The organism is Streptomyces sp. MUM 203J (assembly GCF_022414595.1).
Taxonomy (GTDB): Bacteria; Actinomycetota; Actinomycetes; order Streptomycetales; family Streptomycetaceae; genus Streptomyces.
Map to the genome: position 1 here is coordinate 1 of NZ_JADWYO010000025.1, position 54,605 is coordinate 54,605.

At 73.4% G+C, this 54,605-nt stretch carries 54 protein-coding genes, 1 pseudogene and 1 riboswitch (1 of these 56 running past the window's edge); of the genes and pseudogenes, 19 read left to right on the plus strand and 36 right to left on the minus strand.

The genetic code is table 11. The annotated features are described in order from the left end of the window. From I3F58_RS15025 to I3F58_RS15045, 5 genes are all read left to right on the plus strand, one after another. Nucleotides 1-349, plus strand: a 349-nt coding sequence (locus I3F58_RS15025) for a tripartite tricarboxylate transporter TctB family protein (protein ID WP_240109093.1), incomplete at its 5' end; no start/stop codon positions are given. A 22-nt stretch (nucleotides 350-371) separates the two neighbouring features. Beyond that, a complete protein-coding gene (locus tag I3F58_RS15030; RefSeq protein ID WP_240109094.1) occupies nucleotides 372-1,907 on the plus strand; it encodes a tripartite tricarboxylate transporter permease in 1,536 nt (511 codons plus the stop codon). A 284-nt stretch (nucleotides 1,908-2,191) separates the two neighbouring features. Continuing rightward, nucleotides 2,192-2,833, plus strand: coding sequence for a TetR/AcrR family transcriptional regulator (locus I3F58_RS15035; RefSeq protein ID WP_240109095.1), 642 nt, complete (start codon nucleotides 2,192-2,194; stop codon nucleotides 2,831-2,833). Then, nucleotides 2,830-4,026 (plus strand): FAD-dependent monooxygenase, encoded by a 1,197-nt coding sequence (locus I3F58_RS15040; RefSeq protein ID WP_240109096.1) that lies wholly within the window; start codon nucleotides 2,830-2,832, stop codon nucleotides 4,024-4,026. Before I3F58_RS15035 ends, I3F58_RS15040 begins: the two co-directional genes overlap by 4 nt. A 119-nt stretch (nucleotides 4,027-4,145) precedes the next feature. After that, the gene (locus I3F58_RS15045; protein WP_240109097.1) at nucleotides 4,146-4,505 is read left to right on the plus strand and encodes a luciferase family protein; all 360 of its coding nucleotides are present in this window, start codon (nucleotides 4,146-4,148) and stop codon (nucleotides 4,503-4,505) included. A gap of 354 nt (nucleotides 4,506-4,859) precedes the next feature. Here I3F58_RS15045 and I3F58_RS15050 read toward each other — a convergent pair whose 3' ends face one another. Both I3F58_RS15050 and I3F58_RS15055 read right to left on the minus strand, forming a co-directional pair. After that, a complete protein-coding gene (locus I3F58_RS15050; RefSeq protein WP_240109098.1) occupies nucleotides 4,860-5,147 on the minus strand; it encodes an SHOCT domain-containing protein in 288 nt (95 codons plus the stop codon). A 440-nt stretch (nucleotides 5,148-5,587) separates the two neighbouring features. Further along, nucleotides 5,588-6,916, minus strand: a complete 1,329-nt coding sequence (locus I3F58_RS15055; protein ID WP_240109099.1) for an MFS transporter — start codon at nucleotides 6,914-6,916, stop codon at nucleotides 5,588-5,590. A gap of 185 nt (nucleotides 6,917-7,101) precedes the next feature. Here I3F58_RS15055 and I3F58_RS15060 point away from each other — a divergent pair, with 185 nt between their 5' ends. After that, nucleotides 7,102-8,178, plus strand: coding sequence for a hypothetical protein (locus I3F58_RS15060; RefSeq protein WP_240109166.1), 1,077 nt, complete (start codon nucleotides 7,102-7,104; stop codon nucleotides 8,176-8,178). Nucleotides 8,179-8,450: 272 nt separating this feature from the next. Here I3F58_RS15060 and I3F58_RS15065 read toward each other — a convergent pair whose 3' ends face one another. After that, nucleotides 8,451-8,753: an SHOCT domain-containing protein gene (locus tag I3F58_RS15065; protein WP_240109100.1), complete on the minus strand. Its 303-nt coding sequence runs from the start codon at nucleotides 8,751-8,753 to the stop codon at nucleotides 8,451-8,453. A gap of 51 nt (nucleotides 8,754-8,804) precedes the next feature. Continuing rightward, on the minus strand, nucleotides 8,805-9,263 hold the full coding sequence (locus I3F58_RS15070; RefSeq protein ID WP_240109101.1) for a DUF6325 family protein: 459 nt from the start codon (nucleotides 9,261-9,263) through the stop codon (nucleotides 8,805-8,807). Nucleotides 9,264-9,410: 147 nt separating this feature from the next. On the opposite strand from I3F58_RS15070, the gene I3F58_RS15075 reads away from it, so the two are divergent. Both I3F58_RS15075 and I3F58_RS15080 read left to right on the plus strand, forming a co-directional pair. Further along, nucleotides 9,411-10,751, plus strand: coding sequence for a hypothetical protein (locus tag I3F58_RS15075; RefSeq protein WP_240109102.1), 1,341 nt, complete (start codon nucleotides 9,411-9,413; stop codon nucleotides 10,749-10,751). Then, nucleotides 10,748-12,166 carry a DUF2252 domain-containing protein gene (locus tag I3F58_RS15080; protein WP_240109103.1) on the plus strand — a complete coding sequence of 473 codons (1,419 nt, stop codon included), beginning with the start codon at nucleotides 10,748-10,750 and terminating at the stop codon, nucleotides 12,164-12,166. Before I3F58_RS15075 ends, I3F58_RS15080 begins: the two co-directional genes overlap by 4 nt. Before the next feature lie 28 nt (nucleotides 12,167-12,194). Here the strand turns inward: I3F58_RS15080 and I3F58_RS15085 are convergent, their stop codons facing one another. The 4 genes from I3F58_RS15085 to I3F58_RS15100 form a co-directional block, all read right to left on the minus strand. Further along, entirely contained in the window at nucleotides 12,195-12,602 is a 408-nt protein-coding gene (locus tag I3F58_RS15085; RefSeq protein ID WP_240109104.1) for an SHOCT domain-containing protein, read from the minus strand. A 1-nt stretch (nucleotide 12,603) separates the two neighbouring features. Further along, nucleotides 12,604-12,960 carry a carboxymuconolactone decarboxylase family protein gene (locus I3F58_RS15090; protein WP_240109105.1) on the minus strand — a complete coding sequence of 119 codons (357 nt, stop codon included), beginning with the start codon at nucleotides 12,958-12,960 and terminating at the stop codon, nucleotides 12,604-12,606. A gap of 45 nt (nucleotides 12,961-13,005) precedes the next feature. Further along, nucleotides 13,006-15,360 carry an arylsulfatase gene (locus tag I3F58_RS15095; RefSeq protein WP_240109106.1) on the minus strand — a complete coding sequence of 785 codons (2,355 nt, stop codon included), beginning with the start codon at nucleotides 15,358-15,360 and terminating at the stop codon, nucleotides 13,006-13,008. 128 nt (nucleotides 15,361-15,488) lie between these two features. Then, a complete protein-coding gene (locus I3F58_RS15100; protein WP_240109107.1) occupies nucleotides 15,489-16,796 on the minus strand; it encodes a cation:proton antiporter in 1,308 nt (435 codons plus the stop codon). A gap of 189 nt (nucleotides 16,797-16,985) precedes the next feature. On the opposite strand from I3F58_RS15100, the gene I3F58_RS15105 reads away from it, so the two are divergent. The 3 genes from I3F58_RS15105 to I3F58_RS15115 all read left to right on the plus strand — a co-directional run bounded on the left by I3F58_RS15105 (nucleotide 16,986) and on the right by I3F58_RS15115 (nucleotide 19,328). Beyond that, complete coding sequence (locus tag I3F58_RS15105) at nucleotides 16,986-17,399, plus strand: hypothetical protein (protein ID WP_240109108.1); 414 nt, start codon at nucleotides 16,986-16,988, stop codon at nucleotides 17,397-17,399. A 37-nt stretch (nucleotides 17,400-17,436) separates the two neighbouring features. Continuing rightward, nucleotides 17,437-17,889, plus strand: coding sequence for a hypothetical protein (locus I3F58_RS15110; RefSeq protein WP_240109109.1), 453 nt, complete (start codon nucleotides 17,437-17,439; stop codon nucleotides 17,887-17,889). A 77-nt stretch (nucleotides 17,890-17,966) separates the two neighbouring features. Beyond that, a complete protein-coding gene (locus I3F58_RS15115) occupies nucleotides 17,967-19,328 on the plus strand; it encodes an anaerobic sulfatase maturase (protein WP_240109110.1) in 1,362 nt (453 codons plus the stop codon). A 19-nt stretch (nucleotides 19,329-19,347) separates the two neighbouring features. Here I3F58_RS15115 and I3F58_RS15120 read toward each other — a convergent pair whose 3' ends face one another. The 6 genes from I3F58_RS15120 to I3F58_RS15145 form a co-directional block, all read right to left on the minus strand. Continuing rightward, nucleotides 19,348-19,545: a hypothetical protein gene (locus I3F58_RS15120; protein WP_240109111.1), complete on the minus strand. Its 198-nt coding sequence runs from the start codon at nucleotides 19,543-19,545 to the stop codon at nucleotides 19,348-19,350. A gap of 122 nt (nucleotides 19,546-19,667) precedes the next feature. Beyond that, nucleotides 19,668-22,373, minus strand: a complete 2,706-nt coding sequence (locus tag I3F58_RS15125; protein ID WP_240109112.1) for a LuxR C-terminal-related transcriptional regulator — start codon at nucleotides 22,371-22,373, stop codon at nucleotides 19,668-19,670. A gap of 87 nt (nucleotides 22,374-22,460) precedes the next feature. Further along, nucleotides 22,461-23,357: a F510_1955 family glycosylhydrolase gene (locus I3F58_RS15130; RefSeq protein WP_240109113.1), complete on the minus strand. Its 897-nt coding sequence runs from the start codon at nucleotides 23,355-23,357 to the stop codon at nucleotides 22,461-22,463. A 76-nt stretch (nucleotides 23,358-23,433) separates the two neighbouring features. Then, nucleotides 23,434-23,781, minus strand: a complete 348-nt coding sequence (locus tag I3F58_RS15135) for a hypothetical protein (RefSeq protein ID WP_240109114.1) — start codon at nucleotides 23,779-23,781, stop codon at nucleotides 23,434-23,436. A 105-nt stretch (nucleotides 23,782-23,886) separates the two neighbouring features. Further along, nucleotides 23,887-24,408 (minus strand): hypothetical protein, encoded by a 522-nt coding sequence (locus I3F58_RS15140; RefSeq protein WP_240109115.1) that lies wholly within the window; start codon nucleotides 24,406-24,408, stop codon nucleotides 23,887-23,889. 41 nt (nucleotides 24,409-24,449) lie between these two features. Then, nucleotides 24,450-24,731 carry a hypothetical protein gene (locus I3F58_RS15145; protein ID WP_240109116.1) on the minus strand — a complete coding sequence of 94 codons (282 nt, stop codon included), beginning with the start codon at nucleotides 24,729-24,731 and terminating at the stop codon, nucleotides 24,450-24,452. Between the two features lie 227 nt (nucleotides 24,732-24,958). Between I3F58_RS15145 and I3F58_RS15150 the strand changes: the two genes are divergently transcribed. Together I3F58_RS15150 and I3F58_RS15155 are read left to right on the plus strand one after the other, a co-directional pair. Then, entirely contained in the window at nucleotides 24,959-26,002 is a 1,044-nt protein-coding gene (locus tag I3F58_RS15150) for an ATP-binding cassette domain-containing protein (protein ID WP_240109117.1), read from the plus strand. Further along, on the plus strand, nucleotides 25,999-26,838 hold the full coding sequence (locus I3F58_RS15155) for an ABC transporter permease (RefSeq protein WP_240109118.1): 840 nt from the start codon (nucleotides 25,999-26,001) through the stop codon (nucleotides 26,836-26,838). Before I3F58_RS15150 ends, I3F58_RS15155 begins: the two co-directional genes overlap by 4 nt. A 1,743-nt stretch (nucleotides 26,839-28,581) precedes the next feature. Here I3F58_RS15155 and I3F58_RS15160 read toward each other — a convergent pair. The 4 genes and pseudogenes from I3F58_RS15160 to I3F58_RS15175 form a co-directional block, all read right to left on the minus strand. Then, a pseudogene (locus I3F58_RS15160) lies at nucleotides 28,582-30,114 on the minus strand (BTAD domain-containing putative transcriptional regulator); the annotation flags it as partial. Nucleotides 30,115-30,199: 85 nt separating this feature from the next. After that, the gene (locus I3F58_RS15165) at nucleotides 30,200-30,706 is read right to left on the minus strand and encodes a helix-turn-helix transcriptional regulator (protein ID WP_240109119.1); all 507 of its coding nucleotides are present in this window, start codon (nucleotides 30,704-30,706) and stop codon (nucleotides 30,200-30,202) included. Nucleotides 30,707-30,736: 30 nt separating this feature from the next. Continuing rightward, nucleotides 30,737-31,147 (minus strand): VOC family protein, encoded by a 411-nt coding sequence (locus tag I3F58_RS15170; RefSeq protein ID WP_240109120.1) that lies wholly within the window; start codon nucleotides 31,145-31,147, stop codon nucleotides 30,737-30,739. Nucleotides 31,148-31,392: 245 nt separating this feature from the next. Next, nucleotides 31,393-32,181, minus strand: a complete 789-nt coding sequence (locus I3F58_RS15175) for an alpha/beta fold hydrolase (protein WP_240109121.1) — start codon at nucleotides 32,179-32,181, stop codon at nucleotides 31,393-31,395. Between the two features lie 164 nt (nucleotides 32,182-32,345). Here I3F58_RS15175 and I3F58_RS15180 point away from each other — a divergent pair, with 164 nt between their 5' ends. Beyond that, nucleotides 32,346-33,218, plus strand: a complete 873-nt coding sequence (locus I3F58_RS15180; RefSeq protein ID WP_240109122.1) for a helix-turn-helix transcriptional regulator — start codon at nucleotides 32,346-32,348, stop codon at nucleotides 33,216-33,218. Between the two features lie 22 nt (nucleotides 33,219-33,240). On the opposite strand, the gene I3F58_RS15185 is transcribed toward I3F58_RS15180, so the two are convergent. The 6 genes from I3F58_RS15185 to I3F58_RS15210 form a co-directional block, all read right to left on the minus strand. Continuing rightward, nucleotides 33,241-34,746 carry an MDR family MFS transporter gene (locus tag I3F58_RS15185; protein ID WP_240109123.1) on the minus strand — a complete coding sequence of 502 codons (1,506 nt, stop codon included), beginning with the start codon at nucleotides 34,744-34,746 and terminating at the stop codon, nucleotides 33,241-33,243. Between the two features lie 199 nt (nucleotides 34,747-34,945). After that, nucleotides 34,946-35,506: a hypothetical protein gene (locus I3F58_RS15190; protein WP_240109124.1), complete on the minus strand. Its 561-nt coding sequence runs from the start codon at nucleotides 35,504-35,506 to the stop codon at nucleotides 34,946-34,948. Next, nucleotides 35,503-36,222: a (2Fe-2S)-binding protein gene (locus I3F58_RS15195; RefSeq protein ID WP_240109125.1), complete on the minus strand. Its 720-nt coding sequence runs from the start codon at nucleotides 36,220-36,222 to the stop codon at nucleotides 35,503-35,505. The genes I3F58_RS15190 and I3F58_RS15195 overlap by 4 nt, the downstream gene beginning before the upstream one ends. Then, nucleotides 36,216-37,286 carry an ABC transporter ATP-binding protein gene (locus tag I3F58_RS15200; protein ID WP_240109126.1) on the minus strand — a complete coding sequence of 357 codons (1,071 nt, stop codon included), beginning with the start codon at nucleotides 37,284-37,286 and terminating at the stop codon, nucleotides 36,216-36,218. The genes I3F58_RS15195 and I3F58_RS15200 overlap by 7 nt, the downstream gene beginning before the upstream one ends. Then, complete coding sequence (locus I3F58_RS15205) at nucleotides 37,283-38,386, minus strand: iron ABC transporter permease (RefSeq protein WP_240109127.1); 1,104 nt, start codon at nucleotides 38,384-38,386, stop codon at nucleotides 37,283-37,285. Before I3F58_RS15205 ends, I3F58_RS15200 begins: the two co-directional genes overlap by 4 nt. Then, on the minus strand, nucleotides 38,383-39,615 hold the full coding sequence (locus I3F58_RS15210; RefSeq protein WP_240109128.1) for an ABC transporter substrate-binding protein: 1,233 nt from the start codon (nucleotides 39,613-39,615) through the stop codon (nucleotides 38,383-38,385). Before I3F58_RS15210 ends, I3F58_RS15205 begins: the two co-directional genes overlap by 4 nt. Nucleotides 39,616-39,841: 226 nt before the next feature. Continuing rightward, nucleotides 39,842-40,026, minus strand: a riboswitch (cobalamin riboswitch). A 657-nt stretch (nucleotides 40,027-40,683) separates the two neighbouring features. On the opposite strand from I3F58_RS15210, the gene I3F58_RS15215 reads away from it, so the two are divergent. Both I3F58_RS15215 and I3F58_RS15220 read left to right on the plus strand, forming a co-directional pair. Continuing rightward, complete coding sequence (locus I3F58_RS15215) at nucleotides 40,684-41,055, plus strand: RNHCP domain-containing protein (RefSeq protein ID WP_240109129.1); 372 nt, start codon at nucleotides 40,684-40,686, stop codon at nucleotides 41,053-41,055. Between the two features lie 26 nt (nucleotides 41,056-41,081). Further along, nucleotides 41,082-41,501, plus strand: coding sequence for an RNHCP domain-containing protein (locus I3F58_RS15220; protein WP_240109130.1), 420 nt, complete (start codon nucleotides 41,082-41,084; stop codon nucleotides 41,499-41,501). Nucleotides 41,502-41,928: 427 nt separating this feature from the next. Here I3F58_RS15220 and I3F58_RS15225 read toward each other — a convergent pair whose 3' ends face one another. The 6 genes from I3F58_RS15225 to cseB all read right to left on the minus strand — a co-directional run bounded on the left by I3F58_RS15225 (nucleotide 41,929) and on the right by cseB (nucleotide 49,062). Beyond that, complete coding sequence (locus I3F58_RS15225; protein ID WP_240109131.1) at nucleotides 41,929-42,588, minus strand: SMI1/KNR4 family protein; 660 nt, start codon at nucleotides 42,586-42,588, stop codon at nucleotides 41,929-41,931. A 391-nt stretch (nucleotides 42,589-42,979) separates the two neighbouring features. Continuing rightward, complete coding sequence (locus I3F58_RS15230; protein ID WP_240109132.1) at nucleotides 42,980-45,541, minus strand: ABC transporter permease; 2,562 nt, start codon at nucleotides 45,539-45,541, stop codon at nucleotides 42,980-42,982. Between the two features lie 121 nt (nucleotides 45,542-45,662). Beyond that, nucleotides 45,663-46,436: an ABC transporter ATP-binding protein gene (locus I3F58_RS15235; protein WP_240109133.1), complete on the minus strand. Its 774-nt coding sequence runs from the start codon at nucleotides 46,434-46,436 to the stop codon at nucleotides 45,663-45,665. A gap of 218 nt (nucleotides 46,437-46,654) precedes the next feature. Next, a complete protein-coding gene (locus I3F58_RS15240; RefSeq protein ID WP_240109134.1) occupies nucleotides 46,655-46,909 on the minus strand; it encodes a hypothetical protein in 255 nt (84 codons plus the stop codon). 132 nt (nucleotides 46,910-47,041) lie between these two features. After that, nucleotides 47,042-48,328: a HAMP domain-containing sensor histidine kinase gene (locus tag I3F58_RS15245; protein WP_240109135.1), complete on the minus strand. Its 1,287-nt coding sequence runs from the start codon at nucleotides 48,326-48,328 to the stop codon at nucleotides 47,042-47,044. Further along, nucleotides 48,325-49,062: a two-component system response regulator CseB gene (gene cseB, locus I3F58_RS15250; RefSeq protein WP_275678542.1), complete on the minus strand. Its 738-nt coding sequence runs from the start codon at nucleotides 49,060-49,062 to the stop codon at nucleotides 48,325-48,327. Before cseB ends, I3F58_RS15245 begins: the two co-directional genes overlap by 4 nt. A gap of 457 nt (nucleotides 49,063-49,519) precedes the next feature. Between cseB and I3F58_RS15255 the strand changes: the two genes are divergently transcribed. After that, on the plus strand, nucleotides 49,520-49,966 hold the full coding sequence (locus I3F58_RS15255) for an MscL family protein (RefSeq protein ID WP_240109136.1): 447 nt from the start codon (nucleotides 49,520-49,522) through the stop codon (nucleotides 49,964-49,966). Between the two features lie 138 nt (nucleotides 49,967-50,104). Here I3F58_RS15255 and I3F58_RS15260 read toward each other — a convergent pair whose 3' ends face one another. Beyond that, a complete protein-coding gene (locus I3F58_RS15260; RefSeq protein ID WP_374207976.1) occupies nucleotides 50,105-50,299 on the minus strand; it encodes a hypothetical protein in 195 nt (64 codons plus the stop codon). A gap of 29 nt (nucleotides 50,300-50,328) precedes the next feature. Here I3F58_RS15260 and I3F58_RS15265 point away from each other — a divergent pair, with 29 nt between their 5' ends. Continuing rightward, on the plus strand, nucleotides 50,329-50,790 hold the full coding sequence (locus tag I3F58_RS15265; RefSeq protein WP_240109168.1) for a DUF5994 family protein: 462 nt from the start codon (nucleotides 50,329-50,331) through the stop codon (nucleotides 50,788-50,790). 111 nt (nucleotides 50,791-50,901) lie between these two features. On the opposite strand, the gene I3F58_RS15270 is transcribed toward I3F58_RS15265, so the two are convergent. The 5 genes from I3F58_RS15270 to I3F58_RS15290 form a co-directional block, all read right to left on the minus strand. Continuing rightward, entirely contained in the window at nucleotides 50,902-51,240 is a 339-nt protein-coding gene (locus I3F58_RS15270) for a MerR family transcriptional regulator (protein WP_240109137.1), read from the minus strand. Nucleotides 51,241-51,587: 347 nt separating this feature from the next. Then, the gene (locus tag I3F58_RS15275; protein WP_240109138.1) at nucleotides 51,588-51,884 is read right to left on the minus strand and encodes an SCO5918 family protein; all 297 of its coding nucleotides are present in this window, start codon (nucleotides 51,882-51,884) and stop codon (nucleotides 51,588-51,590) included. 54 nt (nucleotides 51,885-51,938) lie between these two features. Further along, nucleotides 51,939-52,205, minus strand: a complete 267-nt coding sequence (locus I3F58_RS15280) for a CBS domain-containing protein (protein WP_240109139.1) — start codon at nucleotides 52,203-52,205, stop codon at nucleotides 51,939-51,941. Nucleotides 52,206-52,455: 250 nt separating this feature from the next. Then, the gene (locus tag I3F58_RS15285; protein WP_240109140.1) at nucleotides 52,456-52,659 is read right to left on the minus strand and encodes a cold-shock protein; all 204 of its coding nucleotides are present in this window, start codon (nucleotides 52,657-52,659) and stop codon (nucleotides 52,456-52,458) included. An 832-nt stretch (nucleotides 52,660-53,491) separates the two neighbouring features. After that, on the minus strand, nucleotides 53,492-54,115 hold the full coding sequence (locus tag I3F58_RS15290; protein WP_240109141.1) for a TetR/AcrR family transcriptional regulator: 624 nt from the start codon (nucleotides 54,113-54,115) through the stop codon (nucleotides 53,492-53,494). A gap of 134 nt (nucleotides 54,116-54,249) precedes the next feature. Between I3F58_RS15290 and I3F58_RS15295 the strand changes: the two genes are divergently transcribed. Continuing rightward, nucleotides 54,250-54,605 carry the beginning of an alpha/beta fold hydrolase gene (locus I3F58_RS15295; protein ID WP_240109142.1) on the plus strand. Its footprint extends 448 nt past the window's final position, so 356 of the gene's 804 nt are visible here — the first part of the coding sequence; it begins with the start codon at nucleotides 54,250-54,252; its stop codon lies off the right edge, out of view.

The window sequence follows — 54,605 nt, forward strand, 5'->3', positions numbered from 1 at the left end:
GGCGGGACCCGCGGCCGGGGCGGAGGGCTCGGGCGGGGGCCGCGCGACGGACCCGCGGGGCCACGGCCCCGGTGCGCTCCCCGGGTCCGGGGCGGCCTCCGGCCCGGCGGGGCGCCCGTGGGTCCGGCCCGCCGGCCTGCTGCTCGCCATCTGCGCGTACGTCGCGCTCTTCGTACCCCTCGGGTTCGTGCTCTCGACGACGCTCTTCGTCTTCGGGACCGCCTGGTACCTGGGGTTCGCGAACCACCGGGTGAGCCTGCTGACCGGCGCGGGCGTGGCGCTGGTGCTGTACCTCGCGATGTCCGAGGGGCTCGACGTGGCCCTGCCGACCGGGCCGCTGCCCTTCTGAACCGGAGACGGACGGACCAGTCATGGATGCTCTCAACGGACTCGTCGACGGCTTCGGGGTGGCCCTCACCCCGGCGAACCTCCTGTACGTCTTCCTCGGCGTGCTCATGGGCACGGTCATCGGCATGCTGCCGGGCCTCGGCCCGATCAGCGCGATCTCGCTGATGATCCCGATCGCCTTCACGATGGACCCGGTCTCCGCGATCATCATGCTCGCGGGGGTCTACTACGGCGCCATCTTCGGCGGCTCGACCTCCTCGATCCTGCTCAACGCGCCCGGCGTCGCCGGTACGGTCGCCACCTCCTTCGACGGCTATCCGATGGCCCGCCAGGGCAGGGCGGGCAAGGCCCTCGCGGTCGCCGCGGTGGCCTCCTTCGCCGGCGGCACGGTCGGCGTCGTCGGCCTGATGCTCGTGGCGCCCTCGCTGTCGGCCGTGGCTGTGAGCTTCGGGCCCGCGGAATACTTCTCCCTCATGGTCCTCGGCCTGACCGCCGTGGTCTCCCTCGCCGGGGGCAACCTCACCAAGGGCCTGGTCTCCGGCACCGTCGGCGTGATGATCGCGCTCGTCGGCATCGACTCCCAGACCTCCACACAGCGTTTCACCTTCGGGCGGATCGAGCTGTTCGAGGGCGTGCAGTTCCTGATCGTCGCGCTGGGCGTGTTCGCGCTGGCCGAGGTGTTCGTGATGCTGGTGAACGGCGGCAGGGGCACCGGCCGGGAGGGCACGATCACCACGCTCCGGCTGAACCGGCGGGAACTGAAGGACATGAGCGGCCCGACCGCGCGCGGTTCCCTGCTCGGCTTCTTCACCGGCGTCCTGCCGGGCGCGGGCGCGACGGTCGCGAGCTTCCTCTCGTACTCCTTCGAGAAGCGGCTCGCGAAGGACGGGGCGACCTTCGGCAAGGGCAACATCAAGGGCGTCGCCGCGCCCGAGTCGGCGAACAACGCCGCCGCGGTGGGATCGTTCGTGCCGCTGATGACGCTGGGCGTGCCCGGATCCGGCACGACGGCGGTGCTGCTGGGCGCGCTGCTGGTGCTCGGCGTGCAGCCGGGGCCGCTGCTGATGAACGACAACCCGGACATGTTCTGGGGGGTGATCGCCAGCATGTACATCGGCAACATCGTGCTGCTGATCCTCAACCTGCCGCTGATCCCGCTGTTCGCGAAGGTCCTGAAGACCCCTCGGAAACTGCTGCTGCCGCTGGTCGTGGTGTTCTGCGTGGTGGGGGTGTACGGGCAGTCCTTCAGCGTCTTCGACCTGTGGCTGCTCGTCGGGTTCGGCGTGCTGGGCTTCCTGATGCGGGCCAACGACTTCCCGGCGGCTCCGCTGATCCTGGGGCTGATCCTGGGCGGGCTGATGGAGAAGTCCATGCGGCAGGCGCTGCTGATCTCTTCCGGTGACTTCTCGGTCTTCGTCACGAAGCCGATCTCCGCGGTCCTGCTGGCGCTGGCGGCGGTGTCGGTGCTGGCCCCGCTGTACGGGGCGTGGCGGCGGCGCCGTACGGCTGCGGGGCCGGGCGAGGGGGAGGGAGCGGCGCGGGAGCGGGTGAGTGCGTGAGGCCTTGCCTCGCCGCTCCCGAGCCCTGGGAGGGCTACGGTCTCCCCGACTCGGGAACGACATGTGGAAGCAGGCCGACCGACGTCGGCGAGCAGCCACCACTCTAACGCCGGGGCAGAGTGGGTCGGCAAGTCCGAAGGGTCAAGACATACGCCAGCGTTGCGCCTTGGTCGCGCAGCGCCCGCGTTGCGCGCGGGGTGAAATCTGCCCGTCGGTGAGGGTGTCGCCCCGCCCCTCCCCCCAGGGGTTTCGCTGAGCACGCTCACTGACTATGCTCATCCAGCATGTGGGAGGAAGCCGACACAGACGACCGGACCTCCGTATCTCCCCCCGGCGGGGTACGGCAGGAGCGCAAACGGCAGACCCGGCGGGCGCTGCTCGCGGCGGCGCGGGAGGTGCTGGGACGCAGGGGCCTGAGCGGGCTGACCACCCGGGAGGTGGCGGCCGAGGCGGGGGTGGCCGCGGGGACGTTCTTCGTGCACTTCCCGGACGTCAACAGCCTCGTCGAGACCTTGCTCGACGAGCACATCGAACACGCGATGGCCGACGCGTGCGGCACGCTGCCGCCGTCGGCGGACGTGGTCGGGCGGCTGGTGCATGTGGCGGGGCGGATGTACGACAGCTACGACCGGGAGCCTGAGCTGTCCCGGCAGTACCTGGCGGCCTCGCTGTTCCCCGCCGGGCCGGGCGGGGTGAGCGCGCAGCGGGTCGCGGAGTTCCGGGAGTGGGTGGCCGCGGAGCTTGCGCGGGCGGAGAAGGCGGGCGAGATCCCGCCGGTGGATGTGGAGCTGGCGTTCACAGCGTACTTCTCGCTCTACTTCGCGCTGCTGGTCCGGGGGTTGCGGGGGGAGATCGGCCGGGACGGTCAGGTGCGGATGCTGGACGAGACGCTGCGGCGGATCCTCGGGGCGGGAGGCAGGTCGTGAAGGCTCTGGTCGTCGGAGGCGGGATCGGCGGACTGACCGCGGCGATCGCGCTGCGGCGTGCGGGTCATGACGTGACGGTGGCCGAGCGGAGCCCGGCGTTCGCCCCGGCCGGGGCGGGGATCATCCTGGCCCCGAACGCCACGGCCGTCCTGGCCGCGCTCGGGGTGGACCTGACAGAGCGCGGGCTGCCCCTGCCCGCGCTGGACCTGCTGTCCGCCGACGGCCGCCTGCTGCGCCACACGAACCCGCGCGAAACGCCGTCCGACCTGGGCCCGAGCCTGGCGCTGACCCGTACGGAGCTGCATGCGGCGCTGCGGGAGGCGCTGCCGGAGGGGGTGCGCGTGGTGCACGGTGTGACGGTCGACTCGGTGCGGGAGGGCGAGCGCGGGACGGTGGCGGTGAGGATCGCGGATGCCGGGGCGCCCGGTGCGGATGCGGCCCCGGCCGCCCCGGCCGCAGGGTCGCCCGCCGTGGCGGGACTCGGCCCCGACGCGTATGACGTCGTCGTGGGGGCGGACGGGGTCCGCTCCGCCGTACGGGCGGCGTGTGTGGGGCAACAGCGGCTCCGCTACAGCGGGGTGACGTGCTGGCGGGGGCTCACCGGCAATCGCGCCGGGCTCGGGAGGGCCTTCGAGTCCTGGGGACCCGGCACCAGGATCGGCGCGGTGCCGCTGCGGGACGACCGGCTGTACTACTTCCTGGTGCGTAAGGCGCCACGGCGTGCCCCGGACCTCACCTGGCCCGGCGGTTTCCGGCGTGCCTTCGCCGGACACGGAGGCGAACCGGGCCGGTTGCTGGACGCGTTGACGGAGGCGCCGCCGCTGCACCACGACCTGGAGGAGCTGGACCGGCCGGTGTGGGGACGGGGCCGCGTCCTGCTGCTCGGGGACGCGGCCCACGCCATGACGCCGAACCTCGGGCAGGGCGCCGCGATGGCCATCGAGGACGCGTACGCGCTGGCCCGGGCGCTGGCACCGGGCGCGGAAGGCGCCCTGGCGCGGTATGCGGCGCTGCGGCACCGGCGGGTACGTGCGGTGCAGCTGACGTCCCGGCGCCTGGGGCGGGTGGCGCACTGGCGCGGGCCGGTCGGACGGCTGCTGCGGGAGACGGGACTGCGGGCGCTGCCCGACGAGTTGACGGAGCGCCAGTTCGCGGCGCTGGTGGACCCGGCGCGGGAGCTGCTGCGCGGGTAGGCCGGGGAACGGGAGGGAACGCCGGGTGGGCGCGCGGGGAAACCCCCGTGCGCCGGTTCGCCGGAGATCCTTCTGCTCACCCTCTGGGCGGACGACCTGGCATGGGGCAGGCTGTGCCCATGAACCTGGCCATGGACGCGAAGGACCGCCTGGCCTGCTGGCCGGCACTGTCCCGCGGACGCGCCCGCTGCGGAACACCGGACTGCCTGTGCTCCGGCGGCGCGGAGATAGTCCACTTCCACGGCGACAACGAAGCCGACGTCCACCTGACCCGCCCCCTGGTCGCCCGCCTCGGGCCCGCCCTCCGCCGCTGTACGGCCCTGCGGCTGTCCCCGGCGTCCGGCTGGGTCACGGTCCGGCTGGAGACCGGCTCCGACATCGACATCCTGGCCACACTCGTGAGCGCGGCCCTGATGGCCTCCGGAACCGCCCGCCCCGGCGAACCGGCCCTGCCCTGCTCCCGCCACCGGAGGGAGTGACCCCCGGGGGGCTCGGGACGCGCCGCGGCGGGCCACGCCCGGCGGACCCCTCCCCCCTCCTCGCCCCTTCCCTCCCACTCCATCGATCTATCGATGGGCGTCCCCGCCGCTCGGCGGGGACACCGCCCCCGAACCTCCCGCTCCGCGGACTCGCCGAGTCCGTCGAGCGGGACCGCAGGGGCGCCCCGCTCACCCGTCCGCGTTGACCGGGGCGCTCGCCGGCCAGGCCCCGGCCGTGCACGCCCGGTGACCGCGCTGCCCCTCGCGACGGTCGGCACCTCGGCGGCGCCCGCCCGCGTGGTCCGCGTCCTCGGCCGCCCTGACCTGCCGGTCCAGGGCTGACCGGCTCCCCGGTTACGAGCCGCCGCCGGGAGGCGGCTCCGACGGGGGCGAAGAGGGCGGCGGCGGCGACCGCAGCACGGAGAGACGCCGACGGTACTCCTCCTCGTCGATCTCTCCCCGGGCGAACCGTTCCGCCAGCACCTGCTCCGGCGAGGGGCTGCCCACGGCGGGCGGCGGCGGTGCGGGCTGCTCGCGCGGAGTCCGGTTCAGGCTGCGGAACAGCAGGACGGCGACGGCGATCACCAGCACCCAGAACAGCACCATCCCGGTCCCCATGAGCGTCCAGCCCCAGCCGGTCATGCCGTGATCGTGCACATACATCGTGTGGCCTCCGATCCCTCCGACGCGTGGTCGAGCGAGACATCACGCTCAGTGTCCCTCCGCGGCGTACCCCGAGGCGAGGGACGTACGGCCCGGACAACGCCCCCGACGTCCCCGGCCGGCCTCCCCGCCCCGTCTCCTCGACCCGACCGCCGCCCCGCGAGGGCGAGCGGGCCCGCCGCTCCCGGCCCGACCACCCCCGCGGTGACGAGCTGCACCCGGTGGTCCGGCACGGCGACCACGGCCGTGCCGATCCCGGCGGGCGCGTACAGGCGGGTGTGCGCGGTGGCCGCGCCCCGCCCCGGCAGGGCGTCGGGCGTCTCCCTCCGCACGACGGTCGACGCGCAGGGCAGGCCCGGCCCGACCGCGAGGCTGCCGCCCAGGACGCTGGAGGCCAGGGCGTCGCGCCGCCCACCGCGTCACCCCGCTGACCCGCCCGGGTGTGCGTCGTGCGGTGCTGAACCTCGCGTACACGACGCGGGGCCGCCAGGGCGCCACGAGTCCCTCCGCGGCGCTGCGGTACGACGCCCCGTCCGGCTGACCCGGTCCGCGTGCCGGGCCGCGGGGCCCATGGCCGCCGACGCGCCCAGCAGGAGCGCGCCCAGCAGCAGCCAGCCGACCGGTCCCCAGGTGATCAGCAGGGTCGTCGCCACCACCGGGCCCAGGGTGCGGGCCACCGGGACCCCGGAGCCGAAGAAGCCCTGGTACTGGCCGATCCGGTCAGGCGGGGCGAGCGAGAAACCGATCTGCCACGCCCCGGCCGAGTGCTGCATCTCCGCGACGACCTGGAGCGCCGCCCCGAGCAGCAGCACGGCGAGCGCCGCCCACCCGGGAAGGCCGCCCGCCGCCGTGGTGGCGAAGACCGCGCAGGACGCGAGCATCACGGCACCCGACCGGCGCACGGCACGGGCCGCGGTCCCGATGCCGGTCACGGCCCTGGCCACCCGCACCTGAAAGAGCGTCACCGTCAGGGTGTTCAGCACGAACAGCGCCGACACCGTCCAGTCCGGCGCCGCCGTCCGCTGGGCGATCCACAGCGGCAGTGCCAGGCTCAGCAGCGGCATCCGCAGCAGCAGGACCGCGTTCAGCAGCGTGACCAGCGCGTACGGCCGGTCGCGCAGCACCGCGAGCCGCGGCTCCCCTCGTACAGCCCTCCCGGTCCCCGCCACGCGAGGCAGCCGTCGCAGGACCAGGGCGCAGGACACGAAGCACAGCGCGTCCAGGGCGAAGACGGCGAGGTACGCCTCCCGCGTGCCGGCGTGCAGGGCGAGCCCGCCGAGTCCGGCGCCGACGGCGAGTCCCGCGTTGAGGGTGGCCTGGAGCCGGGCCAGGACGCCCGTGCGGGCCGACGGTTCGACCAGCCCGGCGAGCAGCGCCTGCCGCGCGGCGGCCAGCCCGCACTGGGCGGTGGCGTACAGGCAGGCGGCGACCAGGAACGGCACGAACGCGCGGATGAAGAGGAAGGCCGCGACCGTGGCGGCGGTCGCCAGCGCCAGCGGTACGGCGGTGCCGCGCGGCCCCCGGCGGTCGGCGAGCTGCCCGAGCGGTACGCCCGCGAGCGATCCCACGCCCCAGGCCACGGTCAGCCCCAGCCCGATCTGCTCGGCCGACAGCCCGACGACCTGCGAGAAGTACAGCGCCGAACAGGTGTAGAAGGCGCCGTCGCCGACGGAGTTGCCGAACTGCGCGACGGCGAGCAGCCGGGGCGCGCCGCCGCCCGGCGCGGGACGCGGAGGGGGTGTGGACATGCGCACGACGCTAGAGGTGTGATCACCCGCCGCCCTGGGCCATTTCGGCCCCGGCTCCGCGGGCCAATCCCGCCTCCGGCTCCGCGGGCCGATCCCGCTCACGGGGGCGGGGGCCGGCCCCCGCCCCCGTGTATGTGAATCTGGAGGGACGGCGGTCGGCCGGACAAGGGGGAAGAGTGACGGCGATGAGTCGGGTGGTGCTGTACAGCGAGAGTTCGTGGAACCCGCTGGCGCGGACGGTGGAGCTGGCCGAGGACGGGCTGCGGGTGGGCGGCAGGAGCATGCCGCTGGCCGAACTGAACCTCGCCGCCATGGCGGAGGCGTACACGCGCGGGCGCTGGCTCGGCGGCGGCGGGGCCGAACGCCCCCTGGAGCGGCTGGCGGACGGGCCCGGGATCGTGCCGGTGACCCGGATCACCGGGACCGGCAGGCCGGTGAAGGCCCGGCGCGCCGCCGAACTGGCGCGGTCGCTGGGAGAGCTGGCGGTACGGAAGTGCGGCGGGCCCGAGCAGGTCGCCTCGCTGGCCGCCCGGGCCCGGGCCGAGGGCGTGCCGCTGTGGATCGCGCGGCGGTTCGCGCAGGGTCCCGCGGGGCCGATCGCGGTCGCCGTGGAGCGGCGCCTGGTGCGGGTGGACGTCTGGGGGCCGCATGCCCCCGCCGTACGGCTCCGGGCACCGCACGGCGGCTACCGCGGCGACGGCCCGTACACCGCCGGGGGCCTGCGGCTGACCGTCGGAGAGGCCACGGCGGAGCTGACCCTCCGCCGCAGGCTGCGCAAGTCCAGAAGCGCGGTCGAGGTGCGGCTGCCGCAGGGGCACTGGGTGCTGCGGCGCGAGAACGCGACGGCCTCCCGGCTGCTGCGCGACGGTCGCCCGGTCGCCCTGCTGACCCGCCCCCCGCGCCGCCCGCGTCCCGCACCGGACACGGTCCTGCTGCCGCTGGCGGACGTCCGGTACGAGAGCCCCGACCCGCTGGACGCGGTCCTGGCGCAGTTCTGCGCCGTGGCCTTCGGCCTCGGGGACGCGACGGGCACGGCGAGGTTCCGCGAGGAGGGCCGGCCCATCGGGGAGAGCGGCGAACTGGCCGTCACCGACGTCCAATGGGACCGTCCCTGGTTCAGCAACCTCGGCACGACGTCCGACGACAACGAGTCCGGCGCCGGTGACGGCTGGGGCTCGGACGGCGGCGACGGCGGCGACGGCGGGGGTGGCGGTGGCGGCGACGGCGGCGGTGGCGGCGACGGGGGTGGCGGTGGCGACTAGCGGGTGTGCAGTGGACCGGGCCGGGCTCCGGGCCGGGTGCGTCCCCGCTGCCGGTGAGCGGGGTCCGGTGCGGGCCGCGATGTCCGGTCGGCGGCCGGGACATGCGCGCGGCGACGGTCGCCAGGGCCGTCGGCGGCCTGATCCGGTCGGCGTTCCGCGAGGTCACGCGGCGGGCGGTGAGGAGGACCGGCGGTCCCGCGACATGCGGGCCGCCGGTCGCGCGGGCATCCCAGGACGGGCCGGTCGCGGGCCCGCACGGATGCGGGCCCCGGTCACATCTCCAGGAGTCTGCGCTTCTGCTCCTCGAACTCGGCCTCCGTGAGCACACCCTGGGCCTTGAGGTCACCGAGCTGCTTCAGCTGCTCGAACTTGCCGGACATGTCGGGGGCCGACGGAGCCGGGGGCGGTTCGGCACGGGCCTGGGGCGACGGCCGGCCGGGGGGCGGCGCGTCACCCTGGTAGCCCTGCTGCGCCGCCCAGCGGCCCTGCTGCCGCTGCGTCACACGGTTGGACACGGCGGTCGCCGTTCCGGCGACGACGGCGGTGCGGGCGACCCCGCGGATGAGACCTGGCATGACTGTCTCCCTTCTGGCGCCGGCTCCACGACCGGCGCCGGCGGCCGCTGTTCAGCCCGCGGACTCGGTCGCGTCGAGGGCGGCGACGAGGGCCTGCACCGGGATGCGGCCGGAGGCGACCATCCTGGCGCCGCCGCGGCGCAGGGCGGCGGCGAACGGCGCGGCCCACACGTTCTCGTAGACCAGGATGCCGGCGGAACTGCCGGGCTCCAGCACGGCGGCCGCCTCCTCGACGTCGTCCCGTCCCAGAAGCCCTGACGACGCGCCCTCGAAGACGGCCAGGTCCAGTTCGCCGTCGCCGGTGAGGTCCGCGATCTCCAGACCGGTCACGGACCCGTCCTCGTCCTTCCTGACGAACGTCAGGTCCAGGATCCGGATGAGTCCGCGGTCCACGAGGTCGACGAGGAGGGGGAAGCCCTCGCCGGTCATGCGGTTGCCGGGGAACTCGACGACCAGGTAGTCGATCGGGCCCACTTCCTCCAGGCCCGCCTCTTCGAATGCGTCGGTCATGGCATCACCTTCTGCGGCTCGCGGGTGTGTCCCCCCGGACCTCGCCCCATTGCAGCACCGCCCCGCGGGCCCCGCACCTCGGTGGGACTTCACCCGCCTGGTTCGCCCGGCTCGCGCGGGCCGCGCGGGACGGATCTGCTGGTGTCCATGAGCGACAGCGGTGAGAACCGGCTCTCGGCTGGAGAACGCGGCGAGCTGGAAGAGCTGCGGCGCCGGGTGGGCGTCCTGGAGGCCGCCCGGCCGGGGGCCCCGCGGCACCACCCGTTCCGCTCGCTCGGCTCAGCTCTGCTGATCCTCGTGGCGGCCCTGCTGGCCCTGCTGTCCGTCGTCGCGGTGTGGGCGAACAGCATCGTGCAGGACACGGACCGCTACGTCGCCACGGTCGGGCCGCTGGCGAGCGATCCCGATGTGCAGCAGGCGGTCACCAACCGGGTCACCGATGTCGTACTGGAGCAGATCGACGTCGGAGCGCTGGTCAAGCAACTGACGGACGCGGCCGCGCAACAGGGTGTCCCGCCGCGGCTGGCCGAACTGCTGGGCGATCTGGACGGCCCGATCGAGAACGGGCTCAGGCAGCTCGTCGCGAGCACCGTGAACCAGGTGGTCACCAGCAGCGCCTTCGAGACCGTCTGGGTGGAAGCCAACCGCCGGGCACACGCGGTGCTGGACCAGGCCCTGACGGGCAGCTCAGACGGAGTGGTCCAGCTGGAGGACGACCAGGTCGTCATCGACCTGGGGCCGATCGTCGCCGACGTCAGGGAACGTCTGGTCGACGCGGGCCTCTCGGTCGCCGCGAACATCCCCGACGTCCGGACGGACTTCGTGGTGTTCGCGTCGGACGACATCGGCAAGGTCAGGACCTATGTGCGAGTGCTGGAACTCCTCGGCGGCTGGCTGCCCGTCATCGCGTTGCTGGTCGCCGCCGCCGGGGTGTTCGTGGCGTTCAACCGCCGGCACGCGCTGATCGGGGCCGCCGTGGCCGTGTTCGTCGCCATGCTGGTGCTCGGCATCGGCCTCACCGTGGCGCGTGACGTCTATCTGAACTACCTGCCGTCCGGGGTGTCCCCGGCCGCCGCGGGCGCCGTGTACGACGCGCTGGTCAGATTCCTGCGGTCCGGTGTCCGGGCGCTCGGTGCGGTCGCCCTCTTCACCGCCGTGGCCGCCTTCCTGGCCGGGCCGTCCCGGATCGCCGTGTTCACACGGACCGGCTGCCGCAGGAGCATCGACGCCCTGCGTGACGTGGCGACCTCGGCGGGCCTGCGCCTCGGCGCGGTCGGGCGGTTCGTCCACCGTTTCAAGTACTGGATCGGGGTGGCCATGCTGGTGGTCGCGGCGATCGTCCTGTTCACCTGGTCCTATCCGACCACGGCGGTCGTGGTGTGGACCGCGGTGATCACGCTGGCGGGCTTCGCGATCCGCGAGTTCCTGGACTACGACGACTCGGCACCGTCCCTGAAACCCCCGGAGTCCCTGGAGCCGCTGACATGACCGACAGCCACCTGGACGGACACGGGGCGCGGCACCGCACCCCCCGGGAGCGGGCCGCGCTCGGCAGGGCGGCGCGCGCCGCCGTACCCCGCTCCGCCCACGCGGAGTTCACGCCGGGCCCGGAACGGCCGGATCCGCTGCAGATCATCGAGCGCCAGTCGGCGGCGCGGCTGCCCGAGCTGGTGCCCCTGCGCTACGGACGCATGTCCGAGTCGCCGTTCCGGTTCTACCGGGGCGCCGCCGCCGTCATGGCCTCGGACCTCGCGGGCACGCCGAGCACGGGCCTCCGGGCCCAGCTGTGCGGGGACGCCCACATGCTGAACTTCCGGCTGCTGGCCTCGCCCGAGCGCCGCCTCATGTTCGACATCAACGACTTCGACGAGACGCTGCCGGGCCCGTGGGAGTGGGACGTCAAGCGCCTGGCCGCCAGTCTCGTCATCGCCGGCCGCGCGAACGGCTTCAGCACCAAGCAGCGGGCCGCGATCGTCCGGGCCACCGTGCGGTCCTACCGCGAGGGCATGCGTGCCTTCGCGGGGATCGGCAACCTGGACGTCTGGTATGCCCAGTTCGACGAGGAATGGGTACGCGGCCGGTTCGGGGCGGACCTGTCCGCGCGGGGCCGTAAGCGCTGGACGCGGGCCGTGGCCAAGGCACGTTCGCACGACACTCTCCAGGCGTTCGCCAAGCTCACCCGGGTGGTCGACGGCAGGCGTCGGATCACCCCCGATCCGCCGCTCGTCACCCCGCTGGAGGACCTGCTGCCGGACGACGGCCGCGGCCGGCTGGAGCAGCAGATCAGGCGGCTGATCGAACGCTACGGCAGGACCCTGCCGTCGGACCGGCGGTTCCTGCTGGAGCAGTACCGGGTGGCCGACATGGCCCGCAAGGTCGTCGGGGTCGGCAGCGTGGGCACCCGCTGCTGGATCGTGCTGCTGCTGGGGCGGGACGACGAGGACCCGCTGTTCTTGCAGGCCAAGGAGGCCGACGAGTCGGTGCTGGCGCCCTACGTCGGGGGCACCCTGTACCCGACGCAGGGGGAACGGGTCGTCGCGGGGCAGCGGCTGATGCAGGCCACCAGCGACATCCTGCTGGGCTGGGAGCGCGTCGAGGGACTCGACGGCCGGCGGCGGGACTTCTACGTACGGCAGCTGCGGGACTGGAAGGGGGTCGCCGTCGCCGAGGACATGGTGCCGCGGGGGATGAGGACCTTCGGGTCCCTGTGCGGGGTGACCCTGGCGCGTGCCCACGCCAGGTCGGGTGACCGTATCGCCATCGCCGCCTACCTGGGCGGCGGCGACTCCTTCGACCGGGCGCTGGTGACGTTCGCGGAGCGCTACGCCGACCAGAACGAGCGGGACCACCGGGCGCTCGTCGGCGCCGTCGCCGCCGGGAGGCTGCGGGCCGAGGCGGGCTGAAACCTCCTCGGCCCGCGGCGGTGCCGGTTCAGTGCAGGATCCTCTCCTTGGCGCGCTGGAACTCGTCGTCGGTGATGTCGCCCCTGGCGCGGATCTCGGAGAGCTTGGCGAGCTGTTCCGCCTCACTCGGGGAGCCCGTCTCCGTGCCCGCGGTCTCGCGGATGTAGTCGTCGAACGCCTGCTGGCGGGCCGCCATGTGCTGGGTCTCGCGTCTGCCCATGCCCCTGCCGCGGGCCAGGACGTAGACGAACACGCCCAGGAAGGGCAGCAGGACCACGAAGATGAGCCATGCCGTCTTGGCGCCCCCGCCCAGTGTGTCGTCCCGGAAGATGTCCCCGATGATCCGGAAGAGCAGGACGATCCACAGAACCCACAGGAAGATCCACATCGCGGTCCAGAACGCTCCGAGGACCGGGTAGTCGTAGGCCAGATTCATGTCACGCTCCTTCTTCCTCGCCGCCGGGCAGCAGGGCCAGCCCGAACGCCTCCTCGATGCCGCGGGCGGCGGTCACCACGCGGGCGCTGCCGACGACGGGGGCGACGGCCACGAGGGTGCCCCGGATCTTCTCCAGGGGCACGCCGATCTCGGCTGCCGCGCCGACGTTGATCAGGTACGAGGCGGGGGAGGCACCCAGGGCCACCAGCGCCGCGATACGGGTGAGCAGGTACGTGTCCTGGTCCAGGCCGGATCGTTCGAACGCGTCGAGCGTCATCTGGACCAGGGTGTCGAACACGGGCGTGTCCGTCCCGTCGGGGGCGCCGTCGCCCCGCGCCCCCGTAGTCGTCCCGGTCATCTCCGGCTCCCTTCGCACGGTCCGCCGCCGGTCGGCGTCCGCCGTTCAGTCGGTCATGAACCAGCCGCGCACCTGCGCCTCGTGGTCGACGTAGCGTTCGCCGGAGACGTCGACGACGACCTTGTCGACGGAACCTCCGGTGAACGGGAACGGCGCCCGGTAGTCGGGGGTCACCGGCGAGGCGTCGTCGCGGCCCACGCAGATCCCGTCCCCGACGATGCAGAAGGAGCCGGGCTGGGTGACGATCTCGTCGTGGCCCACCTCCTCGTCGTCCACGTAGAGGGTGAGGGTCCCGGCGGCTCCGGGCATCGCGGGGTCGGTGTCGCGGCCGTCCGCCGCGAACTCGGCCGTGAGCACGTGCCGTCCGGGCGGGATCTCCCGGTCGGCGTCGACGACCTGCAGGTGAGTGCCGACCCAGTTGTACGCGTAGTGCAGGCGGTGGTCCTTGACGTAGAGGCTGTGGCCGCCCGCCACACCGCCGTGGGCGTACACCACGCCCTCGGCATCGGGAGAGTCGATGTCGACGCCCGCGGCGATGGTGTACGACCTGCCGCTGGTCACGACGCCGGACTGCTCGGGCACCGACGCGCAGTCCGGGTAGTACACGTAGCGGTCGCGCTCGGGACTGCCGTGCGGGCGATCGGCCAGGATCTGCTCCAGGGCGGTACGGTCGTCCAGCGGGAGCCCGTTGTAGATGCCCGCGTAGTAGTACCAGAGGCTCTTGAGGGTCTCCAGCCGGGCGGGTTCGCGTGCGGCCAGGTCCGTCGACTGGGCGCGGTCGGTGGTGAGGTCGTACAGCTCCCACACGTCGTGCGCGTAACCGCCCCAGCCGCTCAGTGGCGGGTGGACCGTGCAGGCCAGCCAGCCTTCGTGGTAGATGGACCGCTGCCCCAGCATGGTGTAGAACTGCGTCCGGCGTTCCGGCGCCCCGGGATCGGCCAGGGAGGCCCGGAAGCTCTCGCCCTCGATCGGGTTCTGCGGGTAACCCCTGACCGTCTCGGGCGGTTCGACGCCGAGGAGTTCGTACAGCGTGGGCACGACGTCCACCGCGTGGACGTACTGCTGCCGCACCTCCCCCCGGGCCCGGATTCCGGCGGGCCAGGCGATCATGCACAGGTCGGCCACGCCGCCCTCGTACCCGGCCCAGCGCTTCCAGTAGGGGAACGGTGTGTCGAAGGCCCAGGCCCAGCCGGTGTTGTAGTGGTTGTAGGACGTCGGGCCGCCCAGCTCGTCGATGTGTTCCAGGGACAGTCCGGCCGGCGTGGGCAGACCGTTGAAGAACCGCCACTCGTTGAACGTCCCGTCCGGTCCGCCCTCACCGCTCGCCCCGTTGTCGGAAACGGCCACGACGATCGTGTTGTCGAGTTCGCCGGAGGCCTCCAGGAAGTCGAGCACCCGGCCCACCTGGGCGTCGGTGTACTCGACGTAACCGGCGAAGACCTCGGCCATCCGGACGAACAGCCGTCGTTCGTCGGCACTGAGCCCGGCCCAGGGCCGGACGGTGTCGAGCAGCGGCCACGGCTGCCCGTCCGGGCCGTTCGCCGCGGGCTCGCCGTGCGGGTTGAGCGAGGACAGGCCGGTGTTCTCCGGCAGCAGGCCCATCTCCTTCTGGCGGCGCAGGATCTCCGGCCGGATCGCCTCGTATCCCTGGTCGAAGACACCCTTGTACCGGTCGGCCCACTCCTTGAAGACGTGGTGCGGCGCATGGGCCGCGTCGAGGGAGAGGTACATGAAGAACGGTTTTCCGGGGTCGACGACCTTGGCGTCGCGAATGAACTCGATCGCCTTGTCGGAGAGGTCCTTGGCGATGTGGTAGCCCTCCTCGGGCGTGGCCGGCGCGTCGACGGGGTGGTTGTCGTGGATCAGGTCCGGGTACCAGCAGCTCGACTCGCCGCCGAGGAAGCCGTAGAACCTCTCGAAGCCGCGCCCAAGGGGCCAACGCGCCTTGTACGCGGCCATGTTGATCTCCTCGCCGGGGGTGAGATGCCACTTGCCGACGCAGTACGTGTTGTAGCCGCGCTCGTTCAGGACCTCCGAGATGAACGCGTTCTCGAAGGGGATCCGGGTGGAGATGCCGGGAAAACCGGAGCTGAACTCGCCGATGGTCGCCATCCCGTTCGACGTCGCGTTCCTGCCGGTCATCAGCGAGGCCCTGGTCGGGGAGCACAGCGCCGTGGTGTGGAAGTTGGCGTAGCGCACGCCCATGTCGGCGATCCGCGACATCGTCGGGGTCCGCACCGGACCGCCGAAGCAGTCCATCGTGCCGTAGCCGACGTCGTCCCACACGATCATGAGCACGTTCGGGGCGTCCTCGGGCGCCTCCGGCGCGAGGAACGGCGCCCAGTCCGGCTGCGAGTCGCGGACGTCGAGGGCGATCTTTCCTTGGAACTGCTTGGCCATGACGGTTCTCCTCGTCCTGACGGCTCCCGTCCACCATGGCCACGGACGGCGCCTCCTGCCTCACCCGCCGCGGGTGAGGGATCCCGGTACCGCACACCGGCGGGCGACCGCCGGGCATGGGACCGGCGTCATCGCGGGGCGGTGTGCCGCCGGGCGGCCTCGGGAACCGAGGTCCCCTCCCGCAGCGTGCGGCCCGTGGCCGTGGCCTTCTGGTGCCAGCGGCCGTACCGGTCGGCGAGGGCGACGGCCGAGACGCCGTGCAGCAGGACGCTCAGCCCGACGGTGACCGCGACCACCCGGCCCAGCAGCCCCCCACCGCGGACGTGCTCCTCCAGGACCAGCAGCCCCAGCACCACGGACGCCAGACCACGCGGCCCGAACCAGCCGATGTACGCCACCGTGGGCGGCCTCAGCCCGCTCCCGGCGAGCGCGACGGCCACCGGCAGCATCCGGACGACGGTGAGGCTCAGCACGGCGTAGCCGACGACCCGCCAGCTCAGGTCGTCCAGCGTGGGCCCCAGCAGTACCGCGCCGAAGAGCAGCAGGCTGAGTGAGGCGAGGAGCCCGCCGAGCTGCTCGGCGAAGTCGGCGGCGGGGTCGGGGCCGTCCTCCGGCCCGGCGGCAGCCTCCGGGGGCCGGAAACGGCGCAGGGCGAGACCGAAGGCGAACCCCGCGACCCAGGCGGCGATGAAGCCGCTGCCGTCCACCACGACGCCCAGCGCGTACGAGGCCATGGCCACGGCCGGGACGAAGACCTGCGTCCACTCCGGCGCGACCCGCCCCCGTGCCTGCGCCGCCCGCAGCAGCCGCCCGCCGCCCGCGCCGACCAGCAGGCCCAGCGCCGTGCTCAGCACGAGTGCGCGCCAGAAGACGCCCGCCACGCCCTCCTCGGCTGCGGACGTGCCCGGTACGGCGGCCAGGAAGATCACGAAGAACGGCAGCACCAGGCCGTCGTTCAGGCCGCTCTCCACGTTGAGGCCCTTCCGGACGAGTACCGGGACCCGCGGACTGGACATGGCCGTCTTGCCGAGGGCGGCGTCCGTCGGGGCGAGGACGGCGCCCACCAGGGCGAGCTCCCAGACGGTCAGCCCGGGCAGCAGCGGCCAGGCCAGCAGCCAGCCCGCGCCGATGGTCAGAGGCAGCCCGACGGCCAGCAGCCTGCCCGGCAGGAAGCCGCCCGAGCGCAGGTCGCGCCGGCGTACGGCCATGGCGTCGGTGAACAGCACCAGGGCCAGGGCGGCCTCCAGCAGAGTGAGGATGGGCCCGGTGTCGTCCGCCAGGTCGACGATGCCGAGCACGGCGGGCCCCAGGAGCACCCCGCAGCCGACGAACACCATCGCCGACGACACCCGCGTCGAGGCCAGTCGGCGCGAGTTCAGGGCGTAGGCGGCGACGACGCCCGCCACGGCCACACCGGTCCAGGCGTCACTGGTCATCGGGCCTCCCGTCCGCGTGCCGGTGCGTCGCTCCCAGGGCACCAGCGATCCGCCTCGCGGACTTCACCCGCCACGGGTGATCACCCGTGGCGGGCCGCTGGGCATGCTCGGAGAAGCAGCCGGACGCCACGGCTCTCGACCGCGGCTCGGGACTGCGGCTCACGACTGTGAGGAAGTGAGGAAGCGAACATGGCCACAACCACTCCCCACCGCTCCCCGGCCGCTCTCGCGGCCGCGGGCGGGCTGGTGACCTTCGCCGGCGTCCTGCTGTTCATCGCCGGCATCCTGGACTTCTTCCGGGGCATCATGGCGATCGCCAACGACGACGTCTACGTGTCCACCCCGAACTACCTCTTCAAGTTCGACCTGACCAGCTGGGGCTGGATCCAGCTGATCCTCGGCGTGATCGCCGTGGTCGTGGCTGCCGGTCTGTTCTCGCGTGCCCTGTGGGCCCGGGTCATCGGGGTCGGCATCGCCGGGCTGCTGATCATCGCCAACTTCCTGTCGATCCCGTACTACCCCCTGTGGTCGCTCACCCTGATCGCGCTGTACGCCTTCGTCATCTGGGCCCTGTGCGTGGTGAAGGAGCCGGACCGGTCCTGAAGGACCGCTCCTGGAGGACCGACCCGGACGGAGAGACATGCTCGTCGCACTGCTCGCCGTGCTCGGTGTCAACCTGCTCCTCGTCCTGGGACTCCTGGCGGCCGTGCTCGGCCGGCGGCACCGAATCGCCCGCCGGCCGGGCGCGTTCCGCGCGGCGGCGCGGGTCGTGCAGGGCGAGGGCGGGCATCCTGCGGGGCTGCACCGGCACTGGCGGGCCGGTTACGGCCGTTGGGTGCAGGACGTCTTCATCTGGACCTCCTCCCCGCTGCTGCTGCGGACCACGCTGGTGCCGGTGGACGCCGTGAGCGCCGTCCGCCCCCTCGGGCCCAAGGAGGTGCGCCGTCCGCGCGGCCTGGCCGGGGCGGTCACACTGACCGCCCCGCGCGCGGTGCTCGAGGTCGCGGTACGGGATCGGGACGAGGCGCTGGCCCAGCGGCTGCCCGCCGCGGATCCGACCGGGACGACCCGTTCGCCGCGCGGACACCTCTGACGGCGTACGGGCGAACCTCCCCGCGTCACCCCCGGGGGGTGACGCGCCCGGCGGCGCGGGCGTTCCATGCTGAGGCGATGAGCACCGTACCGCTCCCCGAGCCGGACGTCCGGCGCCGGCCCTTCCACCTGCTGGCGAAGCCGACCGGGGCGATCTGCAACCTCGACTGCACGTACTGCTTCTTCCTGTCCAAGGAACTGCTGTACGAGGGCAGCAGGTTCCGCATGGCGGAGGAGCGGCTGGACGCGTACATCCGGCAGCTCATCGAGGCGCACGGACCGGCGCCCGAGGTCACCGTGGCCTGGCAGGGGGGCGAGCCGACGCTGATGGGCGTCGACTTCTTCCGCCGGTCCCTGGAGTACGAGCGGCGGTACGCCCGCCCCGGCCAGCGGATCGTCAACACCCTCCAGACCAACGGCACGCTCATCGACGCCGAATGGGCCCGTTTCCTCCGGGACAACGACTTCCTCGTCGGGCTCTCCGTGGACGGTCCCCGCCGACTGCACGACGCCTACCGCCTCGACAAGGGCGGCAGGCCCACCTTCGACCGGGTCATGCGGGGCCTGCGCCACCTGCGCGATCAGGGTGTGCGCTGGAACGCGCTGACCACCGTGCACGATGCCAACGCCGCGCACGGCCGTGCGGTCTACGCCTTCCTGCGCGACGAGTGCGGCGCCGAGCACGTGCAGTTCATCCCGATCGTGGAACGCGCCACCGCGCGCGACCTGCCCCTGGCCGACGAGGGCTGGGGCGCCCGCGCCCACGACCGGCCCCTGTACCGGCAGCAGGGAGACCGTGTCACCGGACGGTCGGTGACCGGGCCGCGGTACGGCCGGTTCCTCATCGACGTCTTCGAGGACTGGGTACGCCACGACGTCGGCCGGGTCTACGTCCAGATGTTCGACGTGGCCCTGGCCAACTGGCACGGCGAGCCGCCCTCCCTGTGCGTGCACTCCAGGACCTGCGGCAACGCCCTCGCCCTGGAACACAACGGGGACCTGTACTCCTGCGACCACTTCGTCGAGCCGGAGCACCTGCTCGGCAACATCGGTGACCGGCACATGCTGGAACTGGTCGACTCGCCGCGGCAGCGGAGGTTCGGCCAGGACAAGGAAGACACTCTGCCCCGCTACTGCCGTGACTGCGACGTCCGCTTCGCCTGCCACGGTGGCTGTCCCAAGGACCGCTTCGACACCACACCGGACGGCGAGCCGGGCCTGAACCATCTGTGCGCCGGTTTCCAGGCGTTCTTCCGCCACATCGACCGCCCGATGCGCACGATGGCCGGGCTGCTGCGCCAGGGGCGGGCGCCCGCGTCGGTCATGCGTGAGTACGCGGATGCCGACGCGCACCGGCCGCACAACGCGCCCTGCCCGTGCGGGGGCGGGCGCAATTGGGCCCGCTGCCACGGCCGGCCCGTCTCGGCGAGCCGGGCGTAGGGCTCCGGTCCAGGGCGGTTCAGGAAGCGGTCCTGCGCATCTCCACGACGTGCAGGCCCAGGGACTGGAACCTCGCGAGCAGCCCGTACAGATGCGCCTCGTCGGTGACCCGGCCGAACAACAGGGTCTGCCCGGACACGACGCAGCTCTCCAGCTCCGGGAACGCGTCGGTCATCGTCCTCGACAGGTGCCCCTCGACCCGGATCTCGTATTCCATGAGCACGCACCCCTCGCCGGTGTGGTCGCTCCGGGCCCCCGTGGTCCCATGCTGTGCGGCCGTACGGGGCCGCGCATCACCCGGACGGGGTGACCCCGCTCCTCACCCGCCGGCGGCGGGCGTCACAGCAGGCGGAGTTCCCGGGCCCGGCGCACGGCCTCACCGCGCCGGGTCGCGGCGAGTTTGGCGTAGATGTTCCTCAAGTGGGTCTTGACCGTGTTGACGGACAGGAAGAGCTCGGCGGCGATCTCCTCCGTCGACATCATCTGCGCCAGCAGGCCCAGGACTTCGCGTTCGCGGTCGCTGAGCGGCTCGGTCACGGGGGCGGGCCCTCCGGTGCCCCTCGTGGGCCCCTCCGTCCTCAGTCCGGCCGGAAGCCAGCGGGTCCCGCCTCCCCGGGCGGCCCGCGGCTCCAGCAGTTCCCGGAGCCACGGCCCCGCGTCCAGGAACGGCCTGGCCAGCCGCTCGGGCCGGGCGAGGGCCAGGGCACGGGTGGCGAGGTGCCGGGCCGTGACCGCGTCGCCCCCGAGACGCGCGGCCTGGGCCCGCACCAGCAGGGCCCGGACCGTGACGGCCGGTCCGCGGCCGTCGAGGCCCGGCAGTCCGTCGAGGAGGGCGAGCGCCGTCTCGTCGTCGCCGGCCGCGAGCCGGGCCTGCGCCGAGGCGATCGCGTACTCCGGCCCGGCCTCCTCCCGTCCGGCCAGTGCCGCGACCGCCGCCTCCGGGTCTCCTCGGACCCTGTGCGCGGCGGCCGCGACCAGGGCGACCTGCGCGTCCATCCAGACCGAGGGGACCACCGCGGACGGCATGTCCCCCGTGGCATCGAGGGCGTCGAGGACCTGCAGTGCCTGGAGGGCCTTCGCGGGGTCGCCCGGCGCGAGCAGCAGGCGCGACCGGGTGACGGCCTGCCAGGAAACGGCGATCGGGTCCCGGGAGCCGGGAGGCGGCGCAGCCGTGAGGTCGAGGTGCCTGCGGGCGGAGGCGAGGTCGTCGCGCTCGATGCCGACCGCGGCCAGGACCTGTGGACCGAGCGGGGTGCGTGCGCAGGACGGCAGGCCGGACCGCTCGGCCTCGGCCGTCGCCCGCCGTGCGTGTGTCTCGGCCCGGCCCGGCCAGCCCCGCAGGAAGTCGATCAGGGCGAGCCCGCTCAGCGCTTCGTGCCGGGGGAGGGCGGTCGCCGGGCCGCCGGAGGCCTCCACCACTGCGGTCAGGGTCGCCCGGGCGGTGTCGAAGCGGCCCGCCCACAGCTGGGCCGATCCCAGCGCGGCGAGCCTCAGCGCCCGCACCTCCGGATGCGCCCGCAGCCGGTCCCGGAGAGCCTCCTGTCCCTCCAGCTCCTCCGCGAGCCGGGCGGCGGCCCCGGCCCGGTCGGCCGAGCCGAGCAGGCGGTCCGCCACCACCCGCAGCACCGCACAGCTCAGCCGGGCGGCGGGCAGCTCCCCCGCCCCGGCCTCGGCCAGGTGTGCCTCGGCCCGGTCCAGGTCCAGGAGGCCCTGGCCGGCGTCGTACCGGGCCAGTGCGCGGGCCGCGCGGACCAGGTCCGCGGCGGGCCCCGGCGTGTCCGGCGCCATCCGGGAGAACAGGCCGCCGAGGCGGTCCGCGTCCAGCCCGGTGAGGAGCTGCCCGATCGCCAGGTCGTCGACCAGACGGTCCGCGGCGAACGCCCAGTCCCCCGCGTCGGCGGCGTGCGACAGGGCCTCGGTGAGCAGCCCGGCGTCGCACAGCCACCGGGCGGCCACGCCGTGCAGCTCCCGTTCCAGCCCCGGGTGCCTGGTGTGCAGATGGGCGCGCAGGATCTCGGCGAACAGCGGATGCAGCCGGTACCACGCGTGACCGACCGGTTCGACGAACGCGTTCGCCCGAGCCAGCTGTTCGAGGATGAGCGCGGCGTCGTCCCGTCCGGTGAGGGCGTTCGCCATACCGGGGTGTATCCGCGCGCAGACACTGGTCCGCACCAGCAGGTCCTGGCTCGGGGCGGGCTGCGCCTCCAGCACCTCGGCCAGCAGGAAGTCCGCGACCGCGCTCTGCCCCGTCTCGAACTCCTTGAGGAAGCCCTCCGGGTCCTCCGCGTGCTGCGCCGCGAGGATGCACAGCCGCAGACCCGCGGCCCACCCCCCGGTCCGCTCGGTCAGCGCGCGGGCACCCTCCTCCGACAGGGACAGGCCGTGCCTGCGCGCCAGCTCGTCCGTCTCCCCGGGGCGGAACGCCAGGTCGGCAGCGCGGATGTCGGTCACCTGCCCGGCGGCGCGGTACCGGTGCAGCGGCAGCAGCGGCTCGGTGCGGCTGACGAGGACCAGGCGCAGCCCGGCGCCCGCGTTGCGGAGCACGAACTGCAGCCCTTCCGCGACCTCCGGTGCGGAAACCCGCTCGAACTCGTCGAGCACGAGCGTCACCGGTTCGGTACGGCCGTTCAGGTGGGCCGCGAGCCGGGCCAGCAGCGAGTCGTCGACCCCGCCGGGACGGGCGGGGCTGCCGATCCCCTCGGGCAGGGCGAGTCCGTGGTGACGCATCGCCTCCAGCACGTAGGCCCAGAAGACGCCCGGGGCGTTGCCCGCGGAATCCAGCGTCAGCCACACCAGCGGACCGGGTGCCGTACCGGCCCAGTCCGCGACCAGCAGCGTCTTGCCGGCCCCTGCCGGGCCGTTCACCAGCACCAGGCGGCCCGGTCCGGCCGCGGCCCGGGCCAGGCACTCGGCCACGCGGGGCCTGTGGACGAACGTCTCGGGCACACCGGGGACGGCGAACCGGACGGCGAGCACCGGCTCGCCGTCCGGAGTCAGGGCCCCGGCGGTGCCTCCGCGCGGAGAACCGCGAGATGTGTGGGGCATAGCACTCACCACGGTGGCAGAACCACCCGATGAGTCAAATCGGGCATATCGCCCGGTTGTGTCCGCCGCGGTCGTGTCGTGGACGGCTCAGTGGCCGTCGCCCGCGTGGACCGGGAGGCGCCTGGCGAAGGTGGCCCCGCCGTCGGTGGACTCGTAGACGCCGTCCTGGGTGGCGGCCAGGACGTGCTGCGCGTCCACCGCTGTCAGGGCCTGGGACTGGCCGCCGGGGACGGTGCCCGCCTTCTTCCAGGTGGCCCCGCCGTCGGTGCTGCGGTGCAGGCCGCCGAAGTCGTCGAGGCCGTAGAGGGCGTCGGCGGCCGGCCAGGACAGGAAGGCCATGGCGGGCTGCCGCCCGGAGCCGAAGGTGCGGCCTCCGTCGGTGCTCTTCGCCACGCCGTCGGGGGTGGTGGCCAGCACGGTGCCCGGGGAGTCCGGGTCGACGGCGATGTCGAGCGCCTGGAGGCGGGCCCGGTCGTCCCAGGCGGCGCCGTCCTCGCTGACGCGGAGCAGTCCGGTCGTGCTGTCGTAGCCGTACAGGATGCCGCGCGCCTGCTCCAGGGCGTGGAAGTCGGCCTCGCCGCCGAGGGAGCGGGGCTTCCAGGTCCTGCCGGAGTCGGTGCTCTCGATCAGCCCGTGGTGCCCGGGCCCGCCGCTGCCGGGCGCGGAGTGCCCGCTGGCGAGGAACGTCTTCGGCCCCGTGACGGCGAAGCCCATGAAGTCGTCCTCGCTGTCCCCGACCCGCTCGGGGGCCCCGTCCTCGCCGGTGGTGAAGATCCCGTCGTGGCTGGCGACGTAGAGCCGCTGGTCGGAGGGGTCGAGGCCGAGGCCGTGGACATGCCTGATGGGGGTTGTGTGCGGGTCGGCGGCGGTGGTGTCCCCGGCCCGGTCGGCGGCGGGGGCGGTGGCGGCGGTCGAGCAGGCGGTGAGGGCCAGCGCGAGGGCCGCGGTGCCGAGGGCGACCCGGGTGCGCGTCGTCGCGTGCATGGTGCGTTCTCCTGATGTGGTCCGGGGTGGTGAGGGCCGGTGGCTGCGCGGCCGGGCGGCCGGGCAGCGTGGCGCTCTAGACCTGGAGGACGACGCCCTTCATGGACGCGGCCGGGCCCGCGCGGCCGGCCGGATGGTGTCGGCCGGACCGGACCGACGGCTCGCTCCGGGCGCCGTCATGGCCGTACGGGAGGGCGCAGGCGCCGGGCGGGTGCGGCGCGGGGGCGTGCGGCGGCTGGCCGGGTACGCAGTCCTGGGCCGGGTGGGACGGGCCGTGGCCGTGGCCGGCGCTCACCGCGACCGCCACGGCCGGGCCGGGGTGCCCGCTCGTGCCCTCGGTGCCCACCCCGTGCGCGTACAGGCAGGCGAAGAGCACGGCCGTCAGCCACAGCAGACGCCCCGCGCTCGGCCGGCCCGCAATCATGCCGGGAGCGTAGCCCACGGTCCGGGGCCCACGGCCCCGGGTCCACGGTCGGCGGATGCACGCCAAAGAAGGGTGACCCGGTGTGACAGCACCAGGCGCGGACAGTCACCAGACGAACACCCTGCGAAGCCGGCCGGGGTGTCGGCCGACCAGAGAGCGCGGGACGCAGATGAGCACTCCGCCCCAGGACCAGTCCTTCCGCATCGACCAGGCGCGCAACGTCCAGTACGCCGTGTGGGACACCAGCCGCTTCGAGACCTCCAGCACTTCCTGGACCGACGTGCCGGGCGCCGCGATCGGCCTACGGCTCGGGCAGGGAGCCCCCTCGTAGGGGGCCCTCTTCGCGGCGGCCTCCAGCGCCGAGGCACTGTCGTCGGACACCGACGGCGACGGGCAGGGCCTGCTGCAGGCGACCGTCTTCTTCGGTGCCGACCAGGCCCAGCCGCTCAGCAGCGACCACCGCTTCATCACCGCGCGCGGCAACCCGGAGTGGTCCAGCCACACCCTGATCCGGACCGCCCGCTTCGAGCCGGAGTTCACCGCCCGGGACGTCACCGCCCGCGTGCGGCTGAGGTGCGGCGGCAGCGGCGGCGTCCAGAACCGGGTGCTCAGGGTGGAACGCTTCACCCTCTGAGCCACCGCCCGGTCCGGCCGCCCCCGGAGCCGTACTACAGGCCGATCTGCCAGGCGAACGGCGGCAGTTCGGCCGCTCGGCAGTAGACATCCACGGCCCACGGCAGCAGCGCCGCCATCGGATGCAGACGTGCTCCCTGAAGGCTGGCCAGCTGTCGTGCGCTGTGCCGTACGCATCCGGTGACCTCGGCGCCGTCGGCCGTCACGATCGTCACCGCCGACAAGGGCCCTTCACACGCTGTGGGGTCCTTGTCGTCCGCCGCCGCGCACCGTCCGCCCGCCGCGCGGCCGATGCCGTTCCCACCCGGGTCACTCATCCTCGCCCCCTTGGCCGAAACCGCTCCCGAGCGCAGAGGTACCCGCACGTGGCCTCGAACCCGAGCCCTTGACCCCATGGTGGGGAACTGTTTTCCGTCCGATTGCCGTCGTACGCCCCCGGTGCGCGGGAGTGCCCCACGGCCCGCGGCGCCGCGGTGAAACCGGCGCCGGGGGCGTGAAACCGGAGTGAGGGCGCCGCGAAACCGCGCGGGCCGACAGTGGCGCCATGAACATCGCAGAACTCGACCGCATCGGGGTCCGGCAGGACCCTCCGGAGAGTGCCGACCTGGCCGTACGGGCCGAAGGGCTGGTGAAGACCTTCGGTGACCAGCGTGCCGTCGACGGGATCGACCTGGCCGTACGGCCGGGTGAGGTCTTCGGAGTGCTCGGCCCGAACGGCGCCGGAAAGACCACCACGCTGCGGATGCTGGCGACCCTGCTGAGGATCGACGCAGGCCGTGCCGAGGTCTTCGGCGTCGACGTGGCCGCCCGTCCCCACGTGATCCGGCAGCTCGTCGGCCTCACCGGACAGTACGCGTCCGTCGACGAGAACCTGACCGCCCGCGAGAATCTCTGGCTCTTCGGAAGGCTGCAGGGGGTAGCCTCGCCGCGCGCCCGGCGGACCGCCGCCGAACTGCTCGGACAGTTCGGCCTGGAGGAGGCCGCGGACAAGCCGATCGCGCAGTTCTCCGGCGGCATGCGGCGGCGCCTCGACCTGGCCGCCAGCCTGATCAACCGACCGCCGCTGATCTTCCTCGACGAACCGACCACCGGCCTCGATCCGCGCACCCGCGGCCAGATGTGGGAGACCATCCGCACGCTGGTCACCGACGGCTGCACCGTCCTGCTGACCACGCAGTATCTCGACGAGGCCGACCAGCTCGCGGACCGGATCGCGGTCATCGACCACGGCCGCAAGGCCGCCGAGGGCACCCCGGACGAACTGAAGGCGGCGGTGGGCGACTCCACCCTGCAGCTCGTGCTCTCCGCACCGGACGAGGTGCCCGCGGCCGTGGCCGTCGTCCGGCGGGTCCTCGGCTCCGACCCCGTCCTCAGCCCGGAGCAGGGCCGCCTCAACGTCGCCCTGGAACAGGCCGACCTGGCCGCCGACGTGCTGATCGCGCTGCGCACCGCCGGGGTCTCGGTCGCCTCGGTGAGCGTGGCCAAGCCCAGCCTGGACGAGGTGTTCCTCGCCCTCACCGGCCATGGGAGCGACGGGGACGGCAGGGACAACGCCGACGACAACGACGAGGAGGCGGACAACCGATGACCGGCACCCTGATCGCGCCCGCACGCGAGACCGTCCGCGCGGCGGACCGCGTGGCGGCGGCCGGGCGGCACGTCTCCATGGGAGAGACCGTCAGCCAGACGCTCACCATGGCGTGGCGGGCCTTGAAGAAGATGCGCCGCAACCCCGAGCAGTTCTTCGACGTGGCGCTGCAGCCCATCCTGTTCACCGCGATGTTCGCGTACATCTTCGGCGGCGCCATCTCCGGTGACGTGGAGAGCTATCTGCCGCTGATGATCCCCGGCATCCTCGCCCAGACCGTGCTGACCACGTGCATGGTCACCGGGACGCAGCTGCGCGAGGACATGGAGAAGGGGGTCTTCGACCGGTTCAAGTCCCTTCCGATCGCCCGGGTCGCGCCGCTCGCCGGGCCGATGGTGGCCGACCTGGTGCGCTATCTGATCGCGGCGGTGCTGACCTTCGCCATGGGCCTGCTGATGGGCTACCGGCCCGGCGGGGGAGCGTTCGGCGTGCTCGGCGCGATCCTGCTGGCGGTCGTCACCGGCTGGTCGCTGGCCTGGATGTTCACCTGGGTCGGCACGATCGCCCGGAGCGCCCAGGCCGTGCAGGGCATCTCCATGATGATCCTGTTCCCGCTGACCTTCCTGTCCAACGCCTTCGTGCCGGTGGAGACCCTGCCGGGCTGGCTGGCCGCGTTCGTGCGGGTCAACCCGGTCTCACACCTCGTCACGGCCGCCCGCGACCTGGCCAACAGCGCCGTCGTCAGCGGGGAGGTGGCGTGGACGCTGCTGGCCTGCCTGGCCGTGATCGCGGTCTTCGCGCCGCTGTCCGTACGCGGCTACCGGCGGCACATGTGAGGCTCCCGCACCATCGCGGGAGAGCCTGCCGACGCGGTCCCGTGCCTCGCCCAGGAGGTCGGGGCCGCGCCGGTCCCCGTACTCCGCGCGCAGCGCGGCGAGCGCCCCGGGCGCTGCCTCCTCGGCGTACGGGGCGATGCGCGCGAAGGCCATGGTGGGCGCGGTGGGGTTGTACGCGAACCGCTCGGCCAGCACCAGCAGCCTGACCGCGTCGCGGGGGGCCGTGGCGCCGCGCAGCAGTGCCCAGGCGCCGAGCCCGAAGAGCATCGCCCCGCACACCGGGTAGTCGAGGAACGGACTGTCCGGGGCCAGGATCCCGCTGATCCGCAGGGTGGAGCAGAAGTGGTACAGCTCCTCGCCGTACCGCAGCTCCTCGTCTCCGTGGCGCGGGCTCCCGCCTCCGTGGCGGGGGGCCGCCGCCGTTCCGGCGTGGTACGCGTGCGCGGTCAGGGCGAGCGCCTCCGCGCTGATCACCCACGGTTCGGAGCCGGGACACGGCAGCCCGGGTACGCGCAGGTCACGGGCGCGCCGGACGGCCTGGCGGTGCTCCGCCAGGCCGACGGCGGTCTCTCCGCGGGCCAGGGCGAGTTCGGCGGAGCACAGCGGGACGAGCGCCCTCGCGCCGAGGACCGCCCCGCCGTCGCCGATCCGCGCGATCTCGGCCAGCTCGCCTTCCGCGGCGGCGTGGTCGCCCTCAGCTAGTGCGGCGATCAGCAGGACGGCGTGCATCTGCGTCGCGTCGTCGGCGGCCCCCAGCCGGTCGAGCACCGGAAGGGCGGCCCGTGCGTGACGGACGGCCCGGCGGCTGTCACCGAGCCGGATGGCCAGTCCGGCCAGCACGGCGTGCAGGACCGCCGCCAGCCACGGCCCGTCGTCCGCGGAGACCAGCGCCAGCGCCTGCTCGGCCGCGGCGGCTGCCCCCTCCGGGTCGCCCCCGTTCTCCAGTACGTGGGCGCTCATCTGCAGCGCCGTCAGCGACACGGCCGGGTCGGCGCTCCGGCTCAGCTCCGCGAGCCGCCGCCGGATGCCGGTGCCGTCCGAGGCGCCGCAGGCGAGAACCACCGCTGCCATCGCCGCGACCCGGGGGTCCGTGCTGTCACGGACGGGCAGGCCGGCGAGCAGCTCGCGCAGAACCTCGGTGGGCTCGTCGGTGAGGGTGAGCAGGTGCACGAGAGTGACCAGCAGGGCCACCCGGGTGGCCTCTTCGAGTTCCGGTGGCGGGCGCCAGCCGGTGACCGCCTGCGTGAACGCCTCTCTGAGGACGATGATCCGGGCGTGGTCGCCGCGGACGGACCACAGGGCGCCGATCCCCGCCAGCAGCCGGACCGCTGTCGCGGGGTCGGGTTCGGCGAGCGCCTGGCGGAGCAGCTCGGCCAGGTTGCCCTCCTCGGCCCGCAGCGCGTCCGCCGCCGCGAACGGGGAACGGCCGAACAGCACGGCGGAGTTCTCCCGGACGTGGTCCGTCGCCCAGGCCCGCTGCGCGGCCCGGGCCGCCGCCTCCTCGCCCGCGTCCGCCAGCCGCATCCGGCCGAACTCCCTGACGGTCTCCAGCATCCGGTAGCGCAGACCGCGGTCCGTCTCCCGGAGACTCAGCAGGGACTGCTCGGCCAGCGCGTGGACGGCGTGCAGGGCGTCGGGACCCAGCACCCGCTCGGCCGCGGCCAGGGTGAAGCCGTCACCGAACAGCGACAGCCACCGCAGGGCACGCCGCTCCGGCTCGGCCAGCAGATTCCAGGACCAGTCGATGATCGCGAGGAGCGTCCGGTGCCGGTCGGGGGCGCTGCGGTCGCCGCCGCGCAGCAGGGCGAACCGGTCGGCCAGGCGCCGTTCCAGCTCCTCCACGGACATCACCCGCACCTTGGCGGCGGCCAGTTCGATCGCGAGGGGCAGCCGGTCGAGCCTGGTGACGATCCCGGTGGCGGCCCCTTCGTCGACCCTGACGCCGAGGCGGGCGGCGGTGGCCCGCTGCCGGAACAGCTCCACGGCGTCCTCGACTCCCAACTCGGCCAGGGGATAGACCTGTTCGGCCGGAATGGCCAGAGGGGCGCGGGAGGTGGTGAGCACCCGTAGGTCGCGGGTCGCCGCAGCGAGGAACGCGACCAGGTCGGCCACCGCCTCGATGACGTGCTCGCAGTTGTCCAGGATCAGCAGTGACGGCGTCTGGTCGAGTTGCTGGGCGATGCGGGCACGGACGTCGGTGCGCTGCCGGGGTGTCAGAGTCCGGCGCCCGCTCACCGAGTCGCGGACCCCGAGCGCCGCGCCGACCTCGCCGACGACTCCCTCCGGCGAGGAGACGCCGACCAGCTCGACGAAGTGGGCGACGGGCTGCGTGGCGTTCCGGCCGACGACATGGGCCAGCCGCGTCTTGCCCAGGCCGCCCGGCCCGACGATGGACACCACCCGGTGGGACTGCAGCAGGGCGTGGACCGCGCCGATGGCGTCGTCGCGGCCGAGCAGCGAGGACCCGTCGAACAGCAGCCCGGCCCGGACCGGCCGGTCCGCGGCCAGCAGTCCGGCGTGCACCCGGGCCAGCCCGGGCCCCGGACCCGCCCCGAGGCGCTCGGCCACACCGGCGCGGTAGCGCTCGTACCGTTCCAGTGCCGCGGCGGCCCCGTGTACGGCGGCCTCGCTGCGCAACAGGCAGGCGAGGAGGTCCTCGTCGTGCGGCCGGGCGGCCACGGCCTCCTCCAGCAGCGGAAGCGCGGCGGCGTGCTCGCCGCCCCGGGACCGCGCGACGCCCAGCAGACGGCGCGCCTCCGCCGACCGCCCGGCGGCCTCGGCCCTCAGCTCGGCCAACGGCCCGGTGGCCGCTGCCGCGGCGGGGTCACCGGCCCCGCTTCGCCCGTCGCCGGGTGCTGCGAAGTCCGCCGCCCCGGCAGGACCGTCGCCGGACGCCGTGAGGCCCGCCGCCGCCTCGGCCAGGCGCTGGGCGAGGGCCGCGTCGCCCTCCGTGAGTGCCTCGCGTGCACGCCGCACCAGCGCGCCGAGCCGTAGCGCGTCCACCTGCTCGTCGGGCAGCCCGAGCCGGTATCCGCGTACCGTCCGCACCACGGCGTCGGCGGAGGTCGCGGACCGCGTCCGCGAGACCACCACCTGCAGGGCCTTCGTCGGGTTGGCGGGTGGCCTGTCCGGCCACAGCTCCCGGACCAGCCGCTCGTCGGAGGCTCCCCCTCGTCCGTGCAGCGCGAGCACCGCCAGCAGGGTCCGCGCGCGGTCGCCCGCCACGGGTACTCCTCGCCAGCGCACACCGTCGAGCAGGGTGAGCAGAGGGGGCACGCACCTCAGCTTACGAGGACCCTCGGCACCGGACGGCCGCCCGCCGGGCCGCCGTCCGGTGCGCGTGCCGTGGCTGCCGTACCCCTCACCCCCGGGACCGCCCGGCGGCCGGGGCCTCCCGGTTCCTGACCGGTCGTGTCACCTGCTTGGCCACGCAGGCCGGCATCCCCTCCAGGGTGACCGCGTGTCCCGCGGCATCAGTGCCGTCGGCCGACGCCTCCGCCGCCGCGCGGCGGCGGAAGGCTCCGGGCGGCATGCCGACCAGCTCGGTGAATCGAGTGGTGAACGTGCCCAGTGACGCGCAGCCGACCGCGAAGCAGACCTCCGTCACCGACAGGTCCCCCCGCCGCAGCAGCGCCGTCGCCCGCTCGATGCGACGCGTCATCAGGTACGCGTACGGCGACTCGCCGTAGGCGGCCCGGAACTGCCGGCTGAGGTGCCCGGCGGACATGTGCACACCGCGGGCCAGCGCCTCCACGTTCAGCGGCTGCGCGTACTCCCGGTCGATCCGGTCGCGGACACGCCGCAGCAGCGCGAGATCGGCCAGCCGCTGCGCCTCGATCCGGGCCCGGTGCCACCCGGGTTCACACATCGCGGGTTCCCCCCTGCACGGCCGTGCGGTTCAGCGCAGTTCCTGGATACGGACCAGGTTGCCCGCGGGGTCGCGGAAGGCGCAGTCACGGATGCCGTACGGCTGCTCGGTCGGCTCCTGGACGACCTCGGCGTCACCGGCCTGCACCCGCTCGAACGTGGCGTCGAGATCCTTGGTGGCCAGCAGGATCCAGCCGTAGGTGCCCTTGGCCATCATCTCGCTGATGGTGCGGCGCTCCTCCTCGGTGACGCCCGGGTCGGCGGCCGGGGGCGCCAGCAGGATGGACGTGTCGGGCTGGTCGGCCGGGCCGACCGTGATCCAGCGCATCTTGCCCTGCCCGACGTCGTTGCGGACCTCGAAGCCGAGAACGTCGCGGTAGAAGGCGAGCGACGTGTCCGGGTCGTCGTGCGGCAGGAAGCTCATGTGAATGGTGATGTCCATAACCAGAAGGCTAGGCACGCCCCGCCGGTCCCGCTTCTCGAATCCTGACCGATCCGTCCCCGCGCCGGGCCCCGGCCGCGCGGCCGCCTCACCGGTCCTCTCGGAGTGCGGGCACCCGCGAGCCGTCCTGTCGCCGGTGGGTGACGGGCGGGGGCGGGTGTGCCCTGCGGCGGCCCGCCGTGCACACCCGCCGGTCCGGTCGCGGCACCGCGGCCCACGCGGCGCGGCACCGCGGCCGCGTCGGGTCACGACGCGTGCAGGAAGTCGGCCACGACCTTCGTGAACTCGTCGGCCTTCTCGAAGAACACGACGTGCCCGGCGTCGATCTCGGCGGAGACGGCCCGCGGGATCGCGGCGGCCAGGGCGTGGCTGTGTTCCACCGGGACGGTGGCGTCCCGGGTGGCGCCGAGCACCAGGGTCGGGGCCTGGACGCGGGGCAGCAGATGGCGGATGTCGACGCGGGTGTCGAGGTCGACGTGGCGCAGGGTGCCTTCGGTGGGCGGCATGTTGGGGATCAGGGCCTCGACCTGGTCGCGGCCGATCGCGTTGAGGAACGTACGGCTGAAGCCCGTCATGGTGACGCTGCGGCCGAAGGCGGCGGGGTCGCTCCGGCCGAGCTGCCGCCAGAGCGTGAACAGGTTGCGCAGGTACTCGTCGCCGTCGGTGTGCGCCCAGCCGGAGACCAGGACGAGACGGCGTACGAGATCGGGCCGCAGCGCGGCCACGGCCGCGGTGACCGGGGCGCCCATGGAGAAGCCGAGCAGGTCCACAGGGCCGGCGCCCGCGTCCTCGATGACGGCGATCACCTGCGCGGCCAGCCCCTCGACGGTCAGCGGGCCTCCGGAGTCTGTGGTGCGGTCGGTGCCGGACAGGTCGGGTGTGATGACGGTGCGGGAGGCGGCGAACCGGGGTGCGATCTCGCCCCAGGTCAGCGCGGAGCCCGCGGATCCGGTGCCGTGGACGAGGACGAGCGCGGGGCCGCTGCCGGTGACCTCGTAGTGGACCCGGGCGTCGGCGGCGGTGACGGTGGCCATGGCAAGTCTCCTCGGTGAGGCGGTGGTTCGGGCGGGACCGGTGCTCCGGCCGCCCTGCGGTGACCACCACCCTGCCGGGGCTCGTCCGGGGGCGGCAGAGACCCGCTGACCCTGGGACCGGCGGTCCCTGGTTCGGGCGCGCCGGGTCGTGCAGGATGGCCGTCATGCCGATCAACCGCCGTGAGCTGGCTGACTTCCTGCGCCGTCGACGGGACCGGGTGCGCCCGCAGGACGTGGGGCTGACGCCCGGTCCCCGGCGGCGGATCGCCGGGCTGCGGCGCGAGGAGGTCGCCCAGCTGGCCGGGATGTCGGCCGACTACTACATCCGCCTGGAGCAGGCGCGCGGCCCGCAGCCCTCCGCTCCCATGCTGGCCGCGCTCGCCCGCGCCCTGCGGCTGACCGAGGACGAGCGGGACCACTTGTATCTGCTGGCGGGCCATCCGCCGCCCGCGTCGCACACCGGCACCGGCCACGTCGGCCCCGGCCTGCTGCACCTGCTCGACCAGTTGCCGCACACCCCGGCGCAGGTGCTGAGCGATCTCGGTGACGTCCTCGCCCAGAACGCCATCGCGCAGGCCCTGTTCAGCGGGGTGTGCACGGTCTCCGAGCACGGCCGCAACGTCGTCTGGCGCTGGTTCACCCAGCCCGGTGTCCGGGCCGCCTATCCGCCCGAGGAGCACGACTACTACAGCCGCCTCCATGTGGCCGACCTGCGGGCCGCGGTGACCCGGCGCGGTACGGACGCCGCAGCCGCCCGGCTCCTGGAACGGCTGCGCGCGGCCAGCGAGGAGTTCCGCGAGCTGTGGGAGCTGCACGAGGTCGCCGTACGCAGGCACACCCGGATGAGGATCCTGCACGACGAACTCGGGCCCCTCAGCCTCGACTGCCAGGTGCTGCTCGCGCCCGAGGGCGACCATCGGCTCGTCCTGTACACCCCGCCGCCGGGCGGTGACGAGGCCGGCCGCCTCGCCCTCCTCCAAGTCATCGGTACCGAACGGTTCCCCACCGAGGACCTCGACGGGAGCCACACGGCCTGAGCCGTCCGGCGGAAGGCGGGTGCTAGCTCCTGTCGGCGGCGACGGCCCCGTCCTGGGCTGCGTGCCCGTCGTCCGGCACGTCCGCGTCGGCGCCGTCCCGGCTGTCGGCGCCCGTGGCCCTGTTCGGCAGCACCGCCGCGACGAGGACCGCCGCCACGGCGAGGACGGCCACGACCGTGAACGCCCACTTCATCCCGCTGACCTGCGCGGGCACGGCCGCGGAGCCGTCGGCGACCAGTCGGCCGGTGCGCGCGGACATCACGGTCACGACGAGCGCGGTCCCGAGCGCCGCGGCGACCTGTTGCAGTGTTCCCAGCATGGAGCTGCCGTGCGAGTAGAGGTGCGGCGGAAGCCCGCCCATGCCGAGGGTGAAACACGGGGTGAACGTCGCCGCGAGGCCGACCATCAGCAGTGCGTGCAGCGCCAGGACCAGCCCGTACGGCATCGTCATCGAGACCTGGGTGAGCCCGCCGAGGGCGAGCGCCATGGCGATCGAGCCGGGCAGCACCAGCGGCCGGCTGCCGAACCGGTCGAAGACCTTGCCGACGGTGGGACCCAGCAGGCCCATGAGCAGGCCGCCCGGCATGACCAGCAGGCCGGTCTCCAGCGGGCTGAGCCCGCGCAGGTTCTGCAGGTACAGCGGCAGCAGGATCATCGCCCCGAGCATCGCCAGGAACCCGATGGACATGAGGACCAGGGACAGGGTGTAGGCGCGGTGCCGGAGCGTGCGCAGGTCCATCAGCGGCACACCGCCGCGCTGCAGCCTGAGCTGGCGGAACACGAACAGCGCGATGGTCGCGGCACCGGCGGCGGTGATGCCGGCGCCGGTGCCGAGCCCTCCGCCCTCGCCGAAGAGGCTCAGGCCGTAGACCAGACCGCCGAAGCCGAGCGCCGCCACTCCGACGCTGAGCCAGTCGATGGAGCCGGCCTGCGGCTCGCCGATGTTCTCCACCTTGCGCAGCCCGAGGGCGGTCACCAGCGCCGCGACCGGAAGGACGACCACGAACAGCAGCCGCCAGGAGCCGATCTGCAGGATCAGTCCGGACACGGCGGGGCCGAGCGCGGGCGCCACCGAGATCGCCAGGGTGACGTTGCCCATCACCCGTCCGCGGTCCTGCTCGGGCACCACGATCATCAGCGTGGTCATCAGCAGGGGCATCATCACGGCCGTGCCCGCGGCCTGCACGATGCGGCCCAGCAGCAGCACCTCGAAGGACGGCGCCGCGGCGGACAGGGCGGTACCCGCGAGGAACACGCCCATGGCCATCGCGTAGGCCTGGCGGGTGGTGACCCGCTGCAGGAACCAGCCGGTGACCGGGATCACCGCGGCCATGGTGAGCATGAACGCGGTGGACACCCACTGTGCCGACTGCTCGGTGATGCCCAGCGAGTCCATCAGCCGGGGGATCGCGTTGATCATGATGGTCTCGTTGAGGATCACCACGAACGTGGCCAGCACCAGCAGCCGCACCACCGTCGGCGTGCGCCCTTCCCGCACGGTCGGTCGTTCCTGGATCGCAGCTGACATGGACAGCACCTCGCTGGGGTTCCTGGTCGCGGACGCCTCGCAGCCAAGGGCCGTCGGCGTGGACGTGGGGGCGGTGACACCGATGAAGACCGGCAGGCTCGGCAGAAGTCATCGGCCGACGGGCGAGTCTTTCGCATCCCTGTGCAGATCTGTACGGATTTTTCGCCCCGCGTCGGTACCGGCCCCCCCCGCAGGACGGTCAGCCGTGGTGCCGGAAGCCCTTGCCGGTGCGGTCGAGGGGGTCGGGCGAGAGGCCCAGGAAGCGGTGGCGGAGTGCGTCCCACGCGGCGAGCCGGGTGAAGTCGGGGATGTCGAGGATCTCCTGGCGGTCGGTGAGGAAGGGGTTGGGCAGCAGGACGGTCATCATCTGCTCGTCACGGCCGTTGAACAGGCGGGCTCCCCAGCTGACGGGGGCTCCGTCGGAGCCGATGCTCCGGTAGAGCTCGGCGCGGGAGCAGCGGCGGATGCGGCCGAGTTCGGGGCCGGAGGCGGTGTGCTCTCCGATGCACAGGTGGAAGTGCCAGGGACCGAAGTCGACGGTGGCGTAGCCGTCGTTCATGGTGATGGCGGTGGGGGCGCCCGGGGCGGCGACCTCCCAGGCGGCGCCTTCGATGAGGGGCCCGAAGTGGATGTGCCGCCAGTGGTCGGTGAAGACGGTGGTGACGAGGTCGAGGAGGGCGGCCTCGTCGACCGGCAGGGGCCAGACGTGCTGGAGGCCGCCGCCGGGGGTTTCGACGACGGTCGGTTCGGTGGTGGTCATGAGGTCTTCTCCTTGGGTGTGAGGACGCAGTCGCCGCAGGTGCCCGCTCCCGGCACGCGGTAGAAGAGGCAGCAGCTGCGGCGCCGGAAGGCGAGCGGCCCAGAACCGGCGGCGCGGTACGCGCCCGCGCCCGCCAGCGGCGGCCGGTCCAGCAGCGCGCGGACGAGGGGCACGACGGTGAACCGGGACCGCGGCTCCCGGGCGAGCAGGACGCGATGGGCTCCGATGAGCGCGGAGGCGGCGTTGCCGCGCAGAGTGTGCGGGGACACGCCGGACGCACGGCGTACGGCGGCGGCCCAGGGGACCAGGTTCCGGACGGCGACGGTGTGGTGCAGGGCAGGGCACGGCTCCCGGTCCACCTCCCGCGGGTCGGGGAGCCACAGGTCGAGGGGGCCGGAGCCGGGCAGACGCCACCACAGCCGCTCGGGCCCCAGGTCGGGCACCCGGCCCGTGAACGTGGCACAGGCCAGGGCGATCGACCAGAGCCGGGAGGCGGCGCCCAGATGCAGGGTGGAAGCGGCCACCCGGGGCTGGTCGGTGCCCAGCCGTCCGGCGACCGCCCGTACGCACTCCTCCAGCACACCCGGACCGGCGTACAGATCGGTCATCGGCCGGAAGCCGTCGGCCTCGGGGCGCGGACCGGTGGCCACCGCGAAGTAGGGGCCGATCGTGGAGATTCGCGCCAGGAGGCCGGGGGTGACGGCCGCCGTCACCATGCCCGCACCGTTCGTGTCAGCTCGTGGAAGCCCCGGACATGGACGGCCCGACCGTCCGGTCCGGTGAGACTGAGCCGGCCCGCGCTGTCCCAGCTCACGCTCATGCCGGCAGCCGGACGGCTCGCGTCCGCGACGGCCAGCCCTTCCCGCGCGAGGGCGCGTTCGAGGAGCGGGAGCACATCGGCCGGCGCGTCCACCGCCACGTCGGCCCGTGCGGTGCGGCGCAGCCCGAACGTGCCGGAGGCCGGGTCGAAGGCCAGGTGGTCGGCGTCGAAGGCAGCGCCGACGGCTCCTGCGCGGATCAGGTCCTCGGGTGCCCCGGTGTGGACGTGGCGGTCGCGGTCGACGAGCCAGACCGCGTCGGCCACCCGCAGGGCCAGCTCCAGGTCGTGGGTGCTGACCACGACGGTCAGCCCCTTGTCCCGGGCGAGGTCGCGCAGCAGTACGGTGAGCGCCACCCGTGAGGGCACGTCGAGGAAGGCGGTCGGCTCGTCGAGGAGGACGACCTCGGGCTCCTGGGCGAGGGCGCGGGCGGTCAGGACCCGCTGGCGTTCGCCGTCGGAGAGTTCGGCGGCCGGCCGGTCCGCCAGGTGATGCGCGCCCACCGCCTTCAGCGACCACTCGACGGCTGCGTGGTCGGCGGCCGTGAGGCGGCCGGTGAATCCGGTGTGCGGGTGGCGGCCGAGCCCGGTCAGCTCCCGTACGGAGAGCAGTCCGGCGTCCACCCGGTCGGTCAGGACCACCGCCAGCCGTCGGGCGAGCGTCGTCGGCGGCGTCCGCGCCAGGTCGTCGCCGCCGATGCGGATGCTGCCGCCGAGCGGCGGGAGGAGCCCGCACAGGGTCCGCAGCAGCGTGGACTTGCCCGCGCCGTTGGGCCCGAGGAGCACGGTCAGCTCGCCCGCACGCGCCCGAAGGCCGAGCCCCGACAGCACGGCCTGCCCCGCCCGGCGCCCGCTCCCCGACCGGGTGCGGTAGCCGACGGCGAGACCCTGGGTGGAGAGGCCCCCGGCGCGGTCGGCTCCGCCGATGGCATCCGTGACGGCTTCGTTCATCGTGTCGGTCACGAGGCCACTCCTTGTACGCCGCGACGGCTGCGGATCAGGAACGTGATGACGACGGGGGCGCCGAACAGCGAGGTGACGGCGTTGAGCGGCAGCACGGCATCCGTCCCGGGCGGCTGGCTCAGCAGTGCGCACACCAGCGCCAGGAACGCCCCGGCGAGCATGGACGCGGGGATCAGCGCCCGGTGGTCGGAGGTCCCCAGCGCCACCCGCGTCAGGTGCGGCACCGCCAGGCCGAGAAAGGCGACCGGGCCGCAGAACGCGGTGGCGGCACCCGCCAGCAACGCCGTGCCGAACAGGGCCAGATCGCGGCTGCGCCGCACGTTCAGGCCCATGGTGCGGGCGTAGTCCTCGCCGAGCAGCAGGGCGTTGAGGCGTTTGGCGGTCAGCAGCGCGGCCAGCAGGCCGACGCCGACGACGGGCAGCATGACCTGGAGGTCGGGCCAGGTCGTGGCGCTGAAGCTGCCCAGGCCCCACATGACGAACTGCTGGGCGCGCTCGGGCCGGGCGTAGACGAGCATCACGCCGACCATCGCGGTGGCAGCCGAGCCGATCATGACGCCGATGACGAGCAGGGTGACGGCCGACCGGACCCATCGCGAGAGGAACAGCACCAGGGCCAGCACGGCGGCGGCACCGAGCGCGGCCGCGATGATGACGCCCACCCGCCCCAGCCCGGCCAGGTCTCCGGTGAAGCTTCCGGCGACCCCGCCCGTCCCGACGACCACGGCGGCGACGCCCAGGCCGGCGCCCGAACTCACCCCGAGGGAGAAGGGATCGGCCAGCGCGTTGCGGAACAGGGTCTGCATCTGCACGCCGGCCACCGCGAGGGCGGCTCCGACGGCGGTCGCGGTCAGCGCACGCGGCAGCCTGACCTGCTCGACGATCACCGTCCAGCGCGGGTCGTCGGCGGTGCCGCCGAACAGGATCCGCACCACCTCCGCGGTCGGTACCGGATGGGAGCCGGTCGCGAGGGCGACGACGAACAGCGCGGCGGTGCCCATCCCTAGGGCGAGGACGACGGCGAGGCGCCGCCGTCCCGGCCGTACCGCCCGCGGGGTGTCCGGGGCGGTGGCCGGAGCGCTTGCCAGGTGCGTCGTCACGCCTTGGGCACCGGCTGGTAGAAGGTGAAGGTGTGGTCCTTCGCCTGCTCGGGGTGCATCAGCGCGAAGAGGTCCGCGAGGACCAGGTCGGGGCGCAGCACACCGCGCTCGAAGTAGTCGTTGCCGCCGCCGGGGCCGAGCGCCTTGGTGTTCGTCCAGACCGCGCCGCCGGTCGCGGCCTTCAACTGCCCGTACCGGCTGTCGGCCTTCACCGCGTCGGCCGTGGACTTCCACTGCTGGTCGGCGATCCAGACCGGGGCCTCGCCGCCCTTGGCGTACACGGCCTCGAAGTTGAGCTGGAGGTTGCCGGTGCCCGACTCGGCGGCCCAGGGGTAGGTGCCGCCCGCGTCCTTGATCAGCCGGGCGGCGTAGCTGCCGCCGGCGGGCATGTACCAGGTGCCCTGGTACATCGTGCCGGGCAGCACCTCGACGGGCTTGCCCTGCTCGGCGGCCTGTGCGCCCTTCTCGGCGACCTTCCGGTAGTCGGTCTCGATGGTGTCGAACACCTCGCCGGCGCGCTGTTCGGCCCCGGTGAGCGCGGCCATCGCCTTGACCCACTCGGCGCGGCCGAGCGGACTCGGCTCCAGCCACTCGGCGTTGGCGACGACGGCGATGCCGGCCTGGCGCAGCTTGGGGTACTGCGGGTCGTCCGTGCCCTGGGTCATCAGCACGTCCGGCTTGGCGCCGATGACCGCCTCGGCGTCGAGGGTGCGGTCCTTGGCGTACTCGGTGACCTTGCCCGCCTTCACCCGCTCGATCACCTCGGCGGAGGAGACGGCCGTGACGCTCGCGACACCGGTCAGCACGTCCAGGGTGCCGGTCTCGGTCAGCAGCGGCAGGTGGGTCGTCGAGGCGGAGTACAGGCTCTTGACGGGTACGGTGACCTGCTGCGCGGATGCCAGTTCACCGGTCAGTTCGGGCTTCGGCGCACCGCACTTGACCAGCACGTACGACTCGGGCTTCCCCTTGGGGAAGGGCTCGTTGACGGTGAGGACCTGGTAGCTCTTCTCGTACCGGAGCGTGAAGTTCTCGGCGTGCTTCACCGCCGACTTGACCGGGAAGTAGTCCTTGGCCGGGTCGAAGTCCTCGATGCAGCCGTCCCCGGCGGCCCGGGACTCGGCACCGGCGGGCGGGTCGGCGGCGCCGCCGCACGCGGTGAGCGTGAGGGCGGCGAGGAAGGCCACCGCGGCGGCCCGACGGCGGCCGGGCATGACGGATCGTGCGGGCATGGTGACTCCTGGTGGTGTGCGTGGGCAGCGCGCACCGCATGGCGGTGCGCGTGATGCGGCGTACGGGAAGAACCCGCCGGGGGAGGGAGCCGTCAGAACCTGAGGGAACGGGCCCGGGCGTCAGACCGGGCGGGCCGGCTCCGAAGGACCACGGGCGGCGCGAAATCGCCGCCACATCTGTACAGGCACACGCGTGCCACCGCCTCTCCTGGGGAAATCCGCCCCGTACTTCGAGGTGCGACGGCGTGAGTCTCCTGACTCGGGATCAGTGCTTCTCCGGCCTTCCCGTCCCGGGTGGGGCGGTGGCCATGGGTGGAGTCGCTCCCCCTACACAGTGGCGGTACCGTGCCGGAATCTCACCGGCTTCCTCGTTCCGCCGTCGCTTGTCGGACGGAAGCATCGCAGAACCGGCCACGGCCGCGCCAGACCTACATCTGTGCGACCAGCCACAGCCCCGCTCGTCATCTCCACGCCTCCGGTGCCTCGTCGCCGTCCGGCCTCCGGCACACTCATCCGTGCCCGCCCGCGAAGACCGGCCGCCACCGGCAGTGCCCGGACGGTGCGTCAGGGCACTGCCCGGCTCCCGCGCAAGGCGTCGTGGATCGCCCCTTCGCGGACACCCGGGGCCGCGTCACCGCCGAACGGTCATCCGTCCTTCAGTGCCCCGGCCGGCACGTGGTGGTGCGCCTTTTCCATGAGGCGTCACGGCGGTCCCGGGCCCTCCGGACGTCTGCGCGGGGCGCGCGGCCAGGGCCCGGGTGGGCCGAATAATGCGTTGACGCCCCTGGAAGGCGTCTTGTTAGCCTGCGGGGGACGTTCTGTTTGGTTCTGGGCATGTGTGCCCTGGAAAGGTGTGTTTGATGACCCGGCCCGCGCCGAGTGCGCCTCGCCGTACCGCGTAACCGTCCGCAGCCTTGCGCTGCCCGTTTCTCCTGGCCGCTGCCGGACGTGTCCACCGGTGCCCCGACCTGCCTGTCCGCCGTTCCGCGGCGATGTCGGGCTGCCCTCCGACGAGGCCACTCGGCCTGCTCTTGCTGTCATGACCGACTTCCAGCAAGGAGCACCCGGGTGTCCAGCCACACCACCAACACCACCAACACCCTCAGCCTCGGCACCTTCGCCTGTGCCTGGTGCGGGCTGACCGTGTCCGCGTACGCCGCCGACGGCGCGCCGCGCAACCACTGCCCGTCCTGCCTGCACTCCCGGCACGTCCTCGACCACGTCGGGGGCGGTCCCGGCGACTGCGAGGGCCGGATGTCCCCCATCGCCATCGCCGTGCTCCGCACCGGTGACTGGATGGTGATCCACCGCTGTGTGCGCTGCGACGAGCTCACCTCGAACCCGGTCCACGCCGACGACAACCAGCTCATCCTGATGCGCATGGCGGTCCGCCCGCTGGCGCAACCGCCCTTCCCGCTCGAAGCGTTCGGAACCCTCTGACCGCCCGGCAGGGAAGGAGCACCGTCATGTCGCGCAACAACCACAGCAGTCGCGGGCGGCGTCGTCCGCAGCGGCACAAGGACGTCCTGCACCACCGGGGCGGGCACCGGACCGACGACTTCCGGTGCGTGTCCTGCCGGCTCGACGTGTCCCTGGACGCACCCGGCACCGCCCATCGCAACCACTGCCCCAACTGCCTGGCCAGCCTGCACGTCGACCGGAGGATCCCCGGCGACCGCGACGCGGACTGCCGCGGCCGGATGGAGGCGCTGGGCATGTCCGTCCGTACCGACGGCGAGTGGATGATCATCCACCAGTGCGCCTCCTGCGGTGAGCTCAGCGCCAACCGCATCGCCGGTGACGACAACCCGCTCGCCCTGGTCCGCCTCGCCCTGAGGCCGCTCGCCGACCCCAGGGCGGCGGGCCGCGTCATGCTCACTCTCTGACCCGGGTGCGGCGGCCGCGGGCGGGCGACCCCCGCCCGCGGCCGCCGCCCCACCCGTTTCACCGCCCGCTCACAGTAGGGAACACCCCACGAGGAAGATCAGGACCGCGGTGCCGCACGGCACCGACCGCGTGGGGGAGGTATTCTGCGGCGCCTCCGGGGCCCACCCCGGGGCCGGCGTCGACAGCGCCCCGGCGCTGCCCGCACCGCCCGGCGTGCGGCGGACGGCGGCTCCGCCGGTACGAGATCCCCCTGGCGCCCCTCGTCCTCGGCGCGGGCACTCGTCTCTTAGACGGCGTCCCGCCGACTCCGGCGTCGGAACTGCCCTGCGGCAGGTCCGTCATGATGTGGCGTCACTGCTTCATCGCGGACGCGTGGGCCCGGGTGCGTGTCATGGCGTTCGCGGTACTGCGTCGTCTTCCCGCCTGTCAGGCATCGAGCTGCTGCTCGGTGCGCTTGAGCCAGCTTCGGTACCAGTGCGCGAAGTCGTGCCCGGTCGGCTCGATCCCTCGGTCCATCGGTCTCAGATCCTCCCAGACGGCTCCTCGGTGCGGGCCCGTCATCACCAGCAGCGACGTATAGCCGCATCCCTGCTCGCTGAGGAACACCGCGCCCGCTTCCTGCGCGTCGTACAGCTCCTCGTAGCGCGCGTCCCAGGCCGCGTGAGCGTGACGGAACTCCTCGTCGGTCGCGAAGGCCTCCTTCTCGGGCTCCCGTGCGTCGAGTGCGTCGATCTCACTCTGCAGCACCTCGGCCACGAAGGGCCGCCCGGCGAACTCGGCAGTGGTCGACTGGGCGGAGAAGGCGAGCCCGACGCCGCGCCACTGCCACCCGCGGTCGCCCAAGGACGGTGTCATCAGGCCGTAGTGGGGGCCCGCTCCCCCCGCTCCGACATGGAGGAGGAAACTCCGGTACTGCGCGGGCAGACCGACGCCGAGGTCCGCCTCCAGGGACCGGAGCTGCTCCTCGCTCATGACCGGACCGAGGCGGAAGCCGTGCCCCCGCGCGCCGAAGACCTTGTCCGATTCGGGGCGTTCGGCGAGCCGGAGCACCCGCTCCCGCACTCCCGCCCACATGTCCTCAACCATGACGTACACGCTAGTCAGACGCGCGCCGCGACGACACGGGGTTTGCCGCCGCGGCGCGAGTGCCCAGCGTGCCGTCCTCTGCCGTGTCCGGTGCGGTCGCTCGCGACGGCAGGAACCAGGCGGCCGACACGCCGCCCACAGAGACGCTGATCGACCTGGATGACGACGAAGGCCCAGGTCGCTGACCCGGGCCTTCGTTCACGGGCGGAGGACGGGAATCGAACCCGCTCCGAGCCTGGGGGCACCCGGTACTTGAGTCCGCGTATGCACACCGAACAGCGAAGACGTCGGTTTCCGGCGTCACCGGCCCGTGCGCGGTGTCCTCCTCGCGCACCGCTGTCGACCGCCCCTGCCGGCGCCCTGCGGCACCGGAAGGCCGCCGCCGGTCCCGTCAGGCGTCCGCGACCGCCTCCAGGGGGCTCAGGGCCGCTGCCCGGCGGGCCGGGACGGCGGCGGCGAGTGTGCCCGTGGTGAGGGACAGCAGGCAGACGAGGAGGAGGGTTCCCCAGGGCAGCGACAGGGTGTACTGGTCGATCGCGCCGTTGGCGAGGGAGCCGACGGCCCAGGCGCCGAACAGGCCGCCCGCCAGGCCCAGGAGGGTGCCGAAGCCGGCGACTGTCAGCGCCTCCAGGCGGATCATGCGGCGGACACCGGCGCGGTCCATGCCGAGGGCGCGCAGCGCGCCGATCTCACGGGTGCGCTCGGCGACCGACATGGCGAGGGTGTTGACGATGCCGAGCGCGCTGATGACGACGCCGATGCCGAGCATCCCGTACATCACGTTCAGCAGGCCGGCCATGGTGCCCGCGGCCTCGCGGACGAGTTGGTCCCGGTCCTGCACCTTGAGCAGAGGGCTGTTGCCCACGGCGGAGCGCAGCCGGTCCTCCAGCGCCTTCGTCCCCGGGCTGTCGGTACGCAGCAGGACGCGCTGGACCGAGCCGGGCAGGAAGCTGTTCTTCGCGACGTCGGAGCGGCTGCCGAGCGCGTCACGGGCGGTGGGGTTGTCCTGGTAGACGCCCACGACCTCGTACGCGGTGAACCGCCCCTCGCGTCCCAGCCGGATGTTCAGCAGGCCGCCGGTGGTCACCCCGTGTTCCCGGGCGAGGGTGCTGGAGACGGCGATCCGGCCCGGGGCGAGGTTCTCGGCGGAGCCGGAGACGAAGGTGAGCTTCATGGTGTCGTGCAGGGTGGCGGGGTCGACGCCGGAGATCTGCCGTACACCGCTTCCGGTGAACATGGCCGAGTCCGTGATCGCGGTGGCGGTACGCACCCCGCTGGTGCCGGCCAGCCGCCGTACGGCGCCGGGGTCGATGCCCGTCATGGTGGAGCGGGTGCTGACGACGTAGTCCGCGCCGAGGCCGGCCGCCGCCTGGCGGTCGAGCGCCTGCCCGGTGGAGTCGCCGATGACGGCGAGTCCGGTGACGAGGCCGGTGCTGAGGAGCAGGGTGGCGGCGGTGGCGGCGGTGCGGCGCGGATCGCGCAGGGCGTTCTCGCGGGCCAGGCGCCCGGTGACGCCGAGGGGGCCGGTGAGCCGCCCGGTCAGCCTGATCACCGGCGGCGCGAGGAGCGGGGCGAGCGCGATCAGGGCGGTGACGAGGAGACCGCAGCCGATCATCGCGTTCCGCAGGTTCTCCTCGGAGGCGTCCTTCGCGCCGCTGAGCGAGACCAGCCGGATGACGCCGAGCGCGAGAAGGCCGAGGCCGACCGCGCCGCGCAGCCGGAACCGCTGGGCGGCGGGTGGCTGTTCGGCCGAGCGCATCGCCTCGACGGGCGCGGTCCTGGCGGCCTGGCGGGAGGGCAGCCAGGCGGCGAGGACGGTGACGCCGACGCCCACGGCGAGCGCGGCCGCGACCGGGCGCGGGCCGATCACCAGGGGGCCGCTGGGCAGTGTGGCTCCGTCTGCGCCGAGGACGTGGGGCAGGGCCGCCGCGATGCCGAGGCCGAGGAGGAACCCGGCAGCCGAGGCGGCGAGGCCGACGACGAACGCCTCCAGGAGAACGGAGCGGGAGATCTGGCGGCGCGAGGCGCCGATCGCCCGGAGCAGGGCGGTCTCCCGGGTCCGGCGGGCCACGGCCATGGTGAAGGTGTTGACGATGAGGAAGGAGCCGATGAAGAGCGAGACCCCGGCGAAGACCATCGGGATCTTCTGGTGGCCGCGGGTCAGCGTGTTGACGAGGATGGCCTGCTGGGCCGCCTGCGCCTGGCCCGTGGTGGCCTCGGCGCGGTCGGCGGGGAGGACGGCCGTGACCCGGTCGGCGAGTTCGCGCGCGCCGGTGCCGGGCGTGGCCGACAGGTCGATGCCGTTGTAGTGGCCCGGCGTCGAGAACAGCTTCTGTGCGGTCGCCATGTCGAACAGGACGAGGGTGCCGCCCGCCGTCACCCGGGTGTCGTCGGTGGTGACGAGGCCGACGAGCTGCGCGGTCATGACCGGGCCGTCCGTGGCCAGGGTGACCGTGTCGCCGACGCGGAGTCCGCCGGCCCTGGCGGTGCCGCTGTCGACGGCGATCTCGCCCGCGCGGGCGGGGGCACGGCCTTCGGTCAGCGGGTGGCGGTCGTCCTTGCCGTCCTTGCCCGGCACGTATGCGGTGGCCAGGTTCGACCAGGCGCGGTCAGCGCGCAGCGGGGTGCCGTCCGCCGCGTTCAGGGTCGCCGAGCCGTCGACCGAGGGGCGTACGGCTGCGACACCGGGCACCCGGGCCAGCCTCTCGGCGAGTGCGTCGTCGAGCACGCCGGCGGACGGCCCGTCCTGGGCGCCGGGTTCAGGTTCCGTCTCGGTGACGGTGACGTCGGTCCCGGCGAAGTTCTTCGACGAGGCGGCGCGGTGAGCGGCGGCGGTGGTGTCCGCGAAGACGAGGGTGCCGCTGACGAACGCGACCCCCAGGCAGACGGCGAGGACGGTCATGGCCAGCCGGGCCTTGTGGGCCAGGAGGTTGCGCAGGGTCGTTCTCAACACAGGGGACTTCCAAAGGCCTTCGGAGGGTTGCCGGGGATCGGGGGCCGGGGCGCCGGTGTGGGGCGTCCCCGGGTGCGCGGCGGGCGCGGGGCGGGGACGCAGACAGGGGCTCCGGCGTGGTTCAGCCGTCGTGGGAGCGGGCGCCCAGGCTCTTCATCAGGTCGAGGACGCGGTCCGGCGTGGGGTGGACCATCTCCTCCACGAGGCGGCCGTCGGAGAGGAACACGACGCGGTCGGCGTACCCGGCGGCGACCGGGTCGTGGGTGACCATGACCACGGTCTGGCCCAGCTCGCGCACCGAGTCCCGGAGGAAGCCGAGGACTTCGGAGCCGGCGCGCGAGTCGAGGTTGCCGGTGGGCTCGTCGCCGAAGACGATCGCCGGGCGGGAGGCCAGGGCGCGGGCCACGGCGACGCGCTGCTGCTGGCCGCCGGACAGCTGGGCGGGCCGATGGTCCAGACGCCCGGTGAGCCCGACCATGGAGACGACCCGGTCCAGCCACTCCCGGTCCGGCTTCCGGCCCGCGATGTCCATGGGCAGCGTGATGTTCTCCAGCGCGCTCAGCGTCGGCAGCAGGTTGAACGCCTGGAAGATGAAGCCGATCCGGTCCCGGCGCAGCTGCGTGAGCTGCCGGTCCCCGAGACCGCCGAGTGCGGTGGTGCCGACGTGCACCGAGCCCGAGGTGGGCGAGTCCAGTCCGGCGGCGCAGTGCATCAGGGTGGACTTGCCGCAGCCGGACGGGCCCATGATCGCGGTGAACTCGCCCTCCCGGAAGGCGATGCTGACCCGGTCGAGGGCGACGACCCGGGTGTCGCCGCGGCCGTAGACCTTCGACAGGTCGGTGGCGGCGGCCGCGATGCCGGTCGTGGCGGGCGGCGACGGGAGGTCGGTGGTCATGGGGCTCCTCTTCACGTGCGGAAAGCGGAAGGACGCACGGGAAAGGGTGTCCGGGGAACGTATCGGGGCCTGGGCAGCCACGTATCAGGGCCCGCTCGGACGTGTACCGGTCGCACGGCGGGGACGACGCGGAAGGGCCTCCCCGCGTGGGGAGGCCCTGGAGAAGGGGACGCTTCTCGTGCTCCCGCCCCACCACGTCTACGACACCTGTCGGTGTCCTACCGGCGCCCGGCCCGGGCGAGGACGAGACGGGCGCGCCCGCCGGCGGCCAGGAGCGTCCCGCCGAGGAACAGGCCGATCACGCCCGGCACTCCGGCGGGCTGCCCCGTCTCGCCCGCCGCCGTGTCCGCGGTGAGGGCGCCGGCGATCAGCAGCAGGGACGCGAGGGCGGTGAGCCCGCCGACGCCCCGGACGCCCCACCGGAAGACGGCGCGGGAGCGGCTGCCGGGGGCTGTGCGGTCGGACGGGTCCATGCTGGCCTCCTCGGTTCGGGTGCGCCCCGGGTGTGCGTCGAAGAGTGCCGGAGGAACGTATCGGGGCCTCGGCCACCGTGTACCGGGCACCGCCCCACCGTGTACCGGCCCGGCGGCGGGCCCGAGCCCCCGTCAGCCGGGCAGCCGCAGAGTGGCGACGGCACCGCCGTCCGGGGCGTTGGCCAGCCGGAGTTCCGCGCCGAGGACCCGGGCCTGCCCGAAGGCGATGGTGAGCCCCAGGCCGTGCCCCGAGCCGCGTTCCCGGGCGCCGGTGTGGAAGCGGCGCGGGCCGTGGGCCAGCAGGCCGGGGGGAAAACCGGGGCCGTGGTCGCGGACGACGACCGTCCGTCCGTCGACGGTGACGCGGACGGGGGCGCCGCCGTGCCGGTGCGCGTTGACGACGAGGTTGCCGACGATCCGCTCCAGCCGACGCGGATCGGTCTCCACCGTACGCGCGACGCCGTCACCGGTGCCGTCGGCACCCTCCGTCAGGTCGGTGACCCCGGTGCCGAGCCCGGTGCGGGAGACCGCCTCGGCGACCACGGCGCCGAGCGGCACCCGCACACGGACCGGTTCCTCGGCCCCGGCGTCCAGGCGGGAGATCTCCAGGAGGTCCTCGACCAGGGCGCGCAGGTCGCGGACCCGGGCCCGCAGCAGGTCCTCGTTCTCCCCGGGCGGCAGGAGGTCGGTGGCGGCCAGCAGCCCCCCGACGGGGGTGCGCAGCTCGTGGGCCACGTCCGCGGTGAACCGGCGCTCGGTGCGCAGCCGCAGCGCCAGACTGTCCGCCATCCGGTCGACGGTGGCGGCGATGTCCGCCACCTCGTCGTCGCCCTTCGTCGGCCCGGAGCGGGCGTCCAGGTCTCCGGCGGAGATCCGGGCCGCCGTCTCGGCCACCCGGCCCAGCCGCCGGGCCAGCAGCCCGGCGCCGTACACGGCCAGGGGAGTGGCCGCCACGAGCGCGAGGAGCGAGGCGACCGCCATGGCCGCGTCGAGACGGGACAGGTTGGAGAAGTCCGGGTTCAGATTGACCTGGACGGCGAGGACGGGGCTGTCGGGCCCTCCGGTCCGCTGCGCCGCCCAGGCGCTCGGCCCGACGTTCCCCTCGACGCGGTCGTCGTGGAACAGGTGCCGTTCGCCGTCGCCGGGTGCGCGCAGCGCGGCGGGCAGGTCCCCGGGGTCGAGTTCGGCGCCGTCGGTGAGGACACCGGTGCGCCGGTGGACGTCCATGGCCGCGTACAGGGTGTTGAGCGCCCGTGCCTCGCCGCGGCTGCGGATGTCGTGCGCGGTCCACACGTGCACCAGGACGCCGACCGCCGCCACCACGAGCAGGGCCGTGGCCGCGGCGAGCGCGGCGATCTTCCGGCGCAGCGGGGTGCGGCGGCGGCCAGGCCCGGGCCGGCGGACGAGGCGCACGGTCACCGCCTGAGCTTGTAGCCGAAGCCCCGGACCGTCTCGATCCGGTCCCGGCCCAGCTTGCGGCGCAGCCGCTGCACGCACAGGTCGACGACCCGGCTGTCGCCGTCCCAGCCGTAATCCCAGACGTCCCGCAGGAGGGTGTGCCGTTCCAGGACGACGCCGGGGTGGGCGGCGAACTCCAGGAGGAGCTTGAGCTCCGTCGGGGTGAGGGCGACCTGGCGGCCGGCGACGAAGACCTCCATCCCGGCGGTGTCGACCCTCAGGTCCCCGAACTCCAGCACGGCCTCCTCGCCCGGACGGTCCCCGTCCGGCGCCGGCCCGGCCGGGGGCGCGGGCGAGTACGTGGCGCGCCTCAGCAGCGACCGCATGCGGGCCACCAGGACGTACGTCTCCACCGGCTTGACGACGTAGTCGTCCGCGCCCGCCTCAAGTCCGGCGACCACGTCGAGCCCGTCGCCGCGGGCGGACATCATCAGCACCGGCACCAGGCTGGTCTCCCGGATCCTGCGGCACAGCCCGATCCCGTCGAGGCCGGGCAGCATCACGTCGAGGATCAGCAGGCCGAACTCCTCCGCGCGGAAGAGCTCAAGACCGGTGAGCCCGTCGGCGGCGACCCGCACCTCGTAGCCGTAGCGCTCCAGGGCGACGGCGAAGGACCGGCGCATCAGGTCGTCGTCCTCGACCAGCAGCACACGCGCGATGCACGCGGGAGGCGCGGGGGACTCGGACGAGGACAAGAAGACGGCTCCTGTTCGGAAGGTGACGGGCGGGCGGCCCCGGCTCCACGTCCCCGACGGGCGGGCGACCACGCCACCACCGGAACGATACGGCAGACAGCGGACGTCCCCCCGCCTCCATCACCCGCTCCTCCGGTTTCGATACGCCCCCGAGCGCCCCCCGATACACCCCGGATACGAAGCCCCCAGGTCCTGTCCCACGGGGCACGGAGCACCCGCGATGCCGACGAGAAGACGGCGGGGTCGCGCGGAGGCGCTGCGCGCCACCGGGACAGGGAGGACGACGACGGATCCCCGGTTCCCGGCCGCCTGCCGAACCGTTCGGCCAGGCCGCCTCCGTCCGTGCGTCATCGCGCCGTGGCTCCCCTGTCCGCCCCGGTGCCTGCGGTTAGCTGCTGAGGGCGGTTCCCCCACCGCCCAGTGCCGGGCTGCAGACACCCAGGAAAGGAAGCGGAAGGTGCTCAGAGGCTTCAAGAACTTCCTCATGCGTGGTGACCTCATCACCATCGCCGTCGGGCTGGTCATCGCGCTGGCCTTCTCGACCCTGATCAAAGCCTTCACGGACTTCGTGATCAACCCGATCGTCAGCCGCTTCCAGGGCGGCGCATCCATGGGACTCGGATGGCAGCTCGGAGACGAGGGCAACCAGACGACCTACCTCGATCTGGGACAGTTCATCTCCGCGCTGATCTACTTCATCATCTTCATGGCGGTCGTCTACTTCCTGATCGTCGTGCCGTACAAGCACTACCAGGCCCGCCGCGGCGTCACGGCGTTCGCCGAACCCGGCCCCGTCAAGACCTGCCCCGCCTGCCTCTCCGAGGACCTGCCCGCGGCTGCGAGCAAGTGCCTGCACTGCGCCACCGAGCAGCCCCCGGCCACCGGGACCGGAACAACTGCTTAGCCGGTGATCCGAGTCAGAGGTTCCTCGCCAGATCGATCGCCTTCAGGCGGCTGCCCCCGGGTGTGCGCGGCATGCGGGAGTCCGGCGGCCGGTCGGCGAAACGGTGTGCGAGATCCACGCAGGAATCTCTGACCCGGGTCACCGGCGGTCGCGGCACTCGGCGGCCCGCGCCAGCAGCAGCGCCCGCTCGCGCTCGTTGCGGGTCAACGAGGCGGCGTGCTCGAAGTCGGCACGGGCCCGCGCTGTGCGGCCCAGGTGGGAGAGCAGGTCCGCGCGGACGCTGAAGAGCAGGTGGTAGTCCCGCAGGGCGGGCTCGACGGCGAGGGCGTCCACCTGCCGATGTTCCCCCCACACCTCCGCGCCTGCTGCCCGACGCGGTCTATGAGGCCGTCGGACCGGGGACGACGCTGCTTCGGCTGGAGACCACACGGTCCCGGCGGGGCGTCCTCGACGGGGCGTGGTGGCCCCGTTCGCGAGACGTCGAGCAGGAGATCCCGCCGCTGGTCACCGCCCTGACCGAGCATCTCGGGCCTATCACCCGGATCGGCCTGGACGCCTCCGCCTGGAACGGCATCCCGACCCGTCTGGTGGTCGACGGCCGGGTCGTGCACCTCGACTCCTTCTCCGTCGGCGACGACACCGTCCTGATCACCCGCGGCGACAACGACCACTTCGCCCTCATGGTCGTCCCGCCGGGCACCGAGCCCGACGCAGCACGCACCGCCATGGCCCGCGCCGTTCGCGCCGACAACGTCACCCAGGCCGCCGAGATCCTTCTCGCCGAACTCCCCTCACCGGAGACCGGACCGGAGGAACCGGCATGACAGGGACGGCGGGCTCCGAGACCGGCGCCCCCACCACGTGGCGGACCCACGCCCTGCGCACGCGCCGTCCGGCCGCCACCGCCCGCTTCGCAGGCGCGGCCCCGTCCTTGTTCAGTCCCCGGCGGGGGGCTGTCCTCCGGCCGCCGCACGGCGGTATTCGGCGTTGAGGCGCTGGGCTTCTTCGAGCTGGTCCTCAAGGATGATGATGCGGCAGGCGGCCTCGATGGGGGTGCCCTGGTCGACGAGTTCCCGGGCACGGGCGGCGATGCGCAGCTGGTAGCGGGAGTAGCGCCGGTGGCCGCCCCCGGACCGCAGCGGCGTGATCAGGCGGGCTTCCCCGAGGGCACGGAGAAACCCGGGGGTCGTGCCGATCATGTCGGCGGCCCGGCCCATGGTGTAGGCGGGGTAGTCGTCATCGTCGAGACGGCCGAGTGCGTCGTCTGCTGTCATGCTCACCTCTCTGGGGGGAGGGGCCGAGGAGACCTGTGCTCCGGTGCCTCCGGACACCAGAGGCCCGAAGAGGCGCCGTGAATCCGGCGGCGGTCCGCACGCGGAGCCACACGCAGGCTCGCTCCTCGCGGCGCCATGTCCGCGCGGGCACGAAGACCCTCCGCCCGACCTTCCGGTGTGCGCCGGGGGGCCGACGCCTTCACCGAGGGTAGTGCTCCCCTCCGCACGGCCGGTACCGCGGAGGTGTGCCGTGAACCCGTACGGGACGCACGAAGGGCCCGGCCGGTGCGCACCTACGCGTGCGCACCGGCCGGGCCCCGGGCGCGCGAGGCGCGCCCGATCACGGGTCAGGCGATCATGGACGTGCCCAGCGGGTCGTCTGCCTGCCGGCCTGTGCCGACGGTGACCGCAGGGCGGGTGCGGCAGGTGAAACCGAGCCGGGTCATGGCCCGGACGACCTCACGGGCACTGAAGTCGCGGCGGTCCTGGCGGGTGATGACGGCGCCGACCTGTAGGGCTGGGTACTCACGGCGCCCGATGACCACGTACTCGCCGGTGACGGGTTCGGGCTTGACGTCCTTCATCGTTTCCAGGACACCGTTCTTCGACAGCTCGAACGGGAAGCGGGCGATGACACAGCGCATGAGACCTCGCAGAAGAGGGGGATGGGATCAGCCGGTGCGGTGGTGGGGCGCGCCTCAGGGGCGGAGTGACGAGCCCGGAGGGCACAGGTCGCTCAGCCGCACCCGGTCGGTGTAGGCGGCGGTCGCGCGGAAGCCGTTGAGCTGGGACCGGGTGACCAGACCGGTGGGACGGCCGTCGTCGTCCCGGACGACGAGGCGCCCGGTGCGGGCACCGCGCATGACGGCCAGTGCCACCTCGACGGTCATGTCGGCCCAGACATGCGGCTCCGCCTCACCGCCGCGGATTTCCAGTGGACGATCCATCGTGTGCGTGCTGTTCATGCGGGTCCTTCCTCGGGCGGTGCGTATCCGGGAATTCCCCGGCGAACGAATGTCGGGGAGGATTCCGAGGCGGCGTCGGATGGAGCATGTAAGCCGATACGGCGGCCTGCACGGCGTCTGGTCGAATGAGGTGGATACGCGGCCTGGGGACCCGTTCCGGAGCTTGCGCAGGGGGAGGGGAAGCATACGGCTGGGGCCCGCACCCCAAGGGATGCGGGCCCCAGCCACGTTTGCGTCGCGCGCGTCAGCGTCAGGCGGGAACGATGTTCTCGGCCGTCGGCCCCTTCTGGCCCTGCGCGATGTCGAAGTTGACCTTCTGGCCTTCCTGCAGCTCACGGAAGCCCTGGGCGGCGATGTTCGAGTAGTGGGCGAAGACGTCGGGGCCGCCGCCCTCCTGCTCGATGAAGCCGAAGCCCTTTTCCGCGTTGAACCACTTCACAGTTCCGGTACTCATGTCGTATCTCCTTCTGGGGATTCATCGGCATCCGCACTGCGCGAATGCTGTGTCGCCGTGATGATCACCCTGCCGGAGGTACCGGAGAAGAATAAATACTCCCCGCGGCCCGTGGGGCTCGACTGAGGGGTACTTGATTTTCGGGAACCACAACTGCAACTGGAATCGACAGTAGCATGCGGACTCGGTATTTGCCGGGTGTATCGGCGACGCTTTTTTCGTGCGCCAGAAATCCTGGACGCGCCGAGCTCCATATTCTCATCGGGCCGTCGCAGATATTCGTCGTGAGGGCACGGCCGGACGAGCCCCGGGTGGGCGGCCCCTGTCGGCGGTGAAGGCGCCGGTGGGAGAGAGGTCCACGGCCTCGCGGTTCTTCGAGTGCCGCGGGAACGTGTCCCGACTTCAAGTAGCCTGCCCGGCACGCCACTTCGGTGTCCCCCGCGTCCCGCTGGGCTGCGCGAGGCGTCGGCCAGGCTGGAGCGGACCGCGCGGTCCCGTGATGTCGCCGTGAGGTGCGGGGACGGCTCGCCGCGTCACAGGACGGCCCTCGCGGCTGCGGTCATGCCGAGGAGGTCGGCCGCGAAGGCCGGGGAGACGGCGAAGCCGGCGCCGCCAGCATGCCGGCCGCGGCCCGCCGGACCTCCGGCTTGGGATCGCCTGGCGGCACCCCGGGCAGAGTCCGTACCCGCGCCGTTCTTCGCCCTGCTCGCCTTCCGCCGCCGGCGTGGCAACCGGTCTCAGCGCCGCGCAGCGACTCGGCACCCGCGGCATTGTTGCCAGGTGCAGCACGAACGGCAGCGCGGCCGATGCGGTGGGGTGCGGCCGCCACACCTCAAGGAGTGACCGGAGCGCGGTACGCGGCGAGGAAGGCGCGGGTGCCGGCCGTCGCGTAGAGGTCGAGGTCGGCTTCCGTGTGCTGGGCGCCGCCGTGGAACATGGCCTGGTTCACGGGGATCCACAGCAGGAGCCCCGCGAAGTGATGTGCGGCCAGTACGGGATCGTCGGTGCGGAGAACTCCCCGGTCGGTGAGGCTCTGGAAGGTGGCGGCCAGGGTGACCAGGACCCGCTCGAAGCCCTGCTCGTACCAGGCGGCGCCGAGTGCGGGGAAGGCGTCGGCGTTGGCGATGACCAGTCGGCGCAGCCGGATGACCTCGGGTCGGGTGAGGGTCGCCAGGAGTCGGCGGGCGAGACGGGTCAGGTTCTCGTCCAGGTCGTCGGCCGTGGCGGGGACGTCGGCCACCAGGTCGATCGTGCTGTCGATGCGGTCGGTGGTCGCCAGGATGATCTCGGAGAAGAGCTTCTCCTTGTCCGCGAAGTGCTTGTAGACGGTCTGCTTGGAGACCGCGGCCAGTTTCGCGATGTCGTCCATGCTCGTTCCCGCGTACCCCTTGTCCAGGAACACGGTGGTCGCGGCGTCCAGGATCGCCTGGTGCTTGCGTGCCGAACGGCTGTCCATTTCCAGCTCCTCTTGTCTGTCCTCTTCCCGTCCCGAAGGGTACTGGACCGACCAGTACCCAGTCGGGTACTGTACCGTCCAGTTCTAGAGCGGCGAAGCCTTCCGGCGGAACCGCGCATCTATGGGGGTTTCACATGGACAAGGTCCTCTCGGCCGACGGCACCGCCATCGCCTTCGAACAGCATGGCTCCGGCCCCGCGCTTGTACTCGTCGGCGGCGCCTTCATGACGAGGCACGCGTCGGCGGAACTCGCCGGCCTGCTGTCCGAGCACTTCGCGGTGTTCACCTACGACCGCCGGGGCCGCGGCGACAGCGGTGACGGGCCGGAGTACGACGTGCAGCGCGAGGTCGAGGACCTGGACGCCCTGATCGAGCGCGCCGGTGGCGAGGCCATGCTGTTCGGTATGTCCTCCGGTGCCGTGCTGGCGCTGGAGGCGACGGCCCGGGGCAGCGCCGTGACCCGGCTGGCCCTGTACGAGCCGCCGTTCGT

Bases quoted from the DNA above. Each gene is read 5' to 3' on its own strand.
- I3F58_RS15280 (WP_240109139.1), bottom strand. From the start codon at position 52,205: ATGAACAGCACGCACACGATGGATCGTCCACTGGAAATCCGCGGCGGT.
- I3F58_RS15290 (WP_240109141.1), bottom strand. From the start codon at position 54,115: ATGGACAGCCGTTCGGCACGCAAGCACCAGGCGATCCTGGACGCCGCG.
- I3F58_RS15075 (WP_240109102.1), top strand. From the start codon at position 9,411: ATGAGCGACAGCGGTGAGAACCGGCTCTCGGCTGGAGAACGCGGCGAG.
- I3F58_RS15100 (WP_240109107.1), bottom strand. From the start codon at position 16,796: ATGACCAGTGACGCCTGGACCGGTGTGGCCGTGGCGGGCGTCGTCGCC.
- I3F58_RS15085 (WP_240109104.1), bottom strand. From the start codon at position 12,602: ATGAATCTGGCCTACGACTACCCGGTCCTCGGAGCGTTCTGGACCGCG.
- I3F58_RS15110 (WP_240109109.1), top strand. From the start codon at position 17,437: ATGCTCGTCGCACTGCTCGCCGTGCTCGGTGTCAACCTGCTCCTCGTC.
- I3F58_RS15105 (WP_240109108.1), top strand. From the start codon at position 16,986: ATGGCCACAACCACTCCCCACCGCTCCCCGGCCGCTCTCGCGGCCGCG.
- I3F58_RS15235 (WP_240109133.1), bottom strand. From the start codon at position 46,436: ATGACCACCGACCTCCCGTCGCCGCCCGCCACGACCGGCATCGCGGCC.
- I3F58_RS15050 (WP_240109098.1), bottom strand. From the start codon at position 5,147: ATGACCGGCTGGGGCTGGACGCTCATGGGGACCGGGATGGTGCTGTTC.
- I3F58_RS15270 (WP_240109137.1), bottom strand. From the start codon at position 51,240: ATGACAGCAGACGACGCACTCGGCCGTCTCGACGATGACGACTACCCC.
- I3F58_RS15190 (WP_240109124.1), bottom strand. From the start codon at position 35,506: ATGACCACCACCGAACCGACCGTCGTCGAAACCCCCGGCGGCGGCCTC.
- I3F58_RS15275 (WP_240109138.1), bottom strand. From the start codon at position 51,884: ATGCGCTGTGTCATCGCCCGCTTCCCGTTCGAGCTGTCGAAGAACGGT.
- I3F58_RS15185 (WP_240109123.1), bottom strand. From the start codon at position 34,746: ATGTCAGCTGCGATCCAGGAACGACCGACCGTGCGGGAAGGGCGCACG.
- I3F58_RS15150 (WP_240109117.1), top strand. From the start codon at position 24,959: ATGAACATCGCAGAACTCGACCGCATCGGGGTCCGGCAGGACCCTCCG.
- I3F58_RS15060 (WP_240109166.1), top strand. From the start codon at position 7,102: ATGAGTCGGGTGGTGCTGTACAGCGAGAGTTCGTGGAACCCGCTGGCG.
- I3F58_RS15225 (WP_240109131.1), bottom strand. From the start codon at position 42,588: ATGGTTGAGGACATGTGGGCGGGAGTGCGGGAGCGGGTGCTCCGGCTC.
- I3F58_RS15175 (WP_240109121.1), bottom strand. From the start codon at position 32,181: ATGGCCACCGTCACCGCCGCCGACGCCCGGGTCCACTACGAGGTCACC.
- I3F58_RS15035 (WP_240109095.1), top strand. From the start codon at position 2,192: ATGTGGGAGGAAGCCGACACAGACGACCGGACCTCCGTATCTCCCCCC.
- I3F58_RS15130 (WP_240109113.1), bottom strand. From the start codon at position 23,357: ATGCACGCGACGACGCGCACCCGGGTCGCCCTCGGCACCGCGGCCCTC.
- I3F58_RS15210 (WP_240109128.1), bottom strand. From the start codon at position 39,615: ATGCCCGCACGATCCGTCATGCCCGGCCGCCGTCGGGCCGCCGCGGTG.
- I3F58_RS15195 (WP_240109125.1), bottom strand. From the start codon at position 36,222: ATGGTGACGGCGGCCGTCACCCCCGGCCTCCTGGCGCGAATCTCCACG.
- I3F58_RS15065 (WP_240109100.1), bottom strand. From the start codon at position 8,753: ATGCCAGGTCTCATCCGCGGGGTCGCCCGCACCGCCGTCGTCGCCGGA.
- I3F58_RS15045 (WP_240109097.1), top strand. From the start codon at position 4,146: ATGAACCTGGCCATGGACGCGAAGGACCGCCTGGCCTGCTGGCCGGCA.
- I3F58_RS15115 (WP_240109110.1), top strand. From the start codon at position 17,967: ATGAGCACCGTACCGCTCCCCGAGCCGGACGTCCGGCGCCGGCCCTTC.
- I3F58_RS15240 (WP_240109134.1), bottom strand. From the start codon at position 46,909: ATGGACCCGTCCGACCGCACAGCCCCCGGCAGCCGCTCCCGCGCCGTC.
- I3F58_RS15220 (WP_240109130.1), top strand. From the start codon at position 41,082: ATGTCGCGCAACAACCACAGCAGTCGCGGGCGGCGTCGTCCGCAGCGG.
- I3F58_RS15090 (WP_240109105.1), bottom strand. From the start codon at position 12,960: ATGACCGGGACGACTACGGGGGCGCGGGGCGACGGCGCCCCCGACGGG.
- I3F58_RS15080 (WP_240109103.1), top strand. From the start codon at position 10,748: ATGACCGACAGCCACCTGGACGGACACGGGGCGCGGCACCGCACCCCC.
- I3F58_RS15285 (WP_240109140.1), bottom strand. From the start codon at position 52,659: ATGAGTACCGGAACTGTGAAGTGGTTCAACGCGGAAAAGGGCTTCGGC.
- I3F58_RS15055 (WP_240109099.1), bottom strand. From the start codon at position 6,916: ATGTCCACACCCCCTCCGCGTCCCGCGCCGGGCGGCGGCGCGCCCCGG.
- I3F58_RS15125 (WP_240109112.1), bottom strand. From the start codon at position 22,373: ATGCCCCACACATCTCGCGGTTCTCCGCGCGGAGGCACCGCCGGGGCC.
- I3F58_RS15165 (WP_240109119.1), bottom strand. From the start codon at position 30,706: ATGTGTGAACCCGGGTGGCACCGGGCCCGGATCGAGGCGCAGCGGCTG.
- I3F58_RS15120 (WP_240109111.1), bottom strand. From the start codon at position 19,545: ATGGAATACGAGATCCGGGTCGAGGGGCACCTGTCGAGGACGATGACC.
- I3F58_RS15145 (WP_240109116.1), bottom strand. From the start codon at position 24,731: ATGAGTGACCCGGGTGGGAACGGCATCGGCCGCGCGGCGGGCGGACGG.
- I3F58_RS15180 (WP_240109122.1), top strand. From the start codon at position 32,346: ATGCCGATCAACCGCCGTGAGCTGGCTGACTTCCTGCGCCGTCGACGG.
- I3F58_RS15030 (WP_240109094.1), top strand. From the start codon at position 372: ATGGATGCTCTCAACGGACTCGTCGACGGCTTCGGGGTGGCCCTCACC.
- I3F58_RS15170 (WP_240109120.1), bottom strand. From the start codon at position 31,147: ATGGACATCACCATTCACATGAGCTTCCTGCCGCACGACGACCCGGAC.
- I3F58_RS15135 (WP_240109114.1), bottom strand. From the start codon at position 23,781: ATGATTGCGGGCCGGCCGAGCGCGGGGCGTCTGCTGTGGCTGACGGCC.
- I3F58_RS15070 (WP_240109101.1), bottom strand. From the start codon at position 9,263: ATGACCGACGCATTCGAAGAGGCGGGCCTGGAGGAAGTGGGCCCGATC.
- I3F58_RS15155 (WP_240109118.1), top strand. From the start codon at position 25,999: ATGACCGGCACCCTGATCGCGCCCGCACGCGAGACCGTCCGCGCGGCG.
- I3F58_RS15095 (WP_240109106.1), bottom strand. From the start codon at position 15,360: ATGGCCAAGCAGTTCCAAGGAAAGATCGCCCTCGACGTCCGCGACTCG.